This is a genomic window from Euzebyales bacterium (assembly GCA_036374135.1).
Lineage (GTDB): Bacteria > Actinomycetota > Nitriliruptoria > Euzebyales > JAHELV01 > JAHELV01.
On sequence record DASUUK010000112.1, the window covers coordinates 1 to 55,827 of the forward strand.

Below are 55,827 nucleotides of genomic sequence, written 5' to 3' on the forward strand. Positions count from 1 at the left end.
GGCGTGGACGCACGCGGACCTCCCCGCACGTAGAGCCCGGTCACACGCGATCCTCCACAAATCATCTGTGCCGGCCGTGCAGGGAGGTAGCCCCCAAACTACCCGCGGTGCCATTCAATAACCGTGGTCATGGGGGAGCCCCAGGACCGCCCGCCGTGTGCCTCCGCATGCGGTGGCGTACCGAACCGGTCCCATGCTCGCAGCCACGCAGATCTGACCTCCCCCTGTACTTCTGCGTAAGGACGCATCCATGCGAGCTACATCCGTGACCTCGGTGTTCAGACGAACACCGCTCCGCCTGGCCTTGCTGATCGGCACGGCCCTCATCCTGCTCCTGACTTCACTCGTACCGGCATTCGCCAGTCACCCCGAGGCCTCCCTCCCGGGCAGCAACTTCGAGATCGACGAGGACGCGAACCTTAAGGTCGACGATCCGGCTCCGCCGTCGTTGGACTGGGCCAATGTCACCGAGATCCGGGCGACCGACGCGGTGAACGGCACAGGCGACGACTCCTATGCGGGCGGCGTGAAGGAGGACACCGTCTGTCCGGGAGCAACAACCGACTCGATTCCGCCCAACAAGAGCGACCTGCTGAGCTTCCACTTCTATGAGGAGGCCGGCACCGGCGGGCACCCGGGGTACGTGAACCTCGCCTGGAGTCGCGTCTCGGAGCCATCCGGGACGACGCTCATGGACTTCGAGTTCAACCAGTCGGACACCCCCTGCACGTCCGGACCCAACGTCCTCCGCACCCCCGGTGACCTGCTCATCGAGTACGCCATCGACCAAGGCGGCGCACGCGCCGACGTCACGGTGCGGGAGTGGAGCGGCACTGCGTGGGGTCCGACGATGGACCTCGACGAGCCGTCGCCGATCTGCGGTGGCAACCCGTGCGCAACCGGCACGATCAACCAGTCACCGATCCCCGCTGCGGAATCTGACGGACTCATCTCTGAAGGGTCGAAGCAGGCGCGGACATTCGGAGAGGCACAGATCGACCTGCGGCTGATCTTCGATGACGAGAGCTGCGCGTCGTTCGGCAGCGCGATGTTGAAGAGCCGGTCGTCGGACGCGTTCAACTCCCAGCTGAAGGACTTCGTGGCACCGGTTCCGATCGACCTGCAGAACTGCGGCAACGTCATCATCCGCAAGCAGACCGACCCTGACGGCGCGACGGCGGTCTTCGGCTACACGAAGAACTTCCCGACCGATCCGACCACGCCGAACACCTTCAGTCTGATGGACGGCGGCGTCAAGAACTTCAACAACGACGTGCTGTTCGGCACGGGATACACCGTTGACGAGACCGACATCCCGAGTGGGTGGGACTTCGTTGAGGTGGACTGCAGCGCGAGCACAGGGGTGACGCCAACGATCAACGGGTCGTTGGTGACGTTCGACATCGACTCCGACGACGACGTCCTCGACTGCACGTACTTCAATGAAGCGCGTGGCACGATCATCGTCGAGAAGATCACGAACTCCAGGACCGGTTCGTTCGAGTTCACGTCGAACACCTTGACGCCGTCGCCGTTCACCCTGACGACGACAGCGACCGGCAATGCGGGCAAGGACTCGCGGACGTTCGGTGATCTGGTGCCAGGCACGTTCGACGTCGCCGAGACCGTCCCGGCCGGATGGAACCTGGTGTCGTCCACGTGCGACGACGGCAGCGATCCAGCATCGATCGGCCTGGATGCTGGCGAGACGGTGACGTGCACGTTCACCGACGAACCGGAGACTGGCGCGATCCTGATCTCAAAGACGCGCAAGCACGCCGCAGCCGGATCTGATGTCGACCCACATGCGGGTGTCGAATTCACCATCACCGGGGGCGACCTGCCTGCCGGCGGGACCACCGTCACGACGGGCCCCAACGGCCAGGCGTGCCTCGACGGCCTGAGCCTCAGCTCCTTCGTCGGTGACTACACCGTCACCGAGAGCGTGCCGTCCGGCTATGTGGCCGACGGCGACACGGCTAAGCCCGGCACCGTGACCGCTGAGTCGGAGTGTGGTGACGGCAACGAGGCCGGTGTGAGCTTCAGCAACACACCGCTGACTGACGTCACAGTGTCGGTCGACTCGCAGGTCGACGGCGGCACGGCGTCGAGCATCGTCTGCACCGACTCGGACGGCAACGTGTCGGAGGGGGCCACCGAGGCAAACGGTGACGGGTCGCTGACGGTCACCGACCTGTTGCCGACCGATCCGACCGTCACGCTGACGTGCCAGATCACCGTCGACCCGTAGGGTCATCGTGATGTAGCGCATCCCACCTGGACGGGGCCGGCCACCGGTCGGCCCCGTCCACGTTGTCGGTGCCCTCTAGCTCTGGCGGCCCTCGCCCGTGTCCGTGTCGTTCACGCCGAGCTGGTCGGCGAGGTCGGTGAACTCCCGGACGCGATCGATCGCGTCGTCGCCGAGACCGGCGGCCGCCAGTCGGCTCGCTTCCTCGCCCACCTCGGTCAGTTCGCCGTCGCCATTTACGACCTCGACGTCGGCGACCTCGCGGCCGACGGCGTCCTGCAGCATCTGCACCAGCACGGTCCGATAGGTGCCGGTCGAGCGCGCGATGGCCGCCAGACGATTGCGGACCGTGGTAGGCGATGCCGCCACGACGCTGGCTGCCGCGGCCATCGTCATCGGGTCGGCCATCGGCGATCCCTCCCGCTCAGCACCTGATCGGGCTCAGCACACAACCTGCGGGGCATCCCGTTCACTCGACTCATGCTACTCAGCACGACCATCGACGACACCATCGATCGGGCGCACGCGGCGACGTGATCTACGCTGCTCGCCGATGGGGGACTTCGTCTGGCCCGTGGTCGCCGCCGCAGCCGTCGCCGTGGCGTTCGTCGCGCTGTCGCTGGGCCGAACCGAAGAGCAGCGATGGCTGCGGTCGTGGTGTTCGTGGTGGAGCTGGTGGCGGTACAAGCTCGCAGTCATCGCCGTGCACGGCCTGGCGGCCGCTGTCGGCGCGGGCGTCGCTCGGGGGTTGCTGACGTGGCGGCCGATGCCGCAGGCCGGCGTCGACATGCTGGCCGACGAGGTGTCCGAGCAGTTCGCGATGGTCGTGTCGTGGATCATCGACGGGCTCGGGTACGCGGTGTTGACGGAGGCACTGCTGCGCGCCGACGCGACGCCCTCGCACTTCGATCCCGTCGGACAAACGCACGGCCTCGCCGGACCCGTCACAACGGGGTTGCGTCGCGAGGTGGCCCGCTCGACGACGCTCGCGATCACCGACTACCTGCAGGGCCTGGACCCCGACGCCCTCCATGCGCTGACGCGACGCCTCGCACTCCGTGCGGGCATGGGGCCGATCAACAGCATGGCACTCGTCGACAGCGTCAACGACGAGTTCGAGGCCATAGCGGCGGCGCCGGACAGCGCGGAGGCACAGAGTCGTCGCAGCGTCATGGAGGACGACGCGGCCACCTGGATCGCCGACCAGCACGTTGGACGCGCGGAAGCCCAACAGTGGAGCCGTACGGACTGAGTTGGTTCACGTGCTCCGTCCCGCGGCCGCTCTCAGCCGCGCTTGAGCGCCCCCGAGATCAGGGCGTCCGCGGCCGAGGCGAGGCGCAGCCCCGCCACGTCGAGGCGCCGAAGCAGTTCGCGGTCCCGCAGCGTGCGCATCGTGACCTCGCCGCCACCCAGTAGCTCCGCCATCTCGTCGTGGAACGCGTCGCGCGCCTCGTTCGCCTTCTTGGCGGCGCGCGCCGGCCCGGCGGCCTCGGTGACGTCGTCCTCCAGCCTGCTGATCGCGCCTTCGAGCTCGTCGAGCCCCTGTGCGAGTGCCTCCAGCGGTGCGACGAAGCGCTCCCCGGGCTCCGCGGCGTACATGTCGCACTCGACCGCGAAGTCCCTGAGGTTGTCGAGCACATCATCGATGAATCCCGACAGGCGGTAGAGGTCCTCGCCGTCGATCGGGGTCGTCAGTGCGCGCGCGAGCTCGGTCAGCAGCTCGGTCCGCGCATCGTCGCCGGCGTGCTCCAGGTCGACGATCTCCTCGCAGACCTGGCCCGCCGGCCGGCCGTCGCGCTGCGCGTCGATGAGGGCGCGCGCCGCCTGGGCGGCCACCGTGGTCTGCTGCCGGAGCAGGTCGACGAACAGGCCGTCGCTGCGGCCGAGCAGGTCGTTCCACCACCGCTTCGTCCGACCAGTCATGTCACACCCCTCGCACGATCCAGGCGCCCGCGGCGCCCGTCGCCGCCGCCGACGGCAGCGTGATGACCCACGCAACGGCAAGCTGCCCTGCCACGCGCCACCGCACACGGCGGACCCCGCGCAGCATGCCTGTGCCGACCAGCCCACCGGTGATCGACTGGGTCATGCTGACGGGAACACCCAAGGCCGCGCTCGAGATGACCGCGGCCGCGCCACCCAACTGGGCCGTGACCTCCTCGGCGGGACCCACGCGGACGATGGCGCCGCTCAACGTCCCTGCGGCGGCACGCATCCCGGCCGCGGCGCCGACGGCGAACAGCAGTGCGATGCCGATCGCGGTCACCGGCACGACGCCGACCGATGTGACGGCGACGACGGCGATCATCTTCTGCCCGTCGTTGGCCGCGTAGGCGATGGCCTGCGCGACGGTCGCCAGCACACCGAGTGCGGCGAGCCCACGCGAGCCACCCCGCGCCATCGCGCCCGCAGACACGCTTGTCAGCAGCTGCGCCAGCACCCCACCGACGATGGGCGCCGCGATGCCGATGAGCACGACCTGCACGACACCGCCGGCGATCACGGGCATGCCCAGCCCGACGCCCGCGCCGATGATGCCACCGACCATGCCCAGTGTCAGGCTCGTCGGCAGTCCCGCACGCGTGAGCAGCCCCACCACCACGATCGCGGCGGCGACGCCGACCGTGATGACGGTCGGCGTGCGATCCTGCGATGCGCGCACGAGCCCCGACGTGAGCGTATCAGCCACGCCGGTGCCCACCAGCAGTGGAACGGCGGCCAGGGCGACCACCAGCGTCAGGATGACCGTGAGCGGCGGCACCCGCGGCACCCGCAGCTGGGATGCCACCATGGCGCCGCCGTCGTTCGCGCCGTTGACGACGGCGAAGGCGGCGGCGAGCAACATCAGCATCGCCCCACCTTGCGGCCGCGCCCGCGTCGTAGCAAGTCCGTGGCATCCGATGCGCTGGTCGCGTCCACTCCCCGGTATCGCCCGACGGGGGTACCGTGGCACTTGACGGCGATGCGCCGTCGGGGCTGAGCCGCGATGAGCTGGGAGCAGGTACCGGACCGCGGTCGGCGTTGGACGCCGGCCGCCGTCGTGCTCGCGCTCGTGCTGGTGGCGTCGGCGGTGGTCGGCGCGCAGCGGTGGCGCGATGAGTCCGACGGCCTGACGGTCACGTCGGGCGACCCCGACACGACGGGTTCCGACGTCAGTGGCCCTATCGGTGATCGCGACACCATCGAGTTGGACGCGGCGGTCACCGCGCGCGACGACGGCGGCGCCGCGCTGCTGCCGGATGCGCCACCCATGACGATCGCGATCGCAGACTTCGGCGGCTCCATCGAGACGGTGGACACTGCCACCGGACGCCGCAGAGATCACCCGGTCTTCGCCGAGCCACAGCGACTGAACCCCCAGCAGATGCACGTCGTCGGTGACAGCCTCGTGCTCGACGTCGGCAACCGGGTCATCCGCCTGCCGGACGTGGGCGCCGAACCGCAACAGTTGGCCACCAACCACCGTAGCGTGCCGACCTCCGACGCCACCTCGGTGTGGATCCACGACGTGGCGGCGCCTCGCGTCGGCGGGGCGGCGACGCGTGTCGGCCTGGACGACGGGTCGGTGCTCGACCGTGTGTCACTGCCGGCGCTCGCCCAACCGCTGGGCGGCACCGCCGACAGGCTGGTCGTCAGCACGCCCGGCACGGTCAGCCACATCGGCATCGACGGCGACGCGCGGTTGGTCGCGCGTGGGCAGGGGCTGGTGAGCGACGGCACGAACCTCGCGCGGCTCGACTGCCTCGGCAACATGTCGTGCGGCGTTGTGGTCGGCACCATCGACGATCCTGACCGGGCGCGGGTCACGCTGCGCGAAGGCGATGTGCCCGTCGGGGTGTTCGGACCGGCCGGTGGCGCGTTCTCGCCGGACGGGCGCTGGTTGGCGCTGCCGCTGTACCGGCAACTGCCGAGCGGCGGCTTCGATCAGCCGATGGTCGCCGTGATCGACGTCGCGCTCGGCACCGAGGTGGGGCGGATGGGCGGATCGCCGCTGACATCGCCCCGCACGCCGCTGGGCTGGTCATCCGACGGCGCCTGGCTGGCCGTCAGCACGGGCACGGGCCTGCAGATGTGGAGCACCGAGCAGCGCCGCGCCATTGACCTCGACGTACGGTTCTCGCCGACGTACGCGCTGGCTGTGCGCTGAGGTCGGATCCGGGTCAGCCGATCTTCAGCCACACGGCTCCGTCCGGCGGCACCTGCTCGACCGCCTCCGGGTCGCTGTGCAGCAGCACCTCGGCATCCGGCGGGATCGCCAGCGGGTCGGCTTCGAGGTTGAGCATGCACACGAATCCGGGATCCCGTGCGATCACCAGCGCATCGGGCGGCCCCTCGAGCCAGCGCATGCCGCCGTCTCCGAGCGCATCGAGCTCGTGGCGCAGCCGCAGCGCTGTGCGGTACAGGTGCAGGATCGAGTCCGGGTCCGCCTCCAGGGCGGCGACGGTCCGGTCGCGCCACTCGGGCGGCTGTGGCAGCCACGGTTCGGTGTCCGGGTCGTCGCTGAACCCGAACGGCGGTGCATCGCCGGACCAGGGCAGCGGCACACGGCAGCCGTCGCGGCCACGCACCGTACGGCCAGATCGCTCCCATGTCGGATCGGTCAGGCGCTCGTCCGGGAGGTCCTCGACCTCGGGCAGGCCGAGCTCCTCGCCCTGGTACAGGTACACGCTGCCCGGCAGCGCCAGCATCAGCAGCGCCGCCGCTCGCGCTCGACGCAGACCCACAGCCAGATCCGCAACGTGTCCGCGCAGGTCGTCGAAGTTGTAGCCGCCCACCACGGCGGGATCACGCGCGTAGCGCGACACGTGCCGGGCCACGTCGTGGTTCGACAGCACCCACACCGCCGGCGCGCCGACCGCCGTCTGCGCCGCCAACGAGCGGTCGATGGCCGACCGCAGCGAGTCGGCGCGCCATGCCGCCATCAGGAAGTCGAAGTTGAACGCGGTGTGCAACTCGTCGGGACGGACATAGCGGGCCATGCGTTCGGGAGTGGGGACCCATGCCTCGGCGACGAACACCCGGGGCGGGTCATAGGCATCAGCGATCCGGCGCCAGCGCTGATACACCGCGTGCACCTCGTCACGGTCCCAGTGGGGATGGTCCGGCGACGGCAGGACGCCGAAGTTCTCGCCCAGGTCGGGCAACCCCTCCTGCTTGATCAGCGAGTGCGCCACGTCGATACGGAAGCCGTCGGCGCCCCGGTCGAACCAGAAGCGGAGGATGTCGTCGAACTCGGCGCGCAGGCCTTCGTCGGTCCAGTCGAGATCCGGTTGCTGGGGCGCGAACAAGTGCAGGTACCACTCACCGTCGCTGCCGTCCGGTTCCGTCACACGGCTCCAGGCCTGCCCCCCGAAGACACTGTGCCAGTCGTTCGGTGGCTGGTCGCCGTTGGTGCCCCGTCCCGGCCGGAACAGGTAGCGCGCACGCTCTGGCGAACCCGGCCCGGCGGCCAACGCCGCCTGGAACCACGGGTGGCGGTCCGATGTGTGGTTCGGCACGATATCGAGCAGCACCCGCAAGCCGACCTCGTGCGCGTCGGCGATGAGCGCCTCGGCATCGGCCAGCGTGCCGAACACGGGCTCGATGTCGCGGTAGTCGGCGACGTCGTAGCCGCCGTCCGCCATCGGCGACGGATACCACGGGTTGATCCAGATCGCGTCGACCCCCAGGCGTCGCAGGTGGACCAGCCGCGACCGCAGGCCGGCGATGTCGCCGTTGCCGTCGCCATCACCGTCAGCGAAGCTGCGGATGTAGACCTGGTAGACGACCGCGTCGCGCCACCAGTCGGTGGCGGACGCGGGCATGCGGGCAGCGTTGGAAACCACGGGCGGGAACTCCTGAGATGTCGAGCGACAACTACGCGGTGGGACGGACGCCGAACAGGTCAGCGACGCCGACCGCCGTGAAGGGCAGCGCCGGGGCGATCACCGCGGTCGGCGTGAACGCGACCATCATGCCGCCGAGCGCCAGGAGCGTCACGACCGCCGCAGCGATCGCCCGGTTGTGCCAGGTCACACCCTCGGGCAGCGACACGGTGATCACCGCGCCGGCTGCGTACCCGGCGATCAGCGAAGCGAGCGGGTTGCCGAAGATCAGCAACGGCAGGCCGACCACAAGCGCCAGGCCCATGCCGTAGAAGACCTTGAGCGGCCAGTCCTCTCGACGCGAGATCAGCGCGACGGTGATGAACGCGAACGGGATCAACAGCGCCGACAGGCCGACACCGTACGCCGCGATCATCAGACCGTTCGCCGACGAGTTCGCGGGTGTGCCGACGTTGGCGACCGTCAGTCCGTAGGCCATCGCCCAGTAGCTGATGACCACGTACAGCGTGCCGATCGCCAGCGCGGCCCAGCGTCGGTTGCCTGTGACCGGGCGACGGGAACCCGTGAGTGTCAGCCCTTCACCGCCCCTGCCGTCAACCCGCGCACGAAGTAGCGCTGGAGGCTGAAGAACACGACCACCGGCAGGACCATCGAGATGAACGCACCGGCCGTCAGCAGATGCCACGACTGACCGAACTGGCCGTTCAACCGATTCAGTGCGATCGTCAACACAGCGACGTCCTGCGTCTCACCCAGGAACACCAGCGCAACGAGGAAGTCGTTGAACACCCAGAGAAACTGGAAGATCGCGAACGAGGCGAGCGCCGGCACCGACAGGGGGATGATCAGCCGTCGGAAGATCGCGAAGTGGTCCGCGCCGTCGATCCGCGCCGACTCGATCAACTCGGATGGCAGCGATCCCATGAAGTTGCGCAGCAGGTAGATCGCCAGGGGCAGGCCGAAGCCCATGTGGGCGAGCCACACTCCGAGGAAGGTGCCGTTGAGCTCCAAGGGGATGTTGCCGGTCACACGCTCGACGTCGTAGCCGCTGATCGCACCGGCGATGCCCGACAGGAACGTCAGGTTGACCTCGGGTCCACCGGCGTACAGGCGCAGGATCGGGATCAGCGCGACCTGCAGCGGCACCACGAGCAGCGCGACGACGAAGACGAACAGGAAATACCGGCCCTTGAAGTCCATCCAACTGAACGCGTACGCCGCGAACGCGGCCATGGTGATCGGCATCACCGTCGACGGCACGGCCACGATCAGCGTGTTGACGAATGCGCTGTCGAAGCCGCCCGACGTCAGGACCTCCTGGTAGTTCTCGAACGTCCACTGCGACGTGTCCCAGAACGACCCGATGACCGTCCACCACCCGCTCGCCTCGATCGCACCCTGGGTGCGCAGCGAGGTGACGAGCAGACCGATCGTCGGGATCAGCCAGATGATGACGATGACCCCGACGATGACCCGCACGACCTGCACGGTGCGCGGATCGGAGACACCGCCCGCGCTGCCCCTCGACTTCTTGGCGGCCCTGGTCTCTTCGATCTGCGGGGTCGTGACCTGCGCACCGCTCATCGGGTGGCCTCCTCCTCACGGAACCGGCGGATGTTGATGATCATGACGGGGACCACCGCGAGGAACATGAAGACCGCGACCGCGGCGCCGCGCCCGAAGTGGCGGAACGTGAACATGTTGCGGATCATCCGTTCGGCGATCACCTCGGTGCCGTCCTGACCACCGGTCATCACCCAGACAATGTCGAAGACCTTCAGCACGCCGATGATCATCGTCGTGAAGACCACCACGATCGACGACATGATCGTCGGCACGACCACCCGCCAGAAGATCTGGATCTCCGTCGCGCCGTCGAGTCGAGCCGCCTCGAGCATGTCCTCGGGAACGCCCTTGATCGCCGACGAGAGGATGACCATCGCGAACCCGGTCTGCAGCCAGATCATCACGATCATCAGCAGCAGGTTGTTCCACGGCTGGAGGGCCAGCCAGTCGACCGGGGGGTTGCCGAGTCCGGTCCAGATCGCATTGAGGATGCCGATCTGCTCTCCTCCGCCCTCGATGCGGAAGCCGTACACGAACCGCCAGACGATGCCCGCTCCGATGAAGGAGATGGCCATCGGGAGGAAGATCATCGACTTGGCGATCGACTCGCTGCGCTTGAGCTTGTCGGCGAGCACGGCGAACCCGAGTCCGATCGCGACGGCCGCCGCCGGCACGACGAAGATCCAGAACAGCGTGTTGCGCAGCGACCGCAGCATCGCCGGATCCGTGAACACGTAACTGTAGTTCTCCCAGCCGACGAAGCCCTCACCGGTTGCGTCGTAGAACGACAGCTGAACGGTGTTGACGGCCGGGTAGACCAGGTAGATGGCGAGCACGACGATCGCCGGCCCCGCCCACGCGTAGGGCTGCACGGCGCGACCGATCCGCAGCGGCAGCCACGTCTTGACGGCGTAGTCGACGACGGTGTACATCGCGAACACGCCGACCACGCCGATGAGGATCGCGACGATCGCGACGACCCAGTCGGGGACACGACCCGTCATCGCCTCGAACGTGCCGTTGAGCAGGATGTACGTGAGCACCGGCACGGCGAACGTCGCGAGCAGCGACAGGACGATCACCAGCACCGTGCCCCCGAAGCCGCGCCGGTCGTCGACCGCCACGGGCGAGGGTGGCTTTTCGACGTGGCGTTCCTGGGTCTCGACGTCCGCCATGCCCACTCCTTCCTGCAGTCCTACCTGCCGATCGAACTACTCCGACGAACTGTCGCTCGCCGGCCAGGCCGCATCGATGCTCTGCAGCACCTGGTCGAGGTTGTCCGGGCCGTTGTTGGTGTAGTTGTTCATCCCGTTCCAGAACTCACCGGACCCCACCGCGGGTGGCATCAGATCCGATGCGTCGAACCTGGCCACCCCCTCCTGGAGGGCCTCAACGAGCGGTGCGACGGCAGACGCGATCAACGGGTCGTCGTAGCAGTCCGGGCCGACGTTGATGTTGGCCGAGATCGTGGTGGTGGCGCCCACCTGACCGTACAGGCACTGGGTCTCCTGCCCGCTGTACAGCTCGAGGAACTCCTTGATCTCGGGTCGGTTGTTGAACACCGCGGCAAGCCCGCCGGCCATCAGCACGCCCTTGTTGCCATCGATGGTCGGGAAGGGGAAGAAGTTGTAGTCCTCCTCCGCCGTCAGGCCCTCGGGGAAGAACGCCACGATGAACGTCGCCTGCCGGTGCATATAGCATGGCGGGTCGTCCTGGAACATCGGGTCCGGTGCGTCACGGAAGTCGGTGCTCGAGATGTTCTCGGGACCGCCGAACACGTACCCGTCGGTGAACACGATCTCGCCGAAGGTCTCCGCAGCCGTCTTGATCTCGTCCGACGCGAAGTCCACGTCACCCGCGACCCAGCCGTCGTAGACGTCGGTGCCGGCCTGGCGCAGAACGATGTCCTCCATCCAGTCCGTCGCGGGCCACCCCGTGGCGGCCTCCGACCCGGTGCCGATGCACCACGGCGCCTTGCCGTCCTCGACGATCTGATCCGACAGCGCCAGCAGGTCGTCCCAGGTCTCCGGGATCTCGTAGCCGGCCGCGTCGAACGCCTTCGGGTTGTACCAGATGGCGCTCTTGTTGTTGATCGTGTCGGGGAACCCGTAGTGCTGACCGTCGACTTCACCCAACGACAGCAGGTACTCGCCGTACCGCTCCTCGAGCTCGGCGATGTCGAAGCCGAGGTCCTCCAGCGACACGAGGTTGCCCTGCTCGGCCTGCTCGACGACGGCGCCCGGCTGAGGGAAGAACCCGATGTCGGGCGGCGTGCCACCCTCGATCTGGATGATCACGTTCTGCTCGAACGAGTCCGAGCCGGTGTAGGTCGCGGTGAACTCGTCCTGTGCCTCGTTGACGCCCTGGTCGATCACGGCCTGGATGGCATTCGCCTCATCGCCACTCGCGGCACCGGCGATCGAGACCTGTCCGGTGTTCTCCTCCTGAGCGGCGGCGCCTTCACCGCCGCCGCCGCCGCCCTCGCCGGAACCGGCCTCGTAGACGTTGACGCTGCACCCCGCCATGAGGAGCACCAGGACGGCACACGCCGCCGCGATCCGACCGCTCAACTTCATGACCATCTCCTGTCGGCTCGTGCAAGGGCGGCCTCGGTGGCCACCGGCAGAGCAAATTGCAGTCGCGTTTCGGATGGAAACGCTGTCATGCGTCGAACCTATGCGGTGGGCGCGGAAGCTGTCAACGGGCATTCACCGGCGCACCACCGCATTCACCGACCGCGGTAGGACCTCACCGTACGAGAGCCGATCCCGCGCAGCGCCGCGGATTTGGAGCAGTTGGTAACCCTTTACGTCGGCTCGCCGCACTCTTCTCAGAACGAAGCAGACGAACACGGACGAGCGTCGGCCGGCACGCCATCCGTGAGCGGCTCCTACCGCGATCGTGCACCGTCGACCGAAACCGCAGATCACAGCCGACCGGCCGCACGACGACGGTCGGGGCTGGTGGCGGACGTTCGGCCGACCGTCACGTCGCCGTCGGCGACGGCCGGCCGCCCCAGACCGTCAGTCGCTCGAAGGGCCCGCGGCCGCCCGCTCGACATCCTCCGCGCAGCCCCGCGCGCAGCATCGACTCGGCGTCCTCGCGGCGCAGCCCGGAGATGAGGGCGGCGAACATCATCCCGAACACAACACGAAGATCGGCAGGCCGATGCAGAGCATGTCGACGACCAGCGATGCCGAACATGCCGATGAACGGCGTTTACGCGGTCGGGCGTCCACCCTACGCTCACACCCCGGCGGCACGTCAACGTGGGAGGGTCGCAGCAGCGGATGGTCGACGACAGCGGTGACCAGAGACGGCTGCCGTTCACCCACGAGGAGTACGCGGAGCGGCTCACGAAAGTCCATCGTGCGATGGATGCCGCGGGGATCGACGTCCTGGTCGCCACCGACCCGTCGAACATGGCGTGGCTCACGGGCTACGACGGATGGTCGTTCTACGTCCACCAGGCCGTGGTGGTCCCGCACGACGCACCGCCCCTGTGGTGGGGCAGGATGATGGATACCAGCGGCGCACGCCGGACCGTGCACCTGTCCCACGACAGGATCATCGGCTACCCCGACGAGCACGTGCAGTCGACCGAGCACCACCCCCACACGCACCTGGCCGGTGTGCTGGGCGACCACGGGTGGGCCGGCGCACGGATCGGCGTCGAGCTCGACAACTACTACTACTCGGCCGCGGCGCACGCGCACCTGACGGTCGGCCTGCCGGACGCGACGTTCGTCGACGCCACCGCGCTGGTCAACTGGCAGCGCGCGGTGAAGTCCGACCGCGAGATCGCCTACATGCGCGTCGCCGCCCGCATCGTCGAACGCATGCACCGGCGGATCATCGAGCTGATCGAGCCGGGGCTACACAAGAACGAGCTGGTGGCCGAGATCCTGCACACCGGCACTGTCGGCGTCGATGGCGCGGGCGGCGACTACCCGGCCATCGTGCCGCTGCTGCCGAGCGGGCCGGACGCCGCCGCGCCGCACCTGACCTGGGACGACCGCCCGCTGCGCGCCGGGGAGGCAACATTCTTCGAGATCGCCGGCTGCTACCGCCGGTACCACGCGCCGCTGTGCCGCACCGTGTTCCTCGGCGACCCACCGGACGCGCTCGTGCGCGCCGAGGCGGCGGTGGCAGAGGGGCTGGAGGCCGGCATCGACGCCGCCCGCCCCGGCAACCGCGCGTGCGACGTCGCCAACGCCTTCTACGCGGTGCTCGCGCGCCACGGCATCGAACGCTCGGGCCGCTGCGGCTACCCGATCGGGCTGAGCTACCCGCCGGACTGGGGCGAGCGCACCATGAGCATCCGGCCCAGTGACACCTCGGTGCTGCAGGCCGGGATGACGTTCCACTTCATGCCGGGCCTGTGGATGGACGACTGGGGGTTCGAGCTCACCGAGAGCATCCTGATCCGCGAGGGACGCGCGGCCGAGCCACTGGCCGACCATCCGCGCAGGCTGTTCGTCAAGCCGTGAGCGCCGACCGCGACACGATGCTCGCGCTGCTCGACGATCTCGTGGCGTTCCCCACGGTGACCGCCGATTCCAACCTCGATCTGATCGCGTTCGCGACCGACCGCCTGGAGGCCGCCGGCGCACGCGTCGTCACGACCCATGACGAGACCGGGCAGAAGGCGAACGTGTTCGCGACGATCGGTCCCGACGTCGACGGAGGCGTCGTGCTGTCGGGCCACACCGACGTCGTGCCGGCCGACGGTTCCGGCTGGTCGACCGACCCGTTCGCGGTGTCGCGCCGCGACGGTCGGCTGTACGGCCGCGGGACCGCCGACATGAAGGGGTTCATCGCCTGTGTGCTGGCGCTCGCGCCGTCGTTCGCGGACGCGCAGCTGCGCGTTCCCGTCCACGTCGCGCTGACCTTCGACGAGGAGGTCGGGTTCCGCGGCGCGCCGGTGCTGCTCGACGAGCTCGCGCGCACCGGCCCCGCGCCGGCGGCGGCGATCGTGGGCGAACCGACCTGCCTGCGGATCATCACCGCGCACAAGGGGTGCTACGAGTACACGACGACGGTCACGGGCCGCGAGGGTCACGGCTCGGCGCCGGCGCAGACGGTCAACGCGGTCGAGTACGCCGCCCGGTTCGTCGGCCGACTGCTCGAGCTCCGCGATCAGCTCGCCGCGGCACCACCGGGGGACAGCCCGTTCGAGCCACCGGCGACGACGATCAGCGTCGGCACGATCAACGGCGGCACGGCGCGCAACATCGTCGCGGGCGGCTGCACCGTCGAGTGGGAGATGCGCCCCGTCACGGCGACGGACGCCGAGCACGTCCGCGACGAGGTCGCATCGTGCATGCGGGAGCTGACGGAGCAGATGCGGGGCGTCGACGGCGAGGCCGCGATCACGACGGCGGCCGTGTGCGAGGTCGACGGCCTCGCACCCGATCCCGGCTCCCCTGCGCTCGCGCTCGGCCGCCTGCTGCTCGATCGCCCCGACGAGGGCGTCGTCGCGTTCGGCACCGAAGCCGGGCTGTACCAGCAGGCGGGCATCCCGGCCATCGTGTGCGGACCGGGCAGCATCGATGTCGCCCACCAACCCGACGAGCACGTGGAGATCGATCAGCTCGACGTGTGTCTGGCGATGCTGCACCGCCTGGTCGGTCACCTGCGCCGGGCCTGATCTGTCCCGCCGGCATCGGCCGCGCAGCGTCGTCAGCCGGTGTGGTCCAGCGCCTGCTGCAGATCGCCGCAGAGCGCGTCGACCCCTTCGAGCCCGACCGACAGCCGCAGCATGCCGGGCAGGATGCCTGCGTCGATCCGCTGCTGCGGCGTCATGTTGAAGTGGGAGGAGTTGAACGGCAGGCTCGCCAGCGTCTCGACGCCACCGAGGCTGGTCGCCTCGACCGCGACCTCCAGCCGGCGGACGACCTCCAGCGCGCGTTCGTCGCCACCGGCGAGCACCAGCGTGAGCATGGCTCCGTGGCGGTCGGGCATCACCCGGTCGACGACGTCACCGGCGTCGGGATGGTCACCGCGGCCCGGGTACACGACGTGGTCGACCTCGGGATGACCGGCCATGAGCTCCGCCAGCTCGGCCGCGACGTCGCAGGACGTGGCCAGGCGGACATCGAACGTCCGCAGGCCGCGCCACACGAGGAAGGCCGCGTGGGCGTCGAGGCATCCGCCGAACGTGATGATGCGGCGCTCGATCTGCTCGTGGAGGTCGCGCTCGGCCGTCGTGACCACACCCGCGACGACGTCGGAGTGCCCGGCGAGGAACTTGGTCGCGGACTCGACGACGACGTCGGCACCGATGTCCAGGGGTCGTGTGCACGCCGGGGTCGCGAACGTGTTGTCGATGACCACCCGGGCGCCGACCTCCTTCGCGGCGGCGCTGACGGCCGGGATGTCCATGACGCGCAGCTGGGGGTTCGACACCGTCTCGCCGTAGACGACGTCGGGGCGATGGGCCGAGATCGCCCGCTGCCACGCGTCGAGATCGAACGCATCGACCCGCACCACGTCGATGCCCAGCGCGGGCAGGTCCCGTTCGAGGAGGTCGTTGATGTCGCCGTACACCTGGGCGGCGGCGACCAGTGTTCCGCCGCTGCGCAGCAGGCTGACCAGCGTCGTGGCGATGGCCGCCATGCCACTGGCTGTCATCAGCGCGTGGGCGGTCCGGTGGAGCCCGGCGACGTCGGCGGCCGCGGCGTCGACCGTCGGATTGTTGAAGCGCGAGTACCAGGTCTCGTGCAGGCCACCGGTGCCCTGGATGTCCTCGTACGACTGGTCGTCAAGCTCGAACGTGGTGGTCTGGTAGATCGGCGGTATGACCGGTACGTACGCGCGGTGTGCCGTCTGCCGGGACGATAGCGGTCTGACATCGGGCACCCTCTCCGCAGCGAGCCGCCGTGGATCCGACGCTAGACGACAGCCGGAGGTTGTCCAGCCCGACGCCCGTCGCCGGGCCGCGGCCTACAGCGCGTACGGGCCGAACCGCGCCCACGCCACGAACGCCGCGACGGCGAGCAGCACGACGTTCATGACGACGGGTTGGCTCTCCCCTCGGCGGACGTGAGCGATGGCTGCGCCGACCATCACGATGCCCAGCCCCAGCGCCGCCAGTGGCGACAGCAGGGGTGCGATGCCCAGCAGCGACGGCAGGATCAGGCCGATGCCGGCGAGCATCTCGAGCGCGCCGATCGTTCGGACCGTGCCGGCGGAGAAATCCTCGACCCAGGCCATGTTGGGGTTCTCGAGCAGCTTGTCGCGCGACGTGGCGACCTTGATCCCTCCCGCCGTCAGGAAGATGAGACCCAGCAGGATCTGCAGCGCCCACACCGCGATGTTCATCGTCAGCCTCCGCCGGTCACAAGGACTTGAACGTTCGACAAGCTAGACGACGATCGCGGTCGGCGACGGGCGCGCCGGCGATGGTGCTGCTGCGCGATGCGCGGTCCCGCCAGCTCCTGGCGATCCTCTCACGGCACCCACGACTGCTGGACGAGCGGCTGACGGTGTTGGCTGACGGCCGTGCCGGACCAGCCGGCCGGAGATCACGGATCCCGACGACCCCGCGCGACCAACCCGTGCTCGTAGGCGTACGCGGTCGCCTCGGTCCGGGACGCCGCACCGAGCTTGGCCAGCATGTTCGCGACGTGGCGATCGACGGTCCTCACCGACAGGTGCAGGCGGTCGGCGATGCTCTTGTTGGTCATGCCGGTCGCCACGAGTCCCAGCACCTGCCGCTCGCGTGCGGTCAGGCGATCCTCGTGGCCGGGCCGGCCGACGACGTCGGTCACCGCACCGAGACGGGTGAGCAGCCGACGCGCGGCCTCGCGCTCCAGCTCTGCCGTGTCGTTGTCGCCGAGCGCCTGGCAGGCACGCGCGACCAGCGCCCGCGTACGCGCGAGCTCGTAGGGAACGCCCAGCGCCTCCCAGGCTGCGGCCGCCCGACGCAGCAACCTCGCAGCGCCCGACGCGTCGCCCTCGGCCAGCCGGACCGCTCCGACGGAACGGTCGGCGTGCGCACCGAGCGCGCCGGTGCCGAACGCGGCGGCGTGCCCGGCGAGCTCGGCCGCGGACGCCGACGCATCCCGCGTCGCGCCGGCCGCAAGCTGGACCTCGACGAGCGCCGGCAGGAGCGCGACACGCTCGACAGGATCGCGGCGTTCGTCGAGCAGTCGGCACAGCGTCGTGATGGCATCGTCGGCCCGACCCTGTGCCAGCCGGACCAGTGCGAGCCCGGGCTGCGGGTCGTGACCGCGCTGCGCGGCGCGCTGGTAGGCGTCCTCGGCCGCGCGGAGGTCGCCCCGCAGTCGGTGCACCTCGCCCAACTGGTAGTGCGCCATGCCGACGGCACCCTCGTCGGCCGCGTCGGCGAACCGGTCGCACGCGCGCTCCGCCTCCTGCGCCGCGGCACCGAGGTCACCGGAGCGGGCCAGGATCGTCGCGCGGTGCGTCAGGCACTGGCCGGTGAACGTGACCATGCCCCGCTGCCGCTCACACCAGCGCGTCAACGCGGACGTCCACTCTCGGGCACGCCGGACGGCACCGATCTGCTCACAGGCCTCGATCAATGAGCAGTAGACGATCCCCGCGACCGGAGGCGACAGCGCCCCCGACACCACCGCGGTCATCGCTTCGTCCAGGCGGGCGAGGCCGTCGTCCGCGCGACCTGCCCCGATGGCCGCGCGACCACCGATGTTGAGGCCCAGCGCGACGAGGTCGTCGTCACGCGCCTGGCGTCCCACCGCCACGACGCGGTCGGCCAGTTGCTGTGCGTCGCCGTAGGCGCGCTCGATCGCCGCCAGGCGGAACGCTGCGACGACCTGCAGGTAGGCACGTTCCGGTCGATCGTCATCGAGATGCTCCACCAGGCGGCCGCACCGCGCCGTCCAGCCGCCGGCCTGCGCGACGTCGCCGCGGGACAGCGACACGAAGATGATCCAGAACCCGCACCGCAGCGCCTCGGTGGTGTCATCGGCCGTGCGAGCGGCCTCGAAGCCGCGCACGAGCACGTCGACGGCCGTGTCGACATTGCCCAGCAGGTACGCGGCGGTCGCATACGTCCGCAGCTCGGTCCCCGGGAGCCCGGTCGCGGCATCGGCCTGCGCGTATGCGGCGAGCGCCTCGTCCCAGGCGCGCCGTCGCACCGCGTCGCGGGCCAGCGCGAGCTGCGCGTCGGGAACGGTGGATGGTGTGGTCACACGACGATCGTACGAAACGGCCGCCCCGGTGCCACCATCGCCTGACATCCGCGGACGCCGTGCTACGCATGGACGGGGCGCGGCCAGAGCCGCGCACGGTGATGAGGGAGGCTGGCGGATGGCGGCGCGCGGACACCGCGATCAGCAGCGCGAGACGTGGGTCGACCGGCAGATCCGCGAGGCGCAGGAGCGCGGGGAGTTCGACGGCCTGCGCGGTGCGGGCGAGCCCATCGCCGATCTCGACCGGCCCCACGACGCGTTGTGGTGGATCCGGAAGAAGCTCCGCGAGGAACGCTTCTCGAACCTGCCGCCGACGCTGCAGACGCGCAGGGACCTCGAACTCGCCCGCGAGCAGATCGCGGTGGCCGCGTCCGAGCGCGAGGTCCGCGAGATCATCACGGCGATCAACGCCCGGATCCGCTACGTGAACCGCACCGCGGTGTCCGGACCACCGTCGACGCTGATGCCGCTGGACGAGGACGAGACGGTGGAGCGTTGGCGACAGCGCCGCGCCGCCGACGGGGACGCCAACGACGCGTCGTGATCAACCGGCCGGGTGGGTCAGGTCCACTCGCGCCGTGTCGGCCGGAACCGCCTCTGGGCGTCGAAGTCGTGGCGCTCGGCGATCCCCCAGGACCACGTGATCGTGGGATGCACGACCACGTAGGTTCCCGGGCCGAACTGGCCGTCGATGTCGGTGACCTCGGCCTCGCCGTGGACGCGGATGCCTCGCGGCCGCCACGGATCGACCGATGCCAGATCGTCGACGATCAGTGACACGTGGGTGTTGCCGGCCTCGATGTTGCGTCCCTTACGGGTGGCCCGCATGTCGGCCCGTGACCCGATCGTGAACACACCGTCGGTGAACGCGAACCCGACCGCATCGACCGTCGGCTGACCGTCGGCGTCCACCGTCGCGAGCCGGGCGAGCCGTTGACTGCGCAGGTACGCGATCTCGTCGTCGTCGAACACCGCCGAGGCCTTCCGTCGAGGGTCGTCGTGGCAACGCTAGCCGCGCCCGGCGTGCGCCGGGCGCTCGCACGATGCCCGGCGTTTCGCCGACTGCGGTGGTGCCGACCCTGAGCATGGCAGCCCACACGAGAGGTCCCGGTTGACGCCGCACCGCTTCGCCCACGCGCGGCATCCGCTGATCTTCGAGATCAACACATGGCCGTGGCTGGCGGCACTCAGCGAAGCGTCCGGTCGCCGCGTCCACCTCGGCGACGTACCCGACGACGCATGGGACCGGATCGCGGCGCTGGGTGTCGACGCGGTCTGGCTCATGGGCGTGTGGGAGCGCAGTCCGGTCGGCGCGGCGATCGCCCGCGCGCACGACGGGCTGGCCGACGCGTTCGCCGCAGCCGTCCCCGACGTCTCAGCGGCCGACGTCGTGGGCTCGCCCTACAGCGTCCGCCGCTACCAGGTCGACGGGCACCTGGGTGGCCCGGCCGCACTGGCGCGCGCCCGAGCCGCACTGGCGGCGCGTGGCATTGGCCTGGTGCTCGACTTCGTGCCCAACCACGTGGCGATCGACCATCCGTGGACGGAAGCCCATCCCGGTGACTTCATCGTGGGCACCGACGACGACCTGCGCGACGATCCCACCGCGTTCGTGCGCGTCGGCCCACACGTGCTCGCCAACGGCCGCGACCCGCACTTCCCCGCATGGACCGACGTCGTGCAGCTCAACCCGTGGTCGGCCGGGATGCGGGCACGCGCGATCGACACGCTCCACGCGATCGCGGACCAGTGCGACGGCGTCCGCTGCGACATGGCCATGCTGCTGCTCGACGACGTCGTCGCGCGGACGTGGGGCGCACGCGCGGGTTCACCGCCGCCGCAGCCGTACTGGGAGGAGGTCATCGGCGCGGTGCGGGCGCGGCGTCCGGCGTCGCGGTTCATCGCCGAGGCGTACTGGGACCGCGAGGCCGATCTGCACGCGCAGGGGTTCGACCTGTGCTACGACAAGCGACTGTACGACCTGCTGCGCGACGGACGCCCCGTCGCGGTCCACGGGCACCTGGCGCGCGACCATCCCCGACCCGACGGGCTCGTGCGGTTCCTGGAGAACCACGACGAGCCCCGCGCGGCCGCGGTGTTCGACGACGCACGCCACCGCGCCGCCTGGATCATCGCCCTGATGGCGCCAGGCGCCACACTGCTGCACGACGGGCAGGCGACCGGCGCCCGCACGTACCTGCCGGTGCAACTCGGGCGCGCGCCGGCCGAACCCGTCGACGACGAACTGGCTGCCTGGTACACGACCGTCCTGCGCGCCGCCGACGACCCGACGTTGCGCGCCGGCACCAGCAGGGTCGCCACCGTCGTCGATGGTGACGCCGACCGTCTGGTGACCCGCTGCTGGGACGGAGCCAGCCGCTGGCTGGCCGTCGTGAACTTCACCGGCGACCATGCGACCGCGCGTGTGGCCACCGGATGGGACGACCTGCGCGGACAGGTGTGTCGCCTGACCGACCCGACGACCGGCGAGGCATGCGAACGCGCCGGGGCCGATCTCGCCGACGGCCTGCCGGTCGTGCTCGGACCCTGGGGCTGGCACCTGTTCCGGATCGCCGCCGTCACCTGACGTTGCATGCGCGACGTCACGCCGGACGCGATCCGCGGTGCTATCTGTTGTGCAACGTCAGGGGACGCCATGCGCATCGCAGTGCTGGGAACCGGCTCGGTGGGACGGACGCTGGCCACCGCGTTGGACGTGCTGGGTCATCAGGTGACGATCGGCACGCGCGACGTCGCCGCGACGATGGCGCGGACCGAGCCGGACGCGTTCGGAAACCCCCCGTTCCCGGAGTGGGCCGCCGATCACGACGCCATCGGCCTCGCCACGTTCGCCGAAGCGACCGACGGCGCCGATCTGATCGTCAACGCGACTGGCGGCACGGCGTCGCTGGATGCGCTGACCGCCGCCGCCGCTGACGGCGACCTGGCGGGCACGATCATCGTGGACGTGGCCAATCCGTTGGACTTCAGCCGGGGGTGGCCACCCTCGCTCGCGGTCGCCAACACGGACTCGCTCGGCGAGCGGATCCAGCGCAGCTTCCCGCACGCGCGCGTCGTCAAGACGTTGAACACGATGAACGCCGCGGTCATGGTCGACCCGGGCATGGTGGCCGGTGGCGACCACACCGTGCTCCTGTCCGGTGACGACGCCGACGCCAAGGCGACCGTCGGCGACCTGCTGCGGGCTCTCGGCTGGACCGACATCGTCGACCTCGGCGGCATCGTCACGGCTCGTGGCGTCGAGATGGTGCTGCCGCTGTGGCTGTCACTCAACGCCGCACTCGGCGTCCGCGCCATCCAGTTCAAGGTGGTTCGCTGACCCGACCACGGGACGGGGTCGTCCCACCGCGTGCAACCCCGCCGGTAACATCCGCCACCGCGGCGAGGGCACAGGAGCGCACGATGGCCGACACCGATCCAGGGCACATGTCCGTCGAGGAGTTCCGGACCCACGGCCACGCGGTCGTGGACTGGATCGCGGATCGCCTGGCCGACGTCGAACGGCGACCCGTGCAGGCGACGGTGGCACCGGGTGAGGTGCGGGCGAAGCTTCCCTCGACGGCGCCGGAGGACGGCGAGCCGTTCGCCGCGCTGCTCGCCGACCTCGACGAGATCGTGGCACCCGGCATCACCGACTGGCAGCACCCTGGCTGGTTCGCCTACTTCCCCACCGGCGCCGCGCCGCCGTCGGTGCTCGCGGAACTGGTCTCGGCGGCGCTGGGCGCGCAGGGGATGCTGTGGTCCACCGGTCCGGCGCTCACCGAGATCGAGACCACGGTGATGGACTGGCTGGTCGACCTGCTCGGGCTGCCGACGACGTGGCGCATGGACACCGGTCCCGGTGGCGGCGTGCTGCAGATGAGCGCCAGCGACTCGACCCACACCGCGCTCGTGGTTGCCCGACACCGCGCCGCGCGCGACGACGCACCGACCGACCGGTTCGTGGCGTACGTCTCGTCGCAGGCGCACTCGTCGGTCGAGAAGGGTGCGCGTGTCGCCGGCTACCGGCACCTGCGGCTGCTCGACGTCGACGACGTCTTCGCGCTGCGGCCCGACCGGCTCGAGGCCGCGATCGCCAGCGATGTCGCAGCCGGGCTGGTGCCGACGTTCGTGTGCTCGGCGGTCGGGACGACCGCGACCACCGCGGTCGACCCCGTGCGCGCCGTCGGCGAGATCGCCCGCGCACACGGGCTGTGGCACCACGTCGACGCCGCCTACGCCGGCGCCGCGATGGTCTGCCCTGAGCACCGCCACCAGCAGGACGGCCTCGACCTCGTCGACAGCTACACCTTCAATCCGCACAAGTGGCTGCTGACGAACTTCGACTGCTCCGCGTTCTGGGTGGCCGACCGCACACCCCTGCTGGACGCGCTCAGCATCCTGCCGCCGTACCTGCGCAACGCTGCCAGCGAGTCGGGCGAGGTCGTCGACTACCGCGATTGGCACGTGCCGCTCGGCCGACGGTTCCGCGCGTTGAAACTGTGGTGGGTGCTGCGCTGGTACGGCCGGCGCGGCCTGCAGGCCCACATCCGCCGCCACATCGCGTGGGCGCGGCAACTGGAGGACCGCGTGCGCGCCCATGACCGCCTGATGCTGGTCGCGCCGACACCGTTCGCGCTCGTGACGTTCCGCCACGTCGACGGCAATGCCGCGACGCGGGCGATCGCCGGTGCCGTCAACGACCGCGGCGATCTTCTCGTCACGCCGTCGGAGATCGACGGCACGGCGTTCATCCGCGTGTCCGTCGGTGCGACGCCGACGGAGCAGCGCCACGTCGACGCGCTGTGGGACGTGATCACCGCCGCCTCGTGAGCAGCACGGCGCCCGGGACCACCGCGTCGCGATCACCGGGCGCCGGTCGTCCCGAGGGCCGTGGGCGGGGGTCTGTCAGGACACCTGGGTCTCCCGCCCGGCGATCGGGGCGGTCACCCGCGTCATCGGGAACTCGCGCAGCGAACGCTTGAGCTCGGCGAAGCCGGGCCACCGCGCCAGGGTGGTAACCGCGTCCCACAGCGCCAACGCCTCGTCGTCATCGTCGGGCGACTCGCTGATCACCGGTCCGAAGAACGCCGGACCGTCGGGCGGCAGGAATGACAGCACGGGCGTCCCGATGTCGCCGCCCACGCGCGCGAGAGCCTCGTCGGTGTCGTCCCGGATCACCGTGTCGTGGCTCGGGTCCTGCGCGGCCGCAGCCAGGCTGGTCGGCAGGCCCAACCCGTCCAGCAGCGATGGGAGATCACCTGCCGACGCCGAGTGCTCGAGGACGGCGTCGAATGCCTCGTCGAGGTCGACGTCCATGCCGGTGGGAGGGTCGGCCCGCCACACCGCGCCGCCGAAGGCGTCGTAGACGTCACCCATGACCTCCTCCCCGGCGTGCGCCCTGACGGCGGCAGCGACCCGCAGCATCTCGAGGCCCCGCTGGTGTGCCGCCGGATACCCCCGCGGCTTGTCCTCGTAGTGACCCTCGTTGAGGAGGCGCAGGCTGATGAACCGCCAACGCACCGACAGGTCCCGCAGGCGCTGCACGTGCCGCACCCATCGCGACGTCACCCAGCAGAACGGGCAGACCGGATCGAAGAAGAACTCGACGTCGTGATCCATGTCGCGACGGTACCCACCCGAACATCCGAGCAACGCTTCCGCGCTCTGCGTTCGCGGGCGTCGGACAGCCACGTAGCATCGGGACAGTCGTCCGACGGGAGGCGAGGCGTGGCGTACTTCAGCGACGAGACGTTCGACTTCCTGTTCGATCTCGACGTCTTCAACTCGCGCGGGTGGATGGACGCCAACCGCGACCGCTACGAGCAGCACGTCAAGCGGCCGCTGTTCGACTTCTGCGACGACCTCGCCGCGCCGTTGCACGAGCACGTGTCCCGCCACCTGGTGGCGATCGGCGCCATCCGGGGCGGATCGGTGTTCCAGATCCACCGCGACACGCGCTTCTCGAAGGACAAGACCCCGTACAAGACGGCGGCGACGGCGTGGTTCGCGCACGCCGACGGTGACCAGACCAGCTTCGCGCTGCCGGGGCTGTACCTGCACCTCGAGCCCGGCAACTGCTTCTTGGCCGCGGGCATCTACCGCCCGCCGACCCCCACCCTCAACGCGGTGCGCAGCCGAATCGTCGCCACGCCGGGCGCGTGGACCCGCGCCCGCAACGCCGTCGAGGACGCCGGGTTCACGTTGATGGGCGAGCAGCTCAAGACCGCCCCGCGCGGGTACGACGGCGACCACCGGCACATCGAGGACCTCCGCCGGACGAGCTTCGTGGCCGGTCACCCGTTCGAGGAATCCGACGCCACGGCAGATGACTTCCTCGACCGCTTCGTCGGATGGTCCGCAGACGCGCTGCCACTGCTGCGCTTCGTCGCGCGCGCGCTCGACGCTCCGTTCTGAGCCCTACGAGAAGGCGGCGTGGCCGGTCAGCGCCTGACCGAGGATCAGCGTGTGGATCTCGTTCGTCCCCTCGTACGTGAACACCGACTCGAGGTTGTTCATGTGCCGGATCACCGGATACTCCAGCGTCACGCCATTCGCGCCGAGGACGGACCGCGCGGTGCGGGCCACCTCCAGCGCCACCCGGACGTTGTCGAGCTTGCCGAGGCTGACGTGCGCGGCGGCGAGCTCGCCCGCGTCCTTCATGCGCCCGAGGTGCAGCGCCAGCACGGTGCCGCGGTTGACCGCGACCATCATGTCGACCAGCTTGCGCTGGGTCAGCTGGAACGCCGCGATCGGCCGGCCGAACTGCTCACGTGCGCCGGCATAGTCCAGCGCGGACTCGTAGCACGCCCGGGCAGCTCCCATCGCGCCGAACACGATCCCGAACCGGGCCTCCGACAGGCACGACAACGGACCGCGCATGCCGCGGACACCCGGCAGCACCGCGTCACCCGGCAGCCGCACACCCTCGAGCACCAGCTCGGACGTGACCGACGCGCGCAGGGACAGCTTGTGCTCGACCGGGTTCGCCGTGAACCCAGGCGTGCCCGTCGGGACCACGAAGCCGCGGACACCGTCGTCGGTCATCGCCCACACGACCGCGACATCGGCGATGCCGCCGTTGGTGATCCACATCTTCGTGCCGTCGAGCACCCAGTCGTCGCCGTCACGACGGGCGCGCGTGCGCATGCTGGCGGGATCGCTGCCCGAGTCGGGCTCGGTGAGCCCGAAGCACCCGACCGCCTCGCCGGCGGCCATCGCGGGCAGCCACTGCTGCTTGTGCTCCTCCGAGCCGTACGCCCAGATCGGGAACATCGCCAGTGAGCCCTGCACCGAGACGAAGCTGCGCACACCGGTGTCGCCGGCCTCCAGTTCGAGGCACGCGAGCCCGTAGCTGGTCGCGTTGGTGCCCGCGCATCCGTACCCGTCCAGGTGCATGCCGAGCAGGCCCAGTGCCGCGATCTCCTTGATCAGCTCACGGGGGAACACGCCGCGCTCGAACCAGTCCCCGACGTCGGGGACGACGCGGTCGGTGACGAAGCGCCGGACCGTGTCGCGGATCAGCACCTCCTCGTCGGACAGCAGCCGGTCGAGCGCGAGGAAGTCACGCGCCTGGGGAGGATCGGTCAGCACCGACATGCCACGGCCCTTTCCTCGTCGGGCGACCTCGCGCGCCCACCATGGCAACTGTAACGACCGGGCCAATCCCGCGACACCGACAGCACGGACCCCGCCGACGGCGGTGACGCGCCAGCCGCGACCGGTCAGCCGTTGCGGTGCCACCAGGTCGCCGGGTGCGGGTCCGACGACTCGAGCGCCGACCGGTCCCAGCCGGCCAGGTCGGCGGCCGCCGCGTGGGTGCTGCGCGCGAACGCCAGCAACGCGGCGTCGGGGTCGTCCGCGGCCTGCACCGCGTCGTACGGCAGTGCGAACTCACCGAGCGCGTCGAGCCAGAACGCCTCGTCCGGTTCGACGGACGCGTCGGCGAACCCACCAGGCATGGGGTACGCGTACGCGTAGAAGATCGGGGTCGGAGACTCGCGGTTGCCCGGCCAGAACCCCAGGCTGGTCACCTCGTGCGAGTAGGCCTCACGCGCGACGGCGTCAGGGAAGTTCGGCAGGCCGCCGGGGTGCGGCGGGGCCGGGCGGCCCGAGAAGCGGGTGACCGCCAGGTCGAAGGCACCCCAGAACAGGTGCACCGGGCTGACCTTGCCGAGGAACCCGGCACGGAACTCGGTGAACACGCGATGGGCCTGCACGAGCGCGCGCCACAACGCCACGGCGTGGTCGGGGTCGACGACGCGTTCGTCGGTGTCGTCGGGGAACGGTGTGGCGTCGGCGATCTCGCTGGGCACCGGATGGATCGTGACGGGCATGCCGACCGCGCCCATCGCGGCCAGCACCGCGTCGTGGAAGGCAGCGACGCTGATCGACGCGAACGGCACGTGCTCGACGGCACCGGCGGTCGTCACGATCTGGGCGCGCAGGCGCGTCAGGTCGAGGTCCACCTCGAACCCCTCACCACGGTACGGCACGAACGACGTCGTGAGACCCCGCGCGGTCACGTAGAGCGCCACCCCCCACGAGTGGTTGAGCCACGGACCGCACGCCAGACGGATCTTGCCGACGATCTGTGCGTACAGGTGGAGCGCCTCGAGCGCGTCGGCCCATTCCGCCCACGGCAGCTCCGGCCACGCGGAGGGATCCGATGCTGGTGGATGCCAACGTGCGGCCATGCTGGGCCTCCTCGTCGCGGCGGCGGGCTGTGGATCGTAGCGTCCACCCACGCGCGGACCTGCGCGGCGGCGCCGATCAACGTCCGCGCGCTCCTCTCGGCCGATGCGGACCAAGGCCCCCGTCGCGAGGGGCCCAACGGCCTGCGGGACACCAGCGGATCACGGCACGCTCACACCAGGCGACCGACTGGGAGGTGCGCATGCGCGAGCACCGCAACGCACTGATCGAGCTGTCCGCCGAGGAGTGCCTCCGCCTGCTGGTCAGCCACCGCCCACGCCTGGGTCGTCTCGCGTTCATGCGCAACGGCGTCCCGTTGGTGCTGCCGATGAACTACGTCGCGGTCGGCGACGCGCTGTACTTCAGGACCGGCCCGGGCAGCAAGCTGGCCGCCGCCGCGAACCAGGACGACGTGGCCTTCGAGATCGACGAGGTCGACGAGGTCTGGCGGGAGGGCTGGAGCGTGCTGGCGTTCGGACGCCTCGTCCAGGTGACCGACGAGGCGGAGCTGGACGACGTGCGACAACGGCCGCTGCGGCCGTGGGCCGGCACGGAGGGCCGGCCCTACTACCTCCGACTGGACATCGCGGGAGTGTCGGGCCGGCGTCTGACCTGACGCACGAGGGAGGCAGCTGATGAAGATCGTCGTCGCTGTGGACGGGTCGGCCCACGCGGACCGCGCACTGGTATGGGCCGTGCACGAGGCGCAGCTGCGATCCGCGTCGCTCACCGTCCTGCACGCCATCCACGTGTCCCGGTTGACGGGGCCGCTGAACCGCGAGCTGGCGCACGACCGCGAACACGACGCGGGCGTGCGCACGGTTGCCGACGCCTTGGAGCGCGCCGGCGTCTCGGATGCAGACGTCCGGGTCGAGGTACCGCTGGTGTCCGGCCGCGGCGTCGCGGCCGCCGTGCTGCACAACACGCGGGACGCCGATCTGGTCGTGCTCGGCAGCCGCGGGTTGGGTGGCTTCCCCGGCCTGCTGCTCGGCTCGGTGAGCCAGCAGGTCGCGGCGCACGCCAACGTGCCGGTCGCTGTCGTCCCGGCGGCCGACGACGCCGGCGGTGACCCGGTCGAGACGATATCGGTCGTGGTTGGCGTCGATGGTTCGGCGGCGTCGCGCGAGGCGCTGGCCTGGGCTGCGGAGGAGGCCCGCCTCCGCGATGTGCCGCTCCGTGCCGTCCAGGTCCGACCGGGCTCCGATCCGGATCCCGCCGATTCGAATGCGTCGGCGGTCGAGCGCGAGCGGGCCGACCGACGCGCGCGGATCGGGCTGGCGCAGATCGTGGAGGACGAGCTCGGCGCGGACCATCGTGCCGTCAACCAACGGGTCGTCAGTGGGCGTCCGTCCCGGGTGCTGATGGACGATGCGGCCTCCCCCGCGTCGATGCTGGTCGTCGGCAGCCGCGGGCGGGGCGGGTTCGCCGGGCTGCTGCTCGGGTCGGTCAGCCAGCAGTGCCTGACGCACGCCCACGGTCCGGTCGTCGTCGTCCACGCGTCGTGAACGCCATGGACGCGAACGCCCGTCTCACACCGCTGTCGACCGACGAGTGCCACGAACTGCTGGAGACCCACCGGCCGCGACTGGGGCGCCTCGCCTTCGCCGACGGGGGCCGACCGCTCGTGCTGCCGGTGAACTACGTAGCCGAGGGCCGGGTGCTGTGGTTCCGCACCGCACCGGGCAGCAAGTTGCTCGCGGCGTTGCGGATGCAGGAGGTCACCTTCGAGCTCGACCACGTCGACACGACGTGGGAACAGGGGTGGAGCGTGCTCGCGTTCGGGCGACTGCGCATGGTCACCGATGACGACGAGCTCGAGGCGGCGCGCCGTCTGCCGCTGCAGCCGTGGGCACCCGGCGACCGGTCGCACCACCTGCGGCTCGACATCGATCGGGTGAGCGGCCGACGGCTGCGCTGAACGGCGGTCGCCCCGGCCGCCGCGATCCGGGTCGTGATACCGTCGTCTGGCTGGCACGGCGGCCATCCAGCCGCGGTCGATCATCGCCTACGGACGGACGGTGAGGCCCATGACCGACACCATCGGCACCGACCGACGCACGGGGGTGGTGGTCGACGCCGAGGAGCTGGTCCGCGACCACCCACCCGCTGAGACCGGTGCGGTGGCGTTCCTGGGTGCGCAGTTCGACCGCGGTCTCGCATGGGTGCACTTCCCGACGGGGCGCGGTGGACGCGGGCTTCCGCAGGGACGGCAGGCTGACGTGGACCGGGTGCTGCGGGCGTCGGGCGCGCCCGACGCCTTCCTGCGCAACCCTATCGGGCACGGGATGGCCGCGCCCACTGTCGTCGTCCACGGGTCGGACCGGCTGCAGGAGCGGCTGCTGCGCCCGCTGTTCACGGGCGAGGAGCTGTGGGCGCAGCTGTTCAGCGAACCCGGCGCCGGCTCGGACCTCGCCGGCCTGGCCACGCGGGCCGAGTGGGACGGCCGGGTGTGGCGGGTCACTGGACAGAAGGTCTGGACCAGTCTCGCCCAGCACGCACGATGGGCGCTGCTGGTCGCACGTACCGACCCGGACGTCCCCAAGCACAAGGGCCTGACCTACTTCGTGGTCGATCTGCACCACCCCGGTGTGGACGTGCGGCCGCTGCGCCAGCTGACCGGTGACGCCGAGTTCAACGAGGTGTACCTCGACGACGTCGAGATCGACGACGGGTGGCGCCTCGGTGAGGTCGGCGACGGCTGGCGCGTCGCGATGACCACACTCATGAGCGAGCGCAAGGCGCTGGGTGGGCGCAGCTCCGCGCGCGGGGACGGCACGATCGGCGACGCGCTGCGGCTCTGGGCGCAGCGGCCCGAGCTGCGCACGCCGGCCGACGAGCAGCACCTGCTCGACCTCGCGGTCCGCGCGGAGGCACAGCGGCTGACCGGCTGGCGCCACGGCGCCGAGCAGGGCGATGCCCCGATGGGGTCCCGCGGTGCGATCGACAAGGTCGTCGGCGCCGAGCTGAACCAGGCCGTGTACGACTTCTGCATGCGCGTGCTGGGTGTCGAGGCGACCCGCTACACGCACCCCGGCCCGGACGACCCGCACACCACCCCGCCTGCGGACCGGTCACTGACCTGGAAGTTCCTGCGGTCACGGGCCAACACGATCGAGGGAGGGACGTCGGAGATCCTGCGCAACATCATCGGTGAGCGCCTGCTGGGTCTGCCCGGCGACGTGCGCGTCGACAAGGACGTTCCGTGGCGGGACGTGCCGCGCAGCTGAGGGAGCGCACGATGACCACCGAACCGTTCGTGTTCAGCGACGAGCAGCACCTGCTCCGCGAGACGGTCCGCGATGCGTGTCAGCGCGCATGGCCGCCCGAGGCCGTCGAGCGCACAGCCAACGGGCCCTGGGCGACCAAGTTCTGGACCACCCTGGCCTCCGAGCTGGGCGTCGTGGGTCTGACGGTGCCCGAAACGCTTGGTGGACTGGGAGCCGGTGTCGTCGACCTGACGATCGTGGCGGAGGAGCTGGGTCGCGTGGCCGCGGCGGCGCCCATGCTCGGCACCACGCTGGCGACCGAGACGTTGGCACGCGTCGAGTGCGAGACGGCCGCAACGGTGCTCGAGCCGGTGGCCGGCGGGCAGCGGCTGGCCGCACTGGTCGTCACAGACGACGCGGGGGCCTGGACGCCGGATCGACCAGCCACGACCGCACGCTCCGAGGGCGATGGCTGGCGGATCGACGGCGCGGCCCGCGGCGTGCTCGACGGCGCGGGGGCCGACGACCTGCTCGTGCTGTCCACCACCGACGAAGGCATCGCCCTCATGCTGGTCGACGGCGCCGCCGACGGCGTCACCCGCCGGGCGGTCGACACGATGGACCTGACCCGCGAGCTGGCGGACGTGACGTTCACCGATGCGCAGGCGACGCTGCTCCAGGTCGGGCCGGCCGTGGTCGACGCGGTGCGCGGCGCCGCCGACGTCGCGACGATCGTGCTGGCTGCCGAGCAGCTCGGCGGGTGTCAGACCATGCTCGACCGCACGGTGGAGCACGCGCGCACGCACATGCAGTTCGGCCGTCCGATCGGTACGTTCCAGGCCGTGCGCCACCGCTGCGCGGACATGCTCGTCGCGACCGAGCACGCCCGTTCGGCCGTGTACCACGCGGCGTGGGCGGCGGACGTCGGCATCGACGATGTCGCGGTCGCTGCCAGCCTGGCGCACGTCGTCGCGTCGCAGGCGCACACCGAGGTCAGCGGCGGAGCACTGCAGCTGCACGGCGGCATCGGGTTCACGTGGGAGCACCCGACGCACCTGTACCTCAAGCGGGCCTGGAGCGACGCGACGTTGCTCGGCGGGCGCGCCTTCCACCGCGCACGCCTCGCACCGCTGCTGGAACCACCGCGGGCCTGACGAGACGGCGGCGCTCGGGCCCCTCGCGGGCGCCGCGCAGACCGCGATCGCAGTCGCGGCTCACCACCACCCCCTGCGGCGCGCCCAGGTCAGCAGTGCCGCGGACATGGCGGCCATGGCGACGAGCAGGACGCCGAGGTGCGCGACGTCGGTCCGTTCGTTGACGATGATGTTCATGCCATAGACCGACGCGAGTGCCGTGATCGGCAGGGTCACGACGGCGATGACCGTCAGGCGCTCGGCAGCGATCGCCATCTTGGTCTCCACCCGCGTGCGGTAGTGCTCGATCACGCCTTCGACGTACTGCTGCTGACCGTCGGCGATCCCGCGCACGCGGTCGAACTGCTCGACGAGGTCGTCGACGAACGGCCTGCCCGCGCGCGGGATGAACCGGCTGAGCGAGGCCACCCGCTCGTGGATCTCACGGCTGAGCGTCGCCATCGTGCGCACCGCGAGCAGTCCGTGACGGGTCTGGAACAGCTCCTCCAGGAATTCCTCGGTGTCGTCGATGTCGCCCTGGGTCACGATCTGTTCGAGCCGCCACGCATCGCTGGTCAGGTCCTCGATCAGGCGCTCCATGGTGCGAGCGACCCGCGACACGATCGCGTAGAGCAGCTCCAGCGGCGCCTTGGGGCGCAGGCGACCCGCGGCGATGCGATCGTGCACAGCCTGCGTCTCGCGAAGCGCGACCCCTGGCTCGACGGCCGGGTTCACCGGCCCGTGGACGGTGACCACGTAGTTGGGACCGACGAACAGGTCCAGCTCGACGTAGTGGATGTGACCGGCACGCCCACGCTCGGGCCCGTGCAGCACGAGGAAGACGTGGTCGGCGTAGGCGTGGACCTTGGGCACGCGGTTGCGCTCGACGCAGCTCCTGATCGCCATCGGGTGGAAGGCGAACACGTCCGCCAGCACGCCCTGCGCCTGCGCGTCGCATGCGTCGATGTCAACCCACACGACGCCGCCGGTGCCCTCGAGCAGCGTGGGCAGCTCCTCGGCCGGGTGGGATGCGATGGTTCCGGCGTCGATCACCTGGACGTCCACCGTCATCTGCGCCTCCGTCTCTTTCGGCATCCGCGCGGTCGCCCCCATCCCACACCGCGACGCGTGTCATCACCAGCCCCGTCCGGGCATCGGCCGGGATCGTCCGGGTCGTCGGCTGCGGTACGGTGCAGCCGATGTCGTTCCTGAACCTCGATCTGGGCAGCCCGGTCGTCCGGGCGGCCGACACCATCACCGGCGAGCTGGGCACGCTCGGCGCACGCTTCGTCGTGGGCGGTGGACCGTCCGACGGCCGGTTCTCGCTGGTGGAGCATCCGATCGTCCCTCGCGGGCTGGCGGCACCCGTGCACCGCCACTCCCGTGAGGACGAGTTCTCGTTCGTGCTGGAGGGACGCTGGGGCTTCCAGCTGGGTTCGACCGTGGTGTACGGGGAGCCCGGTGACCTGGTCTACAAGCCTCGCGACGTCTGGCACACGTTCTGGAACGCGACCGACGCGCCCGCGCGCCTGCTGGAGATCATCTCGCCCGCCGGGTTCGAGCAACTGTTCGTCGAGGTCGCGGACCTGCTGCGCACCACACCGGACGACGCCGAGGCCGGCGCCGCGATCTCCGCCCGCTACGGGCTCGAGTACGACGGCGACGCGACCGCGATCGTCATCGCCGAACACGGCCTCGTCGACCGGATCGTGTGATCGCCGGTTCGACCGGGCCGCTGCCGGGCAGGCCCGCTGCGGACCGCCGTGCTGAGAGCGGGCGTCAGTCGCCCGCGGAGCGGATGTCCTCCGGGGTGCGTCGTCCCTCCACGAGGTCGACGGCGACGTCGTGCAGCCGTACCCGGCCCGAGCGCGCGTAGGTGCGTAGCTGCTCGAACGCGTCGTCGACGTTGACGCCCCAGGCGTGCGACAGCACACCCTTGGCCTGCTCGATGACGACCCGGCTGTCCAGCGCGCGCTGCAGCTGGGTGGCCAGCAGGGTCGACCGCTCGACCGCGTCGGCACTGACGATGTACGTGCTGGCGAGGTCCGCGAGCACCTCGGCCGCGTGCACGGCCTCGTCGTCGAGCTCGCCCGGCTGGCGCCGGTAGATGTTGTACGCGCCGACCGTGATGTCCCCGACGCGCATCGCGAAGCTGAACACGGCGCGCATGCCCGCGTCGACGGCCAGCGGAGCGAACATCGGCAGCTCGTCGGTCGTAGCCAGATCGGGGATGGCGACGGTCGACGCCGTCTCGTAGGCGCGGATGCACGGCCCTTCACCGGCGCGCAGCTGGAGTAGCTCGATCCTGCCCACCACCTCGTCGGACGCCGCAACGAAGCGCAGCACGCCACGCTCGTCCTCCAGCATGATCCCAGCGCCGTCGACGGCGAGCAGCTTCGTCATGTCGGCGCACAGATCGGGCAGGACGTCGGCGACCTTGTAGTGGCGTACGAGGGTGCGCGAGAAGCGCAACAGAATGTCCAACAGCAGGTCGTGGTCCACCATGACCGTCGTGACACCCTCTCAGGTCGTGTCAACGCGACACGACCTGAGTCTAGGTGGCGGTGGCCTGCAGCAGGTGCAGAGACGAGACGACGTCCTCGGGAAGCGGTCGTCGGTGCCGTCGGACCCATCCGGCGGACCGCAGCGCCCCAACGAGGCCGACAAGGCCGTCGAGGTCGCGGGGCGCCGTCCGGAGCACGCGCGCGGTCGCGTCCACCGCCTCCGCGCCCCGGTGCCGGGACCACGCGAACAGCAGCGCGTTGCGCAGGTCGCCACGGCGCCGTCGAACGCTGTCACGGCGGGTCGACGGGCGGTGGTGCGCCACGACGTCGGGCACGTAGGCCAGGTGCCAGCCGGCGGCGGCGAGATCGGCCGCCAGCCACGCCTCCTCACCCCCGACACCGTCGCGCAGCACGAACCCGCCCACGCTCAGGTAGGCGTCCCGGCGCACGATGGACATCCCCGCGAGGAACCCCAGCACCGGCACGCCGGGCAGACCCGGGACGCGAGGCAGCGGACTGCCGGCCATCGCCCCGCTGACGGGATCGTCCCGGCCGTCGTCGCCGACCCGCACGTGGGCCGCCACGACCGCCAGTGTCGGGTGCGCGTCGAGCAGGTCAGCGGCACGCCGCAGTGCGCCCGGCCGCCACGCGGTGTCGTCGTCACAGAACGCCACGTACGGGCTGGTCGCCGCGCGCGCACCGACCGTGCGCCCGGCCGAGCCGCGGTTGTGGTCGAGCGTGATCACGCGGACGTCGGGTCGACGCGCATGGACCGCGGCGGTCGTGCCGTCCGTAGAGCCGTTGTCGACCACGATGACGTGCGGACGCTCGGGCAGGTCGCGCAACGCCGCGACGGACTCCGCAGCGTCGGCGGCGCGGTTGCGGGTGATCATCACCGCGTTCACGCGGTCGTCGACCATCGCTGGGCTCCTCTCCCGGTGGCCGCCACCGTGTGCCCACCTGGCCATGCGGACATTCCTGCGCCGCTGGAATACACATGCGACGAATTTCGTATGCGTGAACCCGTTCTGAGCGGGTAGCAAGGGGGTCCCTCTCCGGCCAGGTCCCTGCCGGGATACGTCGGCCGTGCCCCCGCCGCACCTGTACATCGCAGCCTGCGGGCTGTCACAGGAAGGTGCGTTGCATGCGGGTGCTCGGAGTCAACGCCGTGTTCCATGATCCGGCCGCTGCCGTGGTCGTCGACGGCGACATCGTCGCCGCGACCGAGGAGGAGCGGTTCACGCGGCGCAAGCATGGCAAGCCGCCCGTCCCCTTCGCGACGTGGGAACTGCCGGAGCAGGCCATGCGCTGGTGCCTGGCCGAGGCGGGGCTGCGCGCGAACGACCTCGACGCCGTCGCGTACTCGTACGATCCGGACCTGGCCCCGCCTGTGGCGGGCGACGTCGTCGCCGACGACTGGGAGGGCCTGCGGACGCTGTACGCCAGGCGAGCGCCTCTGTTCCTACGCACCGCGCTGCCCGGACTCGACCCCGAACGGGTGCGCTTCGTGCCGCACCACGTCGCCCACGCGGCGTCGGCGCACCTCGCCGCGCCGCACCGCGACTCGGCGGTGCTCGTGCTCGACGGCCGTGGTGAGGCGACGTCGCACCTGGCCGGTCTGGCGACCGACGGCCACCTCGACGTGCTCGCGTCGCAACCACTGCCGCACTCGCTGGGTCTGCTCTACGAGGAGGTCACGGCACACCTCGGGTTCCGCCGCTCCAGCGACGAGTACAAGGTCATGGCGATGGCGTCATACGGCGCGCCGCGCTGGTTGGGGCAGTTCCGCGAGTTGGTTCGCGCGACGGGCGACGGCGGATTCCGGGTCGAGCCGATCGACTGGTCGGCGTTCGCTCCGCGGCGTCGTGAAGGCGCCGAGTGGACCGCCGAGCACGCCGACCTTGCGTCGACGGTGCAGATCCGCCTCGAGGAGGTGCTGCTCGACCTCAGCCGGTGGTTGCACGACCGGACGGGACGCGACGTGCTCACCCTGGCGGGCGGAGTCGCCCTCAACTGCGTGGCCAACGCGCGGCTGGCGACGGAGGGGCCGTTCGAGCACATCTGGGTCCAGCCCGCCGCGGGCGATGCGGGCACGGCGCTGGGCGGCGCGCTGCACGTCGCGGCGACGGGCGGTGACCGGGTGGCACCGATGACCACCGCGGCGCTCGGCCGGTCGTGGTCCGACGACGAGTTGGCGGCATGGCTGGTGACCGCCGACATCGCGTTCGAGCGTCCCGACGACGTCGCGGTCGCGGTCGCCGACGTGATCGCCGCCAACGGGATCGTCGCCTGGTTCCAGGGCCGCAGCGAGTACGGTCCACGCGCGCTCGGCCACCGCAGCCTGCTGGCGAACGCGACCCGGTCCGACAACCTGAAACGGCTCAACGACGTCAAGGGCCGCGAGCAGTTCCGGCCCGTGGCGCCGATGGTGCTGGCCCACCGGGCCGCGGAGATCTTCGCGGGCCCGCTGCCAAGCCCGTACATGCTGTTCACCCATCGCGTGGACCCCGCGTGGGCCGAGCGCATCCCCGCCGTCGTGCATGTCGACGGCACCGCGCGGATCCAGACGGTCGACCCCGACGACGAGCCGTTGGTCGCCCGCATGCTCACCGCGCTCGAGCATCGCACCGGCGTGCCGGTGGTCGTCAACACCAGCCTCAACACCGCAGGGCGGCCGATGGTCGACGACCCCCGGGACGCGCTCGAGTGCTTCGGCTCGGCTCCCGTCGACGCGTTGGCGCTCGGCCCGTTCCTGATCCGGCGGCGCGGGCTCGCGGGCGGGGATCGTCAGGGCGAGGGCGAGCGCAGCGAGCCGGTGGGCGGGGATCGTCAGGGCGAGGGCGAGCGCAGCGAGCCGGTGGGCGGGGATCGTCAGGGCGAGGGCGAGCGCAGCGAGCCGGTGGTGGGCGCATGACCGGCGACGTCACGGTGGTCGTACCCACGATCGGCCGACCATCGCTGGAACACCTGCTGACGTCGCTGGCGGCCGCGGACGGCCCGGCGCCCGCCGCAGTCCTGCTGGTCGACGACCGCCATGACGCCACGGCACCGCTGTCGACCGGCCCGCTCGTGCCACCGTTGGACGACCGCGTCCGCGTGCTCCCGGGATTTGCGCGCGGACCGGCCGCGGCCCGCAATGTCGGCTGGCGGGCCGCGTCCACGCCGTGGGTCGCGTTCCTCGACGACGACGTCGAGGTGGAGCCCGACTGGCTCGCCCGGCTCGCCGCCGATCTGGACGTCGGCGGTGAGGTCGCCGGCAGCCAGGGGCGCATCTCGGTGCCGTTGCCCGGTGACCGACCAGCGACGGACTGGGAGCGCAACGTCGCCGGGCTCGAACGGGCGCGCTGGGCCACCGCCGACATGGCGTACCGGCGCAGCGCACTGGTGGCGGTCGGCGGCTTCGACGAGCGCTTCCAGCGCGCGTACCGCGAGGACGCGGACCTGGGGCTGCGCGTCACCGACCGCGGCTGGCGGATCGTGCCGGGCCGCCGTGGCGTGCGCCATCCGGTACGCCCCGCAGGGCCGTGGATCAGCATCGCACTGCAACGCGGCAACGCCGACGATCCGCGGATGCGCGTGCGTCACGGCGCCGACTGGCGGCGTCGTGCGGAGGTCGCCCGCGGTCGCAGGCGACGGCACCTCGTGGCGACGGCGGCTCTGGTCACGGCCGTCGTCGCCGCGGGCGCCGGACACCGGCGGCTCGCGGGCGGCGCCTTCGCCGGATGGGCGGCCGTGACGACCGCGTTCGCCGGCGAGCGGATCGCACCCGGACCGCGGACAGCGGACGAGGTCGCGACGATGGCCGCCACGAGCGTTGCGATACCGCCTGCGGCCACCTGGCACTGGCTCGCGGGCTGGGTCCGCGTGCTGCGTGAGGGCGTCCCGCGGCCGGGGGCCGCGGCGGTGCTGTTCGATCGCGACGGCACGCTGGTCACCGACGTCGCTTACAACGGCGACCCTGACAAGGTCGCACTGCGTGACGGAGCACGCGACGCCGTCGCCATGATCCGCGAGGCCGGCGTGCCGACCGCGGTCGTGTCCAACCAGAGCGGCGTGGCCCGCGGACTCGTGACTCCGGCACAGGTCGACGCGGTCAACACTCGCGTCGAGGAACTGCTCGGCCCGCTGGGGCCCTGGGTGGTGTGCCCGCACGGCCCCGACGACGGCTGTGGGTGCCGCAAGCCACTGCCAGGGATGATCGTCGAAGCGGCCCGGCGGTTGGGTGTCGACGTCCGACGGTGCGTCGTCATCGGCGACATCGGCAGCGACATCGCCGCCGCGCACGCTGCCGGCGCCAGCGCCGTCCTGGTGCCGACGGCGGTCACGCGGGACGACGAGGTCGCGGCCGCACCGGTCGTGGCGACCGACCTCCGCCATGCCGCCGAGCTCGCGCTCGGGGGCTGGTCATGAGTGATGCGCCACACGTCCCGGCCTCGAGTAGCGACAGCGGTAGGCCGCATGTGCTCGTGGTTCGTCCCGACAACGTCGGCGACGTGCTGTTGGCCGGGCCAGCGATCCGGGCGGTGGCCGCAGGTGCGGACAGGGTCACGCTGTGGTGCGGTCCGAACGGCCGCGCGGCGGCCGAACTGCTGCCCGGCGTCGACGCCATCGTCGAACACCCAGCCGACTGGATCGACCCGGACGCACGCGTGGTCGACCGCAGGCGGACGCTGGGACTGGTCGACGACCTCGCTGGTCGCGGGATCGATCAGGCGGTCGTGCTGACGTCGTTCCACCAGTCGCCTCTGCCGACGGCGCTGCTGCTGCGGTTGGCGGGCGTCCCCACGATCGCCGCGATCAGTGAGGACTTCCCGGGCGCCCTGTTGGACGTCCGTCACCGCGTCGCCGACGACGTCCACGAGGTGGAGCGGTCGCTGTCGTTGGTGGCGACGCTGGGGCACCGGTTGCCTCGGGGCGACCATGGCGGGCTGGAGATCACGCGCCGGTCCGCCGCGGACCGGCGGCCGGACGCCGCGCGCGTGATCGTGCATCCGGGTGCGTCGGCTCCCGCACGGACGTGGACACCCGAGCGGTACCGCTCGCTGGTCACGGCCCTGGGCACAGCGGGTTGGGAGGTGACCGTCACCGGAGGCCCCGGCGAGCGGGCGCTGACTGCCCGGATCGCCGCCGGCCTGGACGCCTTCGACGCCGGCGGCACGACGACGCTGGCGGCGCTGGCCGACCTGCTGGCGGGCAGCGCCGCGTTGGTCACCGGCAACACGGGTCCCGCGCACCTGGCCGCGGCGGTCGGCACGCCGGTCGTGTCGTTGTTCGCGCCGACGGTGCCAGCCGTACGTTGGCGTCCCTGGGGCGTTCCCAACGTGCTGCTGGGCGACCACGCCATCGCCTGTGCCGGCTGTCGTGCCATCAGGTGCCCGCTGCCCGGTCACCCGTGCCTGGATGCGGTCACCACCGACGATGTGATCGGCGCGCTGCGTCGCGTTGTGTCGGACCGCGACCGAACGCTGCCTCCGACCGTGGTCGGCCGGCCACACCCCGTGGTGGCGCGATGAGGGTGCTGCTGTGGCACGTGCACGGGTCCTACACCACGTCACTGGTGCACGGGGACCACACCTGGCTCCTGCCTGTCGAGCCAGGCCGTGGCCCCGACGGCCGCGGGCGGGCTCGCACCTGGGACTGGCCACCGTCGGCGGTCGAGGTGTCGCGGCGGGAGTGCGCGGCGACCGACGTCGACGTGGTCGTGCTGCAGCGCCCCGAGGAGCTGCACGGCCTGGCCGAACGCTGGCTCGGCGGGCGTCGGCCGGGGCGCGACGTCCCGGCCGTGTACCTGGAGCACAACGCGCCGCAGGGACGGATCAACGATCTGCACCACCCGGCCGCCGACCGCGACGACCTGCGCGTCGTCCACGTGACACACTGCAACGACCTGCTGTGGGACTGCGGGTCGACGCCGACGACCGTCGTCGAGCACGGCATCGTCGACCCCGGTCAGCGCTACACGGGTGAACTCGCCCGCGCGGCCATGGTGATCAACGACCCGGTGCGCAGAGCGCGGGTGACCGGCACCGATCTGCTGCCCCGCTTCGCCGCCGCCGGTCCGATCGACCTGTACGGCATGGGCGCCGACGACGTCGACGTCGACGACGTCACCTCCCACGACGACGTGCACCAGGCGCGCATGCACGACGAGCTGGCACGACGACGTGTCTATGTGCATCCCATCCGCTGGACCTCTCTGGGGCTGTCGCTGCTCGAGGCCATGCACCTGGGCATGCCGGTGGTCGCCGTCGGCACGACCGAGGCCTTCGAGGCGGTGCCTGCCGAGGCAGGCGTGGTGTCCACCGACGTCGACCGCCTGGTCGACGCCACGCGCGCGTTGCTGGCCGATCAGGCACTGGCGCGGGCACACGGAGACAAGGCACGGACGGCCGCGCTGTCACGGTACGGCCTGGGCCGGTTCCTGCAGGACTGGGATCGACTGCTCGAGGAGGTCACCACGTGAGGATCGCCATGGTGTCAGAGCACGCCAGCCCGCTCGCGGCCATCGCCGGCGAGGACGCGGGCGGGCAGAACGTGCACGTGGCGGCGCTGTCGACGCAGCTGGCGCGGGCGGGCCACGAGGTCACGGTCTGGACCCGGCGTGACGACGCCCAACTGCCGCCACGTGTCACGCGCGCCGGCGTCACGATCGAGCACGTGGCCGCTGGCCCGCCCGCACAGGTCGCGAAGGACGACCTGCCCCGCTGGATGGGCGACTTCTCGGACGTGCTGGCCCACCGGTGGGAGGCCGATCCTCCGGAGGTCGTGCACGCCCACTTCTGGATGTCCGGTGCCGCGGCGCTGCGCGCCAGACCTCCGGCGAGCGTGGTGGTGCACACCTTCCACGCCCTGGGTGTCGTCAAGCGTCGCCATCTGCGTGCCGACGACCCGAGCCCGCGCGAGCGACTCGCGACCGAGCGGACGATCGCGCTGAGCGCCGACCGTGTGATCGCCACATGCCGCGACGAGGTCGCCGAACTCGTCGCGCTCGATGCCGACGCCGCGCGGATCGACGTGGTGCCATGCGGCGTCGACCTGTCGACGTTCACGCCAGCGGGACCACGTGACCGAAGAGGGCGCCGCCGGCGGATCGTCGTGCTCGGCCGCCTGGTCGCGCGCAAGGGCGTCGACGACGTGATCCGCGCGCTGGCGCTGCTGCCGCGCGACGTCGAACTGGTCGTCGCCGGCGGCCCCACGACAGACGGCCTCGACCGTGATGCCGAGGCGGGTCGGCTGCGGTACCTGGCGGCCACCCTGGGAGTGGCCGACCGGGTCGTCATGCTCGGGGCGGTGCCACGCGACCGGGTACCCGCACTGTTGCGCTCGGCCGACGCGGTGGTCTGCACCCCCTGGTACGAGCCGTTCGGCATCGTCCCGCTGGAGGCGATGGCCTGCGGCGTCCCCGTCGTTGCCAGCGCGGTCGGCGGGATGCTCGACAGCGTCGTCGACGGCCGCACGGGCCTTCATGTGCCACCGCACGATCCCAGCGCCATCGCCGCCGCGGTCGGCCGTCTCCTGGACGACGCCCGGTTGCGGCGACGGATGGGCGTGGCGGGACGGCGGCGGGCCGTGCACTGCTTCGGCTGGGACGCCGTGGCGCGAGCGACGCTGCGTTCGTACCGCCGTGCCATGTGGGCCGCCCCGCCACCACGCCGGTCGCTGGTACCGCAGGTGGCAGGCCGATGAGCGTCACCACCGAACCGGTGTCGGCGCGCGGCGCCGACGGTACCGCGCACGTGGATGCACTGATCGGCGCGACGCGGTCACTGCGCCGCCAGGTGGCCGACATCGAGCGGCTGGGTGAGGCGTTGGCGACGGTCCTGCTGGCCGGGGGCCGACTGCTGGCGGCCGGCAACGGCGGCAGCGCCGCGCAGGCACAGCACCTGACCGCCGAACTGGTCGGCCGCTTCCGCGGCGAGCGCCAGCCGCTGTCGGCGATCGCGCTGCACGCCGACACCTCGAGCCTGACAGCGATCGGCAACGACTACGGACCCGGCGAGATGTACGCCCGACAGGTCGTCGCACACGGCCGCGACGGCGACGTCCTGGTCGCGCTGTCGACGTCGGGTCGCAGCACGAACGTGTTGACGGCGGCCGATGCCGCCCGCGACGTCGGCGTCGCCATCTGGGGCCTGACGGGACCCCGACCCAACCCGCTGGCCGACCGTTGCGACGAGGTCGTCGCGGTCGATGCGGGATCGACGGCGACGGTCCAGGAGCTGCACCTCGTGGTCATCCATCTGCTGTGCGCGGCCGTCGACGCGGCGGTGGATCGCCGCCGGCCGCGATCCGTGTACGCCCTGAGCCCGTCCCACGGCAACGGCGGTCGCCACACCTCCGGTGCCGCGGAGAACGACACAGGGAGGAGCGCCTGATGCGTCCGCTGGTGATCGTCGGCGACGTCCTGCTGGATCGGGACCTTGACGGGGACGCGCGACGGTTGGCACCGGACGCGCCCGTTCCGGTGGTCGACCGGCCCGCCGAGCGCGCACGACCGGGCGGTGCGGGGCTGGCGGCCCTGCTCGCGGCCGCCGACGGACGCGACGTGGTCCTGGTCTCGGCGCTGGGGGCTGACGAGGCGGGGCGCCGCGTCGAAGCACGGCTGACCGACGCGCGCGTGCGGGTCGTCGACCTCGGCCTGGCCGGCGAGACACCGCAGAAGATCCGTGTGCGCGCCGACGGCCACCCGCTCGTGCGCATCGATCTGGGCGCCCCGTCGTCGGTGCGCGCACCGGCCGACGACGCGCTCGATGTGCTGGACGGCGCGCCGACCGTGCTGGTGTCGGACTACGGGCGGGGTGTCGCGGCCGACGCCGTGGTGCGCAATGCGCTCGCCGGAGTGATCGAACGAGGGGGGCACGTCGTCTGGGACCCGCACCCCCGGGGCGCCCGACCGGTGCCCGGTACCCGTCTGGCCACGCCCAACCTGGCCGAGGCGCGACGCATCGTTGACCTGCCAGGTGACCCTCCGACGCCGCAGGCGGTCACCGTCGCCGCTGACGCGCTGCGCGACCGCTGGAGCACCGTCGGGATGGTGGTCACCCTGGGCGCCCGCGGCGCGCTGTTCGTGGGACCCGATGGCACGCCACTCATGGTGCCGGCACCGTCGCTTGATGGGCCGGTCGATCCGTGCGGCGCCGGTGACCGGTTCGCCGTCGCCATCGCGTCCGCACTGGCCGACGGCGCGGTGCTCTCCGAGGCCGTGGTCGGTGCGGTCGACGCCGCCAGCGCCTTCGTCGCCCGCGGTGGGGCGACCGCGGTGGATGACGAAGCGTCCGGCGCGTCCGACGCCGGCATCCGGTCGCCCGGTACCCATGACGCCACCGGGCGGGTCGCTGCCGTGCGCGCCTCGGGCGGCACGGTCGTGGCGACTGGCGGCTGCTTCGACCTGCTGCACGCCGGGCACGTGCGCCTGCTCGCCGACGCCCGAAGGCTGGGCGACTGCCTGGTCGTGTGCATGAACTCCGACGCGTCGGTGCGCCGGCTGAAGGGCCGCGGCCGGCCGGTGGTCGCCGAACACGACCGGCGTGCCGTCCTGCTCGCTCTGGCTGCAGTGGACGCCGTCGTCATCTTCGACGAGGACACCCCCGAACGGGTCCTCGACGAGTTGCGCCCCGACGTGTGGGTCAAGGGCGCCGACTACGCCGTCACCGACATGCCCGAGGCCGACCTCCTTGCGACGTGGGGTGGCCAGGCGGTCGTCCTGCCCTACCTGGCCGGCCGCTCCACCAGTTCGATCATCGAGGAGGCAGTGAGCCATGCCATCCACTGAGCTCGGAACCGTCATCGTGACCGGGGGATCCCGCGGGCTGGGGCGGGCCGTCGTCGGCGCCGTGGCCGACGCGGGCGGCACCCCGCTGGTGCTCGACATCGCCGAGCCCGAACGCGACGCCGCATGGCGGCAGGTCGATCTGGCCGACTCCCGCGCCGCCGGGCGCGCGACCGCGCAGCTGATCGAGGACCACGGCGGCGTGGACGCGGTCGTGACCGCGGCCGGCATCGACGCGTGCGGCGACCTCCTCGACGTCCACCCCGAGGACTGGGAGCGCGTCATCGCGGTCAACCTCGTGGGCACCGCGGCGGTCGTGCGTGCGGCGCTGCCCACCCTGATCGAGCGGCGCGGCCGCGTCGTCACCGTCGCCTCGACGCTCGGTCTGCGCGCCCTGCCCGCGGCCACCGCCTACTCGGCCAGCAAGTTCGGCGTCGTCGGCTTCACCCGTGCGCTGTCCACCGAGCTGGCCGGGCGGGTCGGCGTCACGTTGCTGCTGCCGGGCGGCATGCGGACGGGCTTCTTCGATGATCGGCCGGAGCGGTTCAAGCCGGCCGCGGACCAGCAGCTCAATGATCCGGCTGACGTCGCCGACGCGGTCGTGTACGCGCTGCGGCAGCCGCCCGGATGCGAGGTGCGCGAACTGCTGATCGCGCCCGCGACCGAGCCCTCATGGCCCTGATATCGACCTCCGACCGGAACGTGGAGGGCATGCCCCGCCTGCTGGTCCTGCGGGCACTGGGCCTGGGCGATCTGCTGACGGCCGTCCCGGCGTTGCGCGTGCTGCGTGACCGCTACCCGGGCCACGAGCGGATCCTCGCCGCCCCCGCATGGCTCGCGCCGCTCGTCCGGTTGCTCGACGGCGCCGTCGATGCGCTCGTGGACGTCGACTTCCGTGACCACGTGGGGGTGCTGCCCACCGAGGTGCGCCTTCCGACGGTCGCCGTCAACCTGCACGGTCGCGGACCGGCCAGCCACCTCGCGTTGCAGGCGACTGATCCGGGCGCACTGATCGCGTTCGAGAACCCCGACGTGGCCCACGACGGCCCGGCGTGGCGGGTGGACGAGCACGAGCGGTTGCGCTGGTGCCGCCTGCTGGGCGCGACGGCCAGCGCCGACGATGTGCGGGTGCGATCACCTGCGATCGACGTGCCAGACGACGTCCGCCGGGCGACGATCATCCACCCCGGCGCCGCGGCACCGGCCAGGCGGTGGCCGGTCGACCGCTGGGCGGCCGTGGCACGACACGAGCTGCGACGTGGCCGACAGGTCCTGGTCACCGGTGGCGCGGACGAGGTCGAGCTGGCCAAGGCCGTCGCGAACGGTGCCGGCCTGGGCGGGACATCCGTCCTGGCGGGGCGGACCGACGTCGGCGAGCTCGCGGCCGTCGTCGATGCCGCTGGACGGGTCGTGTGCGGAGACACCGGCGTCGCGCACCTGGCCAGCGCGTTCGCAACGCCCTCGGTGGTGCTGTTCGGCCCGGTGTCACCGACCCGCTGGGGGCCACCGCGCGGGGGACCGCACGTGGCGCTGTGGGCGGGGACCCGTGGCGACCCCCACGCCGCGTCCCCCGATCGCGGCCTGCTCGGGCTGACCGTGGACGACGTCACGCGCGCGCTCGACGGGCTTCGAGGGGAGCCTGCACCACCGTGATGCAGGCCGGTACGTCGGCGCCGAACTCCGGCGCGGTGGGCGCCCGACCCACCCTGATCATCATCGGCGCGATGAAGTGCGGCACCACCGCGGTGCACCGCGCTCTCAGCCACCACCCGCACATGGCGATGTCCGACCCCAAGGAGCTGAACTTCTTCTTCGGGCCAGCGCACGTCGACCCGGACACGCCCGACCCACCGTGGGCAGCCGGAAACCTCTGGCGTGGCCTCGACTGGTACGCAGGGCACTTTCCGGCGACGGCCGCGGTGCGAGGCGAAGCGTCGCCGGGCTACACGTCGCCGGACCACCCGGAGGTCGCTGGGCGCATGGCCCACCTGGTTCCGAATGCCGGGCTCGTGTACCTGGTGCGCGACCCCGTCGCTCGGGCACTGTCGCAGTACCGCCACCACGTGCGCGACGGCAGCGAGCATCGTCAGGCCGCCGAAGCGCTGACCGATCCGGGCAGCCAGTACATCGCACGCAGCCGCTACCACGAGCGACTGCTGCCGTTCCTGGAGCACTTCTCCCACGAGCAGATCCTGATCGTGGCGCAGGAGGACCTGCGCGCGGAGCCGCGTCGGACGCTGCGCCGTGTGTGCCGCTTCGGGGGTGCCGATCCCGACCTGCTGCCGTCCGACGCCATCCACCGGGCTCCGCCGCAGATGCGGGCACCGGTCGACGGGTCGCTGCACGCCGCCCTGGCTGCCGCCGTCCGCGACGACACCGCACGGCTGCGGGCCCTGGTCGATCGCCCGCTGCCGGCATGGAGCGTGTGATGGTGCACGGCTGGTCGGTGGCGGTCGTCGTGCCCGCCCACGACGAGCAGGCGCTGCTGGCCGGGTGCCTCGAGGCCGTCGTCCACGCCGCCCACCGGGTGCGCGTCCGGGCCGACGTGCACATCGTGGTGGCCGCCGACGCGTGCACCGACCTGACCGAGGTGGTTGCGGCGCGCGCGCTCGCCGACTGCCACGCAGCAATCGTCCGCCTCGACGCGCGCAACGTGGGTGCGTCGAGAGCGGCCGCGATCACCGCGGCATGCGATGTCCTCGGCGGTCGATCGTCCGGGCGCATGTGGATCGCGATGACCGATGCCGACAGCCGGGTGCCCGTCCACTGGCTGGAGCGTCAGCTGCGTGCTGCGGACGCGGGCTACGACGCTGTGGCGGGAGCGATCACCGTCGGCGACTGGGAGGACCGCCTCGGCGACATGGACGCGCTGCTGCGCGATCACCGCCGCTCGCAACGCCGCCGCGGCACGCGCCCGGTGCACGGCGCCAACCTCGGGGTCTCAGCGGACGCTCTGTGCGCTGTCGGCGGTGTGCCCGAGGTCGCCTTGTCGGAGGACACGTTGCTGGTCCGTCGCATGACCGACGCCGGCATGGACGTGCTGTGGGACGACGGCCTCGTCGTCCGGACGAGCGCGCGGCGGTCTGTGCGCGCACCCGGAGGGTTCAGCTCACTGCTCGACGAGCTGGAACGGCGCGGCGCCGCCGCGTCATGAGATCCTCAGGACGTCGATCCGGAACAACTCGTCGACGTGCGAGGCGACCCGTATCAGACCACGCGCCGCGCACAGGACGTCGTGCACGACGTCGCCGTTGGAGCGGTGCTCGCCCGCATCGGGACGGTAGTGCACAGCGAGCAGCTCGCCCGCGTCGGCGAGGCTGGCCACCACCATGTTGCGCAGGTGGACGAGTGCATCCGGGGCGAGGTAGTAGCCCACCTCACTGAGCACGATCAGATCGAAGCGGCCCGCCGGCCAGACATCGGGCACCGCCATCGTCTCGACAGCGACATGGGGGCGGTCGGCGACGCGGGAGACAGCGGTACTGACAGCGGTCGGTGCGACGTCCACAGCGAGCAGCTCGTCGCAGCGTTCGGCGAGCAGTTCGGTCAGCAGTCCGGGTCCGCACGCCGGCTCGAACGCCCGTCGATAGCGTTCATGTGTGAGCGCCGCCATCGTGAGCGCGCGCTTGCGCCGCTCGTACCAGCGGTGCTCGAGCCGCCACGGGTCCGGCTCGGCGCGATAGCGGTCCTCGAAGTGCGCGTCCGGCACGCGGTCGACGCCCGTGGGCGTGGCATGGCTCATGTCAACAGCATCTCCCACGAACGGCTGTGATGGGCGAGCGCACGCGCCGGCACCACGACATCGGTCGCCGCATCGTCCGGCCCACCGATCTGGGAGGCGTACCGCGACACCGCCGCACGCTTGGCGTCACGGGCGGCACCCGACAGCTCGATGCGGACCGGCCGCCACGTGGCGATCGACGGATGGCTCGGCGTCGCCCAGTACCACGCCCACACGAGGTACCGCAGCAGACGCGCACCGTGTGCGGCCGCCGCTCGTTGCGCGGCGCGCCCGGTCGCGTCATGGTCGCGATGGCCGTCACGCTCCCACGGAGCCAGCAACCACGTGCCCGCCTCGAGCAGGCCACCGACCAGCCCGGTCACGGCGTCCTCATGCTCGGCGACCGTGCCGTCGCCCAGCGCCAGCAGGTGGAGGCGTCCGGGCGGCACGCCGAGGACGTCCATCGCGGCGCGCTGTTCGGCACGGCGGGTGCTCGCGAGATCCGACGCGCTGCGTTCGGGCGTCGCCGGGTGGGAGCCCTCACCGTCGGTGACCGCCACGACGTCGACCGTCCAGCCGTACTGCACGAGCGTCCAGATGGTGCCACCAACACCGAGCGCCTCATCATCGGGATGTGGACTGACGACGACAGCGCGGCCGGGACGGACGACGTCGAGCGTCGGCCAGGCAGCCGGGGCGTGCCAGGCGCGCCACACGTCCTCCGACGTGCCGGTGATGCCGAACGGCAGACGGGTCACGGCCCGCCCACGACGTCCGCTCCCAGCGCGGCCAGGTCGGACTCGGCGTGGTGCTGCCTGATGTACACGGGCAGGTCGGCGGCCCGGCGGGCCATCGCCGCATCGCGCGTCAGACCCCCGGCGCCCACACCGCGCTCGACGTGCAAGAGCACGTCGGGCGCGAGGCGCTCGACCGCAGCGCGCACCCGCCATGCGAGACGTCGCAGATCGGCACCGGCCACGCCGTCGTCGACGGCGTCGGCCGCTGACGCGAGCAGCGCCCACATCGCCGCGCACAGTGCGTCGGCGGCACCCAGGTGGGCCAGGCCGTGGGGGTCCTCGCGCCGCCGGACAGTGTCGCGCAACGCGTCGAGAGCACCCGACGCCCCGCCGTACCAGCAGGCGGCGACCCCAATTCCGCCCATCCAGAAGCCTCGTCGCGAGAGGTACCACCCAGGGGGGCCCACCGCCTCGGCCGCGTCCACGGCAACGCCATCGAGGACGACGTCGAAGGTGTCGCTGTCACGCATGCCGACGGCGTGCCATGGGTCGCGTGCAACGTCGACGCCGCCACGATCGAACGGGACCACGAACAGCCGGTACCCGTCGTCAGCGTGGGCCGTGACCAACGCGTGATCCAGCGCACCGGCGCCCGAACACCACTGCTTGACACCCGACAGGATCCATCCTGCGTCGTGCGCTGCGGCATGGACCCTGCCCGTCGGCGGATCGGCCGCCCACACCCCGAGCAGCCCCTCGGGGCGCGCGGTCCCCGCCTCCTCCAGGATCGCGAGCGCGTCCAGGTGTCCTTCGACGAGTCGGGCGGTCGCCAGATCCTCCGCACCCACATCGGCGAGCACCTCCAGCCGCCGCCGGGTCGCTCCCGACCCGGGGAGCGGGACCGACCCGATTCCGTCGAGGGCCGCCTGCAGACGTCGCCTGGTCACGTTCGTCATCACCGCTGTCCCCGAGGAGCGCACAGCCTCATCCGCGACGGTCGTCACCCTCGGATCCCGGAACGGCATCGCCGTGATCGGGGTTCTCCGGCTCCTGACCGGGACCGCCGGGGCGGTCGAGCTTGGCCGCCGATTCCTCGTCTGACGCGCCCGCCGCGTCGTCGACGTCCTCGGGTGCGCGGCCAGCGTCGATGTCCTTCAGCGGCGCGTCGGGGCGGGGGCCCGACCAGCGCATCACCGCGACCGCGACGCCGATGGCGATCACGACGAGCACCGCGAACGCCGCGAGCAGCACGGTCGGTGTCATGGGGCGGCCTCCTGCGGTCGGTCGCGGCCGGGCGGTGGCGAATCGGCACGCGGGTGGCGCGGATGTTGTCCGGACGGGCAGCGGTGAAACGTCGTGGAGCCTGGTCGCCGAGAACGACGTCGCCGCGCTCGTCGCGTGCATCCGGACGAACCTGGACTGCGCCGACATCTGCAACGCCACACTGCGGGTGCTGTCGCGGCAGACCGCCTACGACGCAGCCACCACCCGCGCCCGAGCGGGAAGCCTGCGTCCAGGCGTGCAGCTCCTGCGGTAACCACTGCGACCGGCACGCGGATGCGGGCGTGAACCACCGCGCGGTGTGCGCGGAAGCGTGCCGCCGGTGCGAGCGCGCGTGCCAGCAGCTACTCGACGCGACCGCGTGACCCCGTGCGCGACGGTCGGGTCGAACTTCGGGAGCCACCATGAGCTGACGTGCCGCCCGAGAAGGATCCGCTCGGCGCGTTCACGCCCGGACCGCGGCGGCTGCGCATGATCGCCTTCCATTTGGGGACAACCACCCGGACATGAACCTGTGGCAGAACGCGTCCCTGCGGCGACCTGCGGTCAGTGGCGTGGTGGGGGTGCTGCTGGCCGCGGCGATGCTCGCCCTCGACGGCGTCCTGCCCGACGGCTGGCTGTTCGGTTGGATGCCGCCCGCAGCCGGGGCGCGCGCGCTGCTCGCGGCGGTCACGGGCTCGATCATCACGGTCAGCGCTCTCGTGTTCTGGGTCCGCGGCATGTTCGTGCAGCTGTCTGCCGGGCAGCTCTCGTCCCGTGTGCTGCGCTGGTACCTGGCGGACCGGTACCAGCAGCAGGTGCTCGACTTCATGGTCGGCATGTTCGGGTACACCGCGACGGTGACGTTGACGCTCGACGATGCGTCCGCCGCGCCGGTGCTGACCACGTGCGTGGGGTTCGGGCTGTCCCTGGCGGCACTGGTCGTCGTGATCGTCACGATCACCGACAGCGCTCGCGCGACGGAGCTGACGGCGATCATGGCGCAGATCGCCGAGGACACGATCCTCGCGGTGCACCGGACACATCCGGAGCGCGGCCAGGGTGGTGCACGCCACCGGGGTGCGGGGCACGACGATCGCGGATCTGGCCCCACGAGGGCCATGCACGCGCCCGCGGCCGGATGGGTCGCCAACATCGACGACGACGCGCTGGTCGCAGCCATGCCAGCGGGCGCCACCGTTCGCCTGCGGACGCGAGCCGGATCGTTCGTGCTGCGTGACTCGGTCATCGCCGACGTCCGCGGCGCGGACGACGAGCACCTGTCCGCACTCGTTGACGCCATCGGAATCGGCCGGACCCGACGGGTCGCCAACGACGTCGAGCTTGGCATCCGCAACCTCGTGGACGTCGCGCAGCAGGCGCTCGCGATCGGCACCCGTGATGCCACCAGCGCGTACGAGGCGATCAACTACCTGGCCACGATCGTCCACGAGATCATGCTGCGCGATCTGCCGGCCGACCTCCACGTCGGTCCGGACGACCGGCGGATCGTGCGCACGTCGCAGCTGGAGCACGGCGACTACGTCGACGTGGCCTTCGACCAGATCCGTCAGTCCGGCGCCGGCTACCCCGCGGTCGCCACGGTGCTGCTGAACGTGCTGCACATGCTGTGTGACGCGCTGACGCAGGCGGGGCTGCCGGAGCGCGCGGCACCTGTCGAGCGCCAGATCCAGCTCGTCCTCGACCACGTCGATCGCGCTGACATCGCCCCCGCCGATCGTCTCAAGATCGTCCGGCGTACGACGTCGACGTCGGATCGCGCTGGGCGCGAGGGACAATGATCGTCGGACGGGCCCGAGGAGCCACAGTAGGACGCTGGATGGTGGAACGGTGATCCTCGGTGCCGTGGGGACGGTGATCGCACTCGTCGCGGTCACCGACGTGTACATCACGACGATCTCGATGCGGGGTGCCGGCCCACTGTCAGGGCGGGTCATGAGCACACTGTGGCGGCCCGCCGTCCGCAGCACTCGGTTCAGTCACTGGGCGCTACAGGTCTACGGCTCGTTGATGCTGCCACTGGCCGTGGCCATGTGGGCCACGCTGTTGTACGTCGGGTTCACGCTGGTGTTCCTGGGTGATCCGGACGCGGTCGTGCGTGCGACGAACGGTGCACCCGCCGGCATCGGCGAGCGCCTGTACTTCGTGGGATACACGATGTCGACGCTCGGCAACGGTGAGCTACGTCCCGGCGCAGGGGTGTGGCGGGCGGGCACCGTCGCGGCCTCGTTGGCGGGACTCGTGCTCATCACACTCGCGATCACGTACGTCACGCCGGTGATGAACGCCGTCGTGACCAAGCGGCGGGTGGCTCGGATGATCGTCGATCTCGGTCCGACGGTCAGCGACCTGCTGGACAAGGGTTGGGACGGCGAGAGCTTCGATCGGCTCCGGGGTCACCTGTCGAACCTCGCGCCCGCGTTCGCCGACCTTGCACAGCAGCACATGGCCTATCCGGTGCTGCATTACTTCCATCCGGTGGACCGCGGCACCGCGCTGGCGCCGGCGACCGCGCTGCTCGACGACACCCTCACACTGCTGCGGTTCGGCGTGGCCGAACCGCAGCGTCCCGATCCGGTGACGCTGGGCAGAGTCACCGCAGCCGTTGATCTGCTGCTCGCCGCCCTGCACGAGGCGCACATCGATCCGGTCGACGAGCCCCCCGAGCCCCCTTCGCTCGCGATCCTCGACCGCCTCGGGGTTCCCTGCGTCACGGAGCAGGAGTACCACGCCGCAGCCGCGGACGCCGATCTGTCGGACCGACGCGCACTGCTGGCAGGCTTCGTCGCGAACGACGGCTGGAGCTGGGGTACGTGACCGTGGCGTGCAGGCGCGCCGTCGTCTGTGCGCGGACTCCGCCGGGTACGTCGCGCCGCCACAGCATCGTCGAGACCAGGTGGACAGTGGATCGCCTCGCCCGCGACATCGGCCGCGGACTCGTCGCGGGTCTGATCGGCACGGCGACCCACACCCTCGCCTCCAACGACAAGGCTCTGCGCGCTGACCCGGTTCACCGGCATGTCGATCGGTCATGATCAGGCGCCGGGGCGACGGGTAGGTCAGTGGCCGTGACCAGTAGCGAAGGGATCTGCAGTGCGTTTCGGCGTCGTGCTCGACCTCGACGGGACACTCGTCGACTCCGTCTACCACCACGTGCTGGCCTGGGACGCGGCGCTGAGCCGCCACGGCCACCAGGTGCCGCTGGACCGCATCCACCGCGCCATCGGCCTGGGCGGCAGCCGACTGGTGACGTGGTTGCTGGGAGGCCAACCGGACGACGTCGACGCCCTCACAGATGCGCACGAAACGCTGTTCCTCGCCGACGCTGAACGCCTGCGACCGACCGTCGGCGCCGGCGCATTGATCGACGATCTTCAGCGGCGGGAGGTCCCGACGGTGATCGCCACGTCAGCACAGGCAGCCATCCGCGAGGCGCTGCTCGGCGTCCTCGGCGATCCGCAGCTGCCCGCAACCGATGCCGACACGGTCGACGACGCCAAACCGTCTGCCGATCTGCTGATCGCGTCCAGCCGTCAGATCGAGGTCGAGCCCGCACATGCAGTGCTCATCGGCGACAGCCCATGGGACGTGGCCGCCGCACGGCGCGTCGGCATGCAGATGATCGCCGTGCGAACCGGAGGGTTCGCCGACAGTGCGCTGTTGGCACGCGGACCCGCGACCATCGTCGGCACCCCGAACGACCTGGTGGGCACCTTGTAGCCGGCATCGCTCGGGTAAGCGCTACGACAGGGTGCCGCGCTTCCCGCGCGCGACCACCCAAGCACTGGCCGTGCTCGTGTCCACGTCGACGCAACCTGGGTTACCCGATCCGGGCCTGGGCATGACTGCCGCCGGCCATCGCTCCCGGAAGGATGCTGAATGCACCCGCTGCGCCGGCTGATCGACCGGATCGGCCACGCCGAATCGCTGGAGCCGCCCGCTGACGCGCTGGCGAACTGGGTCCGACCTGCATTCGAGCCGGACGCCGTCAAGGACACGCTGTCCGGGGTGTGGCTCGGGCACCGGCTTCACCCGATGTTGACCGACGCCGTGATCGGCACCTGGGTGTCGGCGGGACTGCTGGACCTGCTCGGCGACGACGGCGACGCCGCGGCCGCCCGGCGGCTCGTCGGGGCGGGGGTGGCGGCCGCCCTCCCGACCGCGCTGGCCGGGTTGAGCGACTACAGCGATCTGTACGACCACGGCCGGCGCGTCGCGTTCGTGCACGCGATGGCCGCCGATGTGGCGGCGGTGCTGCAGGTCGCCTCGCTGGTCGCGCGCCGCGTGGGACGGACGCGACAGGGGCGACTGCTGTCGCTGGCGGCGCTGAGCACCATCGCGGCGGCCGGTTACCTCGGCGGGCACCTCAGCCAGGTGCTCGGCGTCGGCGTGGACCACACGGCCTTCGAGGAGGGCCCCAAGGAGTGGACCGACGCCGGCATCGCCGCCGACCAGGTCGTGCCGACGCCGACCGCGGTCGAGGTCGGGGGCCGGCGGGTCCTCCTCGCACGGGTCGACGGACAGGTCGTCGCGCTGAGCAACGCCTGCTCCCACGCGGGCCATCCGCTCGACGGCGGCGACGTCGACGACGGCTGCATCACCTGCCCGTTCCACGGCAGCGTGTTCCGGCTCGCCGACGGCGCCGTGGTCCGCGGGCCGGCGGCGTCCCCGCAGCCGCAGTACCACGTCCGCGAGCGGGATGGGCGCATCGAGGTGCTCGGCCACCGCTGACCGAGGCGTCCAGGCGGCACGGACGGCTCGACGTCATGTGTGTACGCCTCGGTGACCGGGCACGGTGGGCGCCACTCCCCGGACCACGGAGCCGAAGGGCCGCGGCCCCGGTGCGCGCAGCGCAGCCGGAGCGCCGGACCCACCACCGCATCGCACCCGACCAGGGGGAATCATGTCACAGGACAACACCATCGCCCGCAGCCTGCACGACCTCGGTCTCGCCGGCTGGTTCGGCGGCTCGCTGATGGGCGCCGTCGGCCTCAACGGCGCGACGGAGCACATCACGGACCCGGTTGAACGCGCCCGCGCCGCCAACGCAGGTTGGGAGCGCTGGACACCGGTGAACGCCGCCGCCATTGCGAGCCACCTGCTGGGAGGCGCGCAGATCGTGTGGGCCAACAAGGGGCGCCTGGCCGTCCAGCCGCAGGCCCGCTGGGTCAACCTGACCAAGGCGGCCCTGACCGCGGTGGCCCTGGGCGTCACGGCATACAGTCGGGTCCAGGGCGCCAAGCTGAGCAACGCCGGCGACGACGCCGAGGCGCCGGTGCACGACGCGACGACTCCGGCGCCGGGCACACCCTCGGAGGCCGCCGACGCGCAGCGCCGGCTGACCACCCTGCAATGGGTGGTCCCGGCGGCGACGGGTGCCCTGCTCGTGCTCAACGCCAAGGCCGGCGAGCAGCAGCGGCCCGGCGCCATCTTGCGCGGTGTCGTACGGGCCAACGTCCCGGTCAAGGCCCGCGCCGCGGCGAAGGCCGCCTCAGCGGCGACCCCTGACGTCGACGTGCCGTGGGCCAGGGTGGTCGGCGCGATCGTCGGTGTGGTGGCGACCCGCAGGATGCTGCGCCGGCTGGGCCGGGGCCGCGGCGGCCGCCGATCGGGGCGCACGACCGCCCGCGACATCATGACCGGCGACGTGGTCACGGTCTCGACGACCGACAGCCTGATGACGGCGGCCCGGCGCATGGTCGACGGCGACATCGGCTCCGTGCCCGTCTGCGACGGCGATCGCCTGACCGGCATGCTGACCGACCGCGACATCGTCACCCGCGCGCTGGTCAACGGCGCCGATCTGAATACCGTGACCGCCGGCGAGATCGCGGGCCGGCGGCCGGTGACCGCGGACCCCGACGACGCTCTGCGCGACGTCGTACGCACGATGGCCCGCAAGCAGATCCGGCGCCTGCCGGTCGTCGAGGACGGCCGCCTGGTCGGCATCGTCAGCCAGGCCGA

56 protein-coding genes (1 of these 56 only partly in view) are annotated in these 55,827 nt (G+C 71.4%); 33 read left to right on the plus strand and 23 right to left on the minus strand.

The window, feature by feature from the left end; all coding sequences use genetic code 11:
• The first annotated feature begins 250 nt into the window (after nt 1–250).
• Entirely contained in the window at nt 251–2,251 is a 2,001-nt protein-coding gene (locus VFZ70_17500; protein ID HEX6257609.1) for a SpaA isopeptide-forming pilin-related protein, read from the plus strand.
• Nucleotides 2,252–2,326: 75 nt separating this feature from the next.
• On the opposite strand, the gene VFZ70_17505 is transcribed toward VFZ70_17500, so the two are convergent.
• The gene (locus VFZ70_17505; GenBank protein HEX6257610.1) at nt 2,327–2,656 is read right to left on the minus strand and encodes a hypothetical protein; all 330 of its coding nucleotides are present in this window, start codon (nt 2,654–2,656) and stop codon (nt 2,327–2,329) included.
• Between the two features lie 145 nt (nt 2,657–2,801).
• Here VFZ70_17505 and VFZ70_17510 point away from each other — a divergent pair, with 145 nt between their 5' ends.
• Nucleotides 2,802–3,500, plus strand: coding sequence for a hypothetical protein (locus VFZ70_17510; protein ID HEX6257611.1), 699 nt, complete (start codon nt 2,802–2,804; stop codon nt 3,498–3,500).
• A 32-nt stretch (nt 3,501–3,532) separates the two neighbouring features.
• Here VFZ70_17510 and VFZ70_17515 read toward each other — a convergent pair whose 3' ends face one another.
• Complete coding sequence (locus VFZ70_17515; GenBank protein ID HEX6257612.1) at nt 3,533–4,171, minus strand: DUF47 family protein; 639 nt, start codon at nt 4,169–4,171, stop codon at nt 3,533–3,535.
• A gap of 1 nt (nt 4,172) precedes the next feature.
• Nucleotides 4,173–5,099: an inorganic phosphate transporter gene (locus VFZ70_17520; GenBank protein HEX6257613.1), complete on the minus strand. Its 927-nt coding sequence runs from the start codon at nt 5,097–5,099 to the stop codon at nt 4,173–4,175.
• Nucleotides 5,100–5,234: 135 nt separating this feature from the next.
• Here VFZ70_17520 and VFZ70_17525 point away from each other — a divergent pair, with 135 nt between their 5' ends.
• Nucleotides 5,235–6,395: a hypothetical protein gene (locus tag VFZ70_17525; protein HEX6257614.1), complete on the plus strand. Its 1,161-nt coding sequence runs from the start codon at nt 5,235–5,237 to the stop codon at nt 6,393–6,395.
• 13 nt (nt 6,396–6,408) lie between these two features.
• Here VFZ70_17525 and VFZ70_17530 read toward each other — a convergent pair whose 3' ends face one another.
• The 6 genes from VFZ70_17530 to VFZ70_17555 form a co-directional block, all read right to left on the minus strand.
• Nucleotides 6,409–8,052, minus strand: a complete 1,644-nt coding sequence (locus VFZ70_17530; GenBank protein HEX6257615.1) for a glycoside hydrolase family 13 protein — start codon at nt 8,050–8,052, stop codon at nt 6,409–6,411.
• Between the two features lie 52 nt (nt 8,053–8,104).
• Complete coding sequence (locus VFZ70_17535; protein ID HEX6257616.1) at nt 8,105–8,551, minus strand: hypothetical protein; 447 nt, start codon at nt 8,549–8,551, stop codon at nt 8,105–8,107.
• Nucleotides 8,552–8,643: 92 nt separating this feature from the next.
• Nucleotides 8,644–9,657, minus strand: a complete 1,014-nt coding sequence (locus VFZ70_17540) for a carbohydrate ABC transporter permease (GenBank protein HEX6257617.1) — start codon at nt 9,655–9,657, stop codon at nt 8,644–8,646.
• Nucleotides 9,654–10,814 (minus strand): sugar ABC transporter permease, encoded by a 1,161-nt coding sequence (locus tag VFZ70_17545; protein ID HEX6257618.1) that lies wholly within the window; start codon nt 10,812–10,814, stop codon nt 9,654–9,656. Before VFZ70_17545 ends, VFZ70_17540 begins: the two co-directional genes overlap by 4 nt.
• Nucleotides 10,815–10,850: 36 nt before the next feature.
• The gene (locus VFZ70_17550; GenBank protein HEX6257619.1) at nt 10,851–12,215 is read right to left on the minus strand and encodes an ABC transporter substrate-binding protein; all 1,365 of its coding nucleotides are present in this window, start codon (nt 12,213–12,215) and stop codon (nt 10,851–10,853) included.
• Between the two features lie 409 nt (nt 12,216–12,624).
• Nucleotides 12,625–12,777, minus strand: coding sequence for a hypothetical protein (locus tag VFZ70_17555; GenBank protein ID HEX6257620.1), 153 nt, complete (start codon nt 12,775–12,777; stop codon nt 12,625–12,627).
• A gap of 152 nt (nt 12,778–12,929) precedes the next feature.
• Here VFZ70_17555 and doeA point away from each other — a divergent pair, with 152 nt between their 5' ends.
• Together doeA and argE are read left to right on the plus strand one after the other, a co-directional pair.
• Nucleotides 12,930–14,129, plus strand: coding sequence for an ectoine hydrolase DoeA (gene doeA, locus VFZ70_17560; protein ID HEX6257621.1), 1,200 nt, complete (start codon nt 12,930–12,932; stop codon nt 14,127–14,129).
• Nucleotides 14,126–15,289 (plus strand): acetylornithine deacetylase, encoded by a 1,164-nt coding sequence (gene argE / locus VFZ70_17565; GenBank protein ID HEX6257622.1) that lies wholly within the window; start codon nt 14,126–14,128, stop codon nt 15,287–15,289. The genes doeA and argE overlap by 4 nt, the downstream gene beginning before the upstream one ends.
• A gap of 32 nt (nt 15,290–15,321) precedes the next feature.
• On the opposite strand, the gene VFZ70_17570 is transcribed toward argE, so the two are convergent.
• From VFZ70_17570 to VFZ70_17580, 3 genes are all read right to left on the minus strand, one after another.
• On the minus strand, nt 15,322–16,500 hold the full coding sequence (locus VFZ70_17570; protein HEX6257623.1) for a PLP-dependent transferase: 1,179 nt from the start codon (nt 16,498–16,500) through the stop codon (nt 15,322–15,324).
• An 84-nt stretch (nt 16,501–16,584) separates the two neighbouring features.
• Nucleotides 16,585–16,962, minus strand: coding sequence for a DoxX family protein (locus tag VFZ70_17575; GenBank protein HEX6257624.1), 378 nt, complete (start codon nt 16,960–16,962; stop codon nt 16,585–16,587).
• A 203-nt stretch (nt 16,963–17,165) separates the two neighbouring features.
• On the minus strand, nt 17,166–18,818 hold the full coding sequence (locus tag VFZ70_17580) for a LuxR C-terminal-related transcriptional regulator (protein HEX6257625.1): 1,653 nt from the start codon (nt 18,816–18,818) through the stop codon (nt 17,166–17,168).
• A 118-nt stretch (nt 18,819–18,936) separates the two neighbouring features.
• Between VFZ70_17580 and VFZ70_17585 the strand changes: the two genes are divergently transcribed.
• Nucleotides 18,937–19,362, plus strand: coding sequence for a DUF1992 domain-containing protein (locus VFZ70_17585; GenBank protein HEX6257626.1), 426 nt, complete (start codon nt 18,937–18,939; stop codon nt 19,360–19,362).
• 17 nt (nt 19,363–19,379) lie between these two features.
• Here VFZ70_17585 and VFZ70_17590 read toward each other — a convergent pair whose 3' ends face one another.
• Nucleotides 19,380–19,790, minus strand: a complete 411-nt coding sequence (locus tag VFZ70_17590) for a PPOX class F420-dependent oxidoreductase (protein HEX6257627.1) — start codon at nt 19,788–19,790, stop codon at nt 19,380–19,382.
• A gap of 139 nt (nt 19,791–19,929) precedes the next feature.
• Here VFZ70_17590 and VFZ70_17595 point away from each other — a divergent pair, with 139 nt between their 5' ends.
• The 3 genes from VFZ70_17595 to VFZ70_17605 all read left to right on the plus strand — a co-directional run bounded on the left by VFZ70_17595 (nt 19,930) and on the right by VFZ70_17605 (nt 23,651).
• Nucleotides 19,930–21,405, plus strand: a complete 1,476-nt coding sequence (locus VFZ70_17595; GenBank protein ID HEX6257628.1) for an alpha-amylase family glycosyl hydrolase — start codon at nt 19,930–19,932, stop codon at nt 21,403–21,405.
• A 69-nt stretch (nt 21,406–21,474) separates the two neighbouring features.
• Nucleotides 21,475–22,158: an NAD(P)-binding domain-containing protein gene (locus tag VFZ70_17600; GenBank protein HEX6257629.1), complete on the plus strand. Its 684-nt coding sequence runs from the start codon at nt 21,475–21,477 to the stop codon at nt 22,156–22,158.
• Between the two features lie 83 nt (nt 22,159–22,241).
• On the plus strand, nt 22,242–23,651 hold the full coding sequence (locus VFZ70_17605; GenBank protein HEX6257630.1) for a pyridoxal-dependent decarboxylase: 1,410 nt from the start codon (nt 22,242–22,244) through the stop codon (nt 23,649–23,651).
• 75 nt (nt 23,652–23,726) lie between these two features.
• Here VFZ70_17605 and VFZ70_17610 read toward each other — a convergent pair whose 3' ends face one another.
• Nucleotides 23,727–24,440: a DsbA family protein gene (locus tag VFZ70_17610; protein HEX6257631.1), complete on the minus strand. Its 714-nt coding sequence runs from the start codon at nt 24,438–24,440 to the stop codon at nt 23,727–23,729.
• Between the two features lie 108 nt (nt 24,441–24,548).
• Between VFZ70_17610 and VFZ70_17615 the strand changes: the two genes are divergently transcribed.
• The gene (locus VFZ70_17615; GenBank protein ID HEX6257632.1) at nt 24,549–25,235 is read left to right on the plus strand and encodes a TIGR02453 family protein; all 687 of its coding nucleotides are present in this window, start codon (nt 24,549–24,551) and stop codon (nt 25,233–25,235) included.
• A gap of 3 nt (nt 25,236–25,238) precedes the next feature.
• Here the strand turns inward: VFZ70_17615 and VFZ70_17620 are convergent, their stop codons facing one another.
• Both VFZ70_17620 and VFZ70_17625 read right to left on the minus strand, forming a co-directional pair.
• The gene (locus VFZ70_17620; GenBank protein HEX6257633.1) at nt 25,239–26,417 is read right to left on the minus strand and encodes an acyl-CoA dehydrogenase family protein; all 1,179 of its coding nucleotides are present in this window, start codon (nt 26,415–26,417) and stop codon (nt 25,239–25,241) included.
• A 125-nt stretch (nt 26,418–26,542) separates the two neighbouring features.
• Nucleotides 26,543–27,514 (minus strand): DUF5996 family protein, encoded by a 972-nt coding sequence (locus VFZ70_17625; GenBank protein HEX6257634.1) that lies wholly within the window; start codon nt 27,512–27,514, stop codon nt 26,543–26,545.
• A gap of 200 nt (nt 27,515–27,714) precedes the next feature.
• Here VFZ70_17625 and VFZ70_17630 point away from each other — a divergent pair, with 200 nt between their 5' ends.
• The 5 genes from VFZ70_17630 (at nt 27,715) to VFZ70_17650 (ending at nt 31,872) form a co-directional block, all read left to right on the plus strand.
• Nucleotides 27,715–28,128: a pyridoxamine 5'-phosphate oxidase family protein gene (locus VFZ70_17630; protein HEX6257635.1), complete on the plus strand. Its 414-nt coding sequence runs from the start codon at nt 27,715–27,717 to the stop codon at nt 28,126–28,128.
• Between the two features lie 19 nt (nt 28,129–28,147).
• On the plus strand, nt 28,148–29,017 hold the full coding sequence (locus VFZ70_17635; protein ID HEX6257636.1) for a universal stress protein: 870 nt from the start codon (nt 28,148–28,150) through the stop codon (nt 29,015–29,017).
• Between the two features lie 5 nt (nt 29,018–29,022).
• Nucleotides 29,023–29,430 (plus strand): pyridoxamine 5'-phosphate oxidase family protein, encoded by a 408-nt coding sequence (locus VFZ70_17640; protein HEX6257637.1) that lies wholly within the window; start codon nt 29,023–29,025, stop codon nt 29,428–29,430.
• Nucleotides 29,431–29,539: 109 nt separating this feature from the next.
• On the plus strand, nt 29,540–30,739 hold the full coding sequence (locus VFZ70_17645) for an acyl-CoA dehydrogenase family protein (GenBank protein ID HEX6257638.1): 1,200 nt from the start codon (nt 29,540–29,542) through the stop codon (nt 30,737–30,739).
• Nucleotides 30,740–30,750: 11 nt separating this feature from the next.
• Entirely contained in the window at nt 30,751–31,872 is a 1,122-nt protein-coding gene (locus VFZ70_17650; GenBank protein ID HEX6257639.1) for an acyl-CoA dehydrogenase family protein, read from the plus strand.
• A gap of 60 nt (nt 31,873–31,932) precedes the next feature.
• Here VFZ70_17650 and VFZ70_17655 read toward each other — a convergent pair whose 3' ends face one another.
• On the minus strand, nt 31,933–32,922 hold the full coding sequence (locus VFZ70_17655; GenBank protein ID HEX6257640.1) for a magnesium transporter CorA family protein: 990 nt from the start codon (nt 32,920–32,922) through the stop codon (nt 31,933–31,935).
• A 128-nt stretch (nt 32,923–33,050) separates the two neighbouring features.
• Here VFZ70_17655 and VFZ70_17660 point away from each other — a divergent pair, with 128 nt between their 5' ends.
• On the plus strand, nt 33,051–33,566 hold the full coding sequence (locus VFZ70_17660) for a cupin domain-containing protein (protein HEX6257641.1): 516 nt from the start codon (nt 33,051–33,053) through the stop codon (nt 33,564–33,566).
• Between the two features lie 64 nt (nt 33,567–33,630).
• On the opposite strand, the gene VFZ70_17665 is transcribed toward VFZ70_17660, so the two are convergent.
• Together VFZ70_17665 and VFZ70_17670 are read right to left on the minus strand one after the other, a co-directional pair.
• Nucleotides 33,631–34,356, minus strand: a complete 726-nt coding sequence (locus VFZ70_17665; GenBank protein HEX6257642.1) for a GAF and ANTAR domain-containing protein — start codon at nt 34,354–34,356, stop codon at nt 33,631–33,633.
• Between the two features lie 49 nt (nt 34,357–34,405).
• Nucleotides 34,406–35,275 (minus strand): glycosyltransferase family 2 protein, encoded by an 870-nt coding sequence (locus VFZ70_17670; protein ID HEX6257643.1) that lies wholly within the window; start codon nt 35,273–35,275, stop codon nt 34,406–34,408.
• Nucleotides 35,276–35,499: 224 nt separating this feature from the next.
• On the opposite strand from VFZ70_17670, the gene VFZ70_17675 reads away from it, so the two are divergent.
• The 11 genes from VFZ70_17675 to VFZ70_17725 are packed head-to-tail and all read left to right on the plus strand — an operon-like array spanning nt 35,500 to nt 47,278.
• Nucleotides 35,500–37,269 (plus strand): carbamoyltransferase C-terminal domain-containing protein, encoded by a 1,770-nt coding sequence (locus tag VFZ70_17675; protein ID HEX6257644.1) that lies wholly within the window; start codon nt 35,500–35,502, stop codon nt 37,267–37,269.
• Nucleotides 37,266–38,765 carry an HAD-IIIA family hydrolase gene (locus VFZ70_17680; protein HEX6257645.1) on the plus strand — a complete coding sequence of 500 codons (1,500 nt, stop codon included), beginning with the start codon at nt 37,266–37,268 and terminating at the stop codon, nt 38,763–38,765. Before VFZ70_17675 ends, VFZ70_17680 begins: the two co-directional genes overlap by 4 nt.
• Before the next feature lie 56 nt (nt 38,766–38,821).
• Nucleotides 38,822–39,868, plus strand: a complete 1,047-nt coding sequence (locus tag VFZ70_17685; GenBank protein HEX6257646.1) for a glycosyltransferase family 9 protein — start codon at nt 38,822–38,824, stop codon at nt 39,866–39,868.
• Nucleotides 39,865–40,818, plus strand: a complete 954-nt coding sequence (locus VFZ70_17690) for a glycosyltransferase (protein HEX6257647.1) — start codon at nt 39,865–39,867, stop codon at nt 40,816–40,818. The genes VFZ70_17685 and VFZ70_17690 overlap by 4 nt, the downstream gene beginning before the upstream one ends.
• Nucleotides 40,815–42,041 carry a glycosyltransferase gene (locus VFZ70_17695; protein ID HEX6257648.1) on the plus strand — a complete coding sequence of 409 codons (1,227 nt, stop codon included), beginning with the start codon at nt 40,815–40,817 and terminating at the stop codon, nt 42,039–42,041. The genes VFZ70_17690 and VFZ70_17695 overlap by 4 nt, the downstream gene beginning before the upstream one ends.
• On the plus strand, nt 42,038–42,730 hold the full coding sequence (locus tag VFZ70_17700; protein HEX6257649.1) for an SIS domain-containing protein: 693 nt from the start codon (nt 42,038–42,040) through the stop codon (nt 42,728–42,730). Before VFZ70_17695 ends, VFZ70_17700 begins: the two co-directional genes overlap by 4 nt.
• The gene (gene rfaE2 / locus VFZ70_17705; GenBank protein HEX6257650.1) at nt 42,730–44,127 is read left to right on the plus strand and encodes a D-glycero-beta-D-manno-heptose 1-phosphate adenylyltransferase; all 1,398 of its coding nucleotides are present in this window, start codon (nt 42,730–42,732) and stop codon (nt 44,125–44,127) included. The genes VFZ70_17700 and rfaE2 overlap by 1 nt, the downstream gene beginning before the upstream one ends.
• A complete protein-coding gene (locus VFZ70_17710; protein ID HEX6257651.1) occupies nt 44,114–44,806 on the plus strand; it encodes an SDR family oxidoreductase in 693 nt (230 codons plus the stop codon). The genes rfaE2 and VFZ70_17710 overlap by 14 nt, the downstream gene beginning before the upstream one ends.
• Nucleotides 44,797–45,777 carry a glycosyltransferase family 9 protein gene (locus VFZ70_17715; protein HEX6257652.1) on the plus strand — a complete coding sequence of 327 codons (981 nt, stop codon included), beginning with the start codon at nt 44,797–44,799 and terminating at the stop codon, nt 45,775–45,777. Before VFZ70_17710 ends, VFZ70_17715 begins: the two co-directional genes overlap by 10 nt.
• The gene (locus VFZ70_17720; GenBank protein ID HEX6257653.1) at nt 45,777–46,553 is read left to right on the plus strand and encodes a sulfotransferase; all 777 of its coding nucleotides are present in this window, start codon (nt 45,777–45,779) and stop codon (nt 46,551–46,553) included. The genes VFZ70_17715 and VFZ70_17720 overlap by 1 nt, the downstream gene beginning before the upstream one ends.
• Nucleotides 46,553–47,278 (plus strand): glycosyltransferase family 2 protein, encoded by a 726-nt coding sequence (locus VFZ70_17725; protein HEX6257654.1) that lies wholly within the window; start codon nt 46,553–46,555, stop codon nt 47,276–47,278. The genes VFZ70_17720 and VFZ70_17725 overlap by 1 nt, the downstream gene beginning before the upstream one ends.
• On the opposite strand, the gene VFZ70_17730 is transcribed toward VFZ70_17725, so the two are convergent.
• From VFZ70_17730 to VFZ70_17745, 4 genes are read right to left on the minus strand one after another with little or no spacing between them, the layout of a single operon-like run.
• Nucleotides 47,273–47,866 (minus strand): SAM-dependent methyltransferase, encoded by a 594-nt coding sequence (locus VFZ70_17730; GenBank protein ID HEX6257655.1) that lies wholly within the window; start codon nt 47,864–47,866, stop codon nt 47,273–47,275. The two genes, VFZ70_17725 and VFZ70_17730, sit on opposite strands and share 6 nt — an antisense overlap.
• Entirely contained in the window at nt 47,863–48,603 is a 741-nt protein-coding gene (locus tag VFZ70_17735) for a PIG-L family deacetylase (protein HEX6257656.1), read from the minus strand. The genes VFZ70_17730 and VFZ70_17735 overlap by 4 nt, the downstream gene beginning before the upstream one ends.
• Nucleotides 48,600–49,538, minus strand: coding sequence for an acyl-CoA dehydrogenase family protein (locus tag VFZ70_17740; GenBank protein ID HEX6257657.1), 939 nt, complete (start codon nt 49,536–49,538; stop codon nt 48,600–48,602). Before VFZ70_17740 ends, VFZ70_17735 begins: the two co-directional genes overlap by 4 nt.
• Before the next feature lie 28 nt (nt 49,539–49,566).
• On the minus strand, nt 49,567–49,845 hold the full coding sequence (locus tag VFZ70_17745) for a hypothetical protein (GenBank protein HEX6257658.1): 279 nt from the start codon (nt 49,843–49,845) through the stop codon (nt 49,567–49,569).
• Between VFZ70_17745 and VFZ70_17750 the strand changes: the two genes are divergently transcribed.
• From VFZ70_17750 to VFZ70_17775, 6 genes are all read left to right on the plus strand, one after another.
• Nucleotides 49,844–50,119 carry a hypothetical protein gene (locus VFZ70_17750; GenBank protein ID HEX6257659.1) on the plus strand — a complete coding sequence of 92 codons (276 nt, stop codon included), beginning with the start codon at nt 49,844–49,846 and terminating at the stop codon, nt 50,117–50,119. The genes VFZ70_17745 and VFZ70_17750 overlap by 2 nt on opposite strands.
• Nucleotides 50,120–50,369: 250 nt before the next feature.
• The gene (locus VFZ70_17755) at nt 50,370–51,644 is read left to right on the plus strand and encodes a DUF2254 family protein (GenBank protein HEX6257660.1); all 1,275 of its coding nucleotides are present in this window, start codon (nt 50,370–50,372) and stop codon (nt 51,642–51,644) included.
• Nucleotides 51,645–51,693: 49 nt separating this feature from the next.
• A complete protein-coding gene (locus VFZ70_17760) occupies nt 51,694–52,680 on the plus strand; it encodes an ion channel (GenBank protein ID HEX6257661.1) in 987 nt (328 codons plus the stop codon).
• 276 nt (nt 52,681–52,956) lie between these two features.
• Entirely contained in the window at nt 52,957–53,583 is a 627-nt protein-coding gene (locus tag VFZ70_17765; GenBank protein HEX6257662.1) for an HAD family hydrolase, read from the plus strand.
• A gap of 159 nt (nt 53,584–53,742) precedes the next feature.
• Nucleotides 53,743–54,594, plus strand: coding sequence for a Rieske (2Fe-2S) protein (locus VFZ70_17770; protein ID HEX6257663.1), 852 nt, complete (start codon nt 53,743–53,745; stop codon nt 54,592–54,594).
• A 172-nt stretch (nt 54,595–54,766) separates the two neighbouring features.
• Nucleotides 54,767–55,827: the 5' portion of a CBS domain-containing protein gene (locus VFZ70_17775; protein ID HEX6257664.1), read on the plus strand. Its footprint extends 64 nt past the window's final position; 1,061 of the gene's 1,125 nt are visible here — the first part of the coding sequence; its start codon is at nt 54,767–54,769; its stop codon lies beyond the right edge, outside the window.

Excerpts from the sequence above, each read along its gene's own strand:
- VFZ70_17660 (HEX6257641.1), top strand. The coding sequence starts at position 33,051 with ATGTCGTTCCTGAACCTCGATCTGGGCAGCCCGGTCGTCCGGGCGGCC.
- VFZ70_17625 (HEX6257634.1), bottom strand. The coding sequence starts at position 27,514 with ATGGCCGCACGTTGGCATCCACCAGCATCGGATCCCTCCGCGTGGCCG.
- VFZ70_17555 (HEX6257620.1), bottom strand. The coding sequence starts at position 12,777 with ATGATGTTCGCCGCCCTCATCTCCGGGCTGCGCCGCGAGGACGCCGAG.
- VFZ70_17665 (HEX6257642.1), bottom strand. The coding sequence starts at position 34,356 with ATGGTGGACCACGACCTGCTGTTGGACATTCTGTTGCGCTTCTCGCGC.
- VFZ70_17620 (HEX6257633.1), bottom strand. The coding sequence starts at position 26,417 with ATGTCGGTGCTGACCGATCCTCCCCAGGCGCGTGACTTCCTCGCGCTC.
- VFZ70_17535 (HEX6257616.1), bottom strand. The coding sequence starts at position 8,551 with ATGGCCTACGGACTGACGGTCGCCAACGTCGGCACACCCGCGAACTCG.
- VFZ70_17520 (HEX6257613.1), bottom strand. The coding sequence starts at position 5,099 with ATGCTGATGTTGCTCGCCGCCGCCTTCGCCGTCGTCAACGGCGCGAAC.
- VFZ70_17605 (HEX6257630.1), top strand. The coding sequence starts at position 22,242 with ATGGCCGACACCGATCCAGGGCACATGTCCGTCGAGGAGTTCCGGACC.
- VFZ70_17725 (HEX6257654.1), top strand. The coding sequence starts at position 46,553 with ATGGTGCACGGCTGGTCGGTGGCGGTCGTCGTGCCCGCCCACGACGAG.
- VFZ70_17515 (HEX6257612.1), bottom strand. The coding sequence starts at position 4,171 with ATGACTGGTCGGACGAAGCGGTGGTGGAACGACCTGCTCGGCCGCAGC.
- VFZ70_17550 (HEX6257619.1), bottom strand. The coding sequence starts at position 12,215 with ATGAAGTTGAGCGGTCGGATCGCGGCGGCGTGTGCCGTCCTGGTGCTC.
- VFZ70_17500 (HEX6257609.1), top strand. The coding sequence starts at position 251 with ATGCGAGCTACATCCGTGACCTCGGTGTTCAGACGAACACCGCTCCGC.
- VFZ70_17585 (HEX6257626.1), top strand. The coding sequence starts at position 18,937 with ATGGCGGCGCGCGGACACCGCGATCAGCAGCGCGAGACGTGGGTCGAC.
- VFZ70_17690 (HEX6257647.1), top strand. The coding sequence starts at position 39,865 with ATGAGGGTGCTGCTGTGGCACGTGCACGGGTCCTACACCACGTCACTG.
- rfaE2 (HEX6257650.1), top strand. The coding sequence starts at position 42,730 with ATGCGTCCGCTGGTGATCGTCGGCGACGTCCTGCTGGATCGGGACCTT.
- VFZ70_17715 (HEX6257652.1), top strand. The coding sequence starts at position 44,797 with ATGGCCCTGATATCGACCTCCGACCGGAACGTGGAGGGCATGCCCCGC.
- VFZ70_17710 (HEX6257651.1), top strand. The coding sequence starts at position 44,114 with ATGCCATCCACTGAGCTCGGAACCGTCATCGTGACCGGGGGATCCCGC.
- VFZ70_17740 (HEX6257657.1), bottom strand. The coding sequence starts at position 49,538 with ATGACGAACGTGACCAGGCGACGTCTGCAGGCGGCCCTCGACGGAATC.
- VFZ70_17655 (HEX6257640.1), bottom strand. The coding sequence starts at position 32,922 with ATGACGGTGGACGTCCAGGTGATCGACGCCGGAACCATCGCATCCCAC.
- VFZ70_17700 (HEX6257649.1), top strand. The coding sequence starts at position 42,038 with ATGAGCGTCACCACCGAACCGGTGTCGGCGCGCGGCGCCGACGGTACC.
- VFZ70_17750 (HEX6257659.1), top strand. The coding sequence starts at position 49,844 with ATGGGGCGGCCTCCTGCGGTCGGTCGCGGCCGGGCGGTGGCGAATCGG.
- VFZ70_17745 (HEX6257658.1), bottom strand. The coding sequence starts at position 49,845 with ATGACACCGACCGTGCTGCTCGCGGCGTTCGCGGTGCTCGTCGTGATC.
- doeA (HEX6257621.1), top strand. The coding sequence starts at position 12,930 with ATGGTCGACGACAGCGGTGACCAGAGACGGCTGCCGTTCACCCACGAG.
- VFZ70_17505 (HEX6257610.1), bottom strand. The coding sequence starts at position 2,656 with ATGGCCGACCCGATGACGATGGCCGCGGCAGCCAGCGTCGTGGCGGCA.
- VFZ70_17630 (HEX6257635.1), top strand. The coding sequence starts at position 27,715 with ATGCGCGAGCACCGCAACGCACTGATCGAGCTGTCCGCCGAGGAGTGC.
- VFZ70_17670 (HEX6257643.1), bottom strand. The coding sequence starts at position 35,275 with ATGGTCGACGACCGCGTGAACGCGGTGATGATCACCCGCAACCGCGCC.
- VFZ70_17525 (HEX6257614.1), top strand. The coding sequence starts at position 5,235 with ATGAGCTGGGAGCAGGTACCGGACCGCGGTCGGCGTTGGACGCCGGCC.
- VFZ70_17610 (HEX6257631.1), bottom strand. The coding sequence starts at position 24,440 with ATGGATCACGACGTCGAGTTCTTCTTCGATCCGGTCTGCCCGTTCTGC.
- VFZ70_17530 (HEX6257615.1), bottom strand. The coding sequence starts at position 8,052 with ATGCCCGCGTCCGCCACCGACTGGTGGCGCGACGCGGTCGTCTACCAG.
- VFZ70_17755 (HEX6257660.1), top strand. The coding sequence starts at position 50,370 with ATGAACCTGTGGCAGAACGCGTCCCTGCGGCGACCTGCGGTCAGTGGC.
- VFZ70_17575 (HEX6257624.1), bottom strand. The coding sequence starts at position 16,962 with ATGAACATCGCGGTGTGGGCGCTGCAGATCCTGCTGGGTCTCATCTTC.
- VFZ70_17645 (HEX6257638.1), top strand. The coding sequence starts at position 29,540 with ATGACCGACACCATCGGCACCGACCGACGCACGGGGGTGGTGGTCGAC.
- VFZ70_17600 (HEX6257629.1), top strand. The coding sequence starts at position 21,475 with ATGCGCATCGCAGTGCTGGGAACCGGCTCGGTGGGACGGACGCTGGCC.
- VFZ70_17510 (HEX6257611.1), top strand. The coding sequence starts at position 2,802 with ATGGGGGACTTCGTCTGGCCCGTGGTCGCCGCCGCAGCCGTCGCCGTG.
- VFZ70_17540 (HEX6257617.1), bottom strand. The coding sequence starts at position 9,657 with ATGAGCGGTGCGCAGGTCACGACCCCGCAGATCGAAGAGACCAGGGCC.
- VFZ70_17635 (HEX6257636.1), top strand. The coding sequence starts at position 28,148 with ATGAAGATCGTCGTCGCTGTGGACGGGTCGGCCCACGCGGACCGCGCA.
- VFZ70_17720 (HEX6257653.1), top strand. The coding sequence starts at position 45,777 with ATGCAGGCCGGTACGTCGGCGCCGAACTCCGGCGCGGTGGGCGCCCGA.
- VFZ70_17650 (HEX6257639.1), top strand. The coding sequence starts at position 30,751 with ATGACCACCGAACCGTTCGTGTTCAGCGACGAGCAGCACCTGCTCCGC.
- VFZ70_17675 (HEX6257644.1), top strand. The coding sequence starts at position 35,500 with ATGCGGGTGCTCGGAGTCAACGCCGTGTTCCATGATCCGGCCGCTGCC.
- VFZ70_17770 (HEX6257663.1), top strand. The coding sequence starts at position 53,743 with ATGCACCCGCTGCGCCGGCTGATCGACCGGATCGGCCACGCCGAATCG.
- VFZ70_17640 (HEX6257637.1), top strand. The coding sequence starts at position 29,023 with ATGGACGCGAACGCCCGTCTCACACCGCTGTCGACCGACGAGTGCCAC.
- VFZ70_17680 (HEX6257645.1), top strand. The coding sequence starts at position 37,266 with ATGACCGGCGACGTCACGGTGGTCGTACCCACGATCGGCCGACCATCG.
- VFZ70_17730 (HEX6257655.1), bottom strand. The coding sequence starts at position 47,866 with ATGAGCCATGCCACGCCCACGGGCGTCGACCGCGTGCCGGACGCGCAC.
- VFZ70_17545 (HEX6257618.1), bottom strand. The coding sequence starts at position 10,814 with ATGGCGGACGTCGAGACCCAGGAACGCCACGTCGAAAAGCCACCCTCG.